Raw genomic sequence first — 40,558 nt, 5'->3', positions numbered from 1 at the left:
AAGGTAAAATTAAAAGACCTGAGTCCGATAGAATACCGAACTCAGGTCTTAGAAGCTGCTTAAACTATATGTCTAACTTTATTGGGTCAGATCAATTTTGCCTACAGTTTTTTTTGTTTTGAAATGGAAGTATTAAAACTTGAGGTGATGAGGATGCTTTCTAAACATGATTCTATTCAGCGAGATCAACTTTAAATAATTACTTTAGATCAACTGGTGCCAGTGAACCATTTGGTTCGAAAAATTGAGGCCGTACTAACATTTAGTTGTATTTTGTGCTGAAAAAAGTAGCTATAGAAGTTAAATAAATTTAATAAACGAAGATTTTTGTAAGCGTCTCCGATTACGGAGAGAATATATCATTTAATACGAAGCCAAGTTCCAATGGTAAAAGAAGATCAATTTTTTTATCCTGATATCGAAATAATAAATTGGCAAATTCATGAAGGGGAAATAGTCAATCTTGTCGAAATGGCGATTGGAGAAATTGAATTTTAAAACTAATAAAGGGAGCAGCTTTAATCTAAAATTTAGAGTGTAACTGCTTCCCTTAATGAGTTTTTATGGAATTAAATCATAGACTGTAATTACAGTATGTTGGTTCTATTTTCGCGCAAAATCCTATTTCCCCCTTGTTTTTTCCATAGAAGAAACTAGTCAAAAAATTAACCTTTGCTCAACGGGAATAAATAGGGGGATTTTAAAATAAAACTATCTATCTATTGAATCAATAGGTTGTTCTAATCTCATATGAATTAATAACAAAGAACAAAATGGAGCGAGCACCTTTAAAAGCAAAGTAAAAACTATCAACTCAACTCAATATAAAAAAGAGGTAGTTGTTCTATTGATCCCTAATATTACTTTACTCACATCATCAAGATTAAGTTCATCTCGCCCATCTGTTATAATATTAATAATTTGACTATATTTGTTAAAAATACTATTATGAAAACGTATACATAGTTTAACTTCATAGATTAACTTCATAGATTAATAGATTGAAGGAGGAGTAACATGCCTAAAACTTTGTTTAAACTTGATCTTAGTAAACCGATGGAGCAACAAGCACACCCGGGGCATAATCGTTGGCATCCGGATATTCCCGCTGCTTTTTCAGTAGAGCTGGGCCAATCGTTTCGTATGGAGTGTAAAGATTGGACGGATGGACAAATTAGCAACAATGACGATCCTCGTGACATTAGGGATGTTATTTTGCCGCGAGTTCATGTATTAAGCGGACCGGTTTATGTAAATGGAGTGGAACCGGGTGATTTATTAGTTGTTGATATTTTGGATATCGGTGCGTTTGCTGAGTCTGAATGGGGTTTTAATGGAATTTTCGCCAAGGAAAATGGAGGAAGTTTTTTAACGGAACATTATCCGGAAGCAGCGAAATCTATCTGGGACTTTGAAGGGATTTATACGACTTCAAGGCATGTGCCAGGTGTTAAGTTTGCCGGGCTTATCCATCCTGGGTTAATTGGTGTAGCGCCTTCAATGGAGCTTTTGCAAGAGTGGAATAAACGAGAAAATGAATTGAAGATGACAGATCCCGACCGTGTACCTGAACTAGCAACTTCTCCCCAAGCAGAGCATGCAGTGCTAGGCACGTTAAAAGGAGCAGAATTTGATCGGGTGGTCAAAGAGGGAGCGAGAACCGTGCCTCCAAGGGAAAATGGAGGAAACTGTGACATTAAAAATTTATCAAAAGGTTCAAGAATTTTCTTCCCAGTATTTGTGGACGGGGCAAAACTTTCGGTAGGTGACCTCCATTTTTCACAAGGGGATGGCGAAATTACATTCTGCGGTGGGATTGAAATGGCGGGATGGATTGATCTTCGTGTCGACGTGATTAAGGGAGGTATGGAGAAATATAAAATTAAAGACAATCCTGTCTTCAAACCTGGTCCGGTTGAACCAAATTATTCCGATTATTTAGTGTTTGAAGGCATTTCAGTAGATGAGTTTACAGGAAATCAACATTATTTGGATGCAAATATTGCTTACCGCCGAGCTTGCCTGAATGCAATCGAATATTTGAAAACACTTGGTTATACAGGAGAGCAGGCATATATGATATTAAGTACAGCGCCTATTGAAGGCCGGATAAATGGAATCGTCGACATCCCGAATGCATGTTGTACCGTGGCCATTCCGACCCAAATATTTGATAAAGATATTAATCCGAAGTAATAAATAGATGGATGAAGGGGGACTTTCCTTGCCTAGTTACACCTTTAACTGCAGTCAATGCGGTGAGTTCACACTATTCTTTAAGTCAATGGCAGGCTATAAAGGAACAGCGCAATGTCCTGGCTGCCATCAGGAGGCTTCCCGTGTCTACCAACCACCCAATTTGTTTTCTAATTCAAAGGAAATACGCACCCGTATTGAACGGGGGATGGAGCCTCGTAGAATGACAAAAGAAGAATTAGGACCAAAACAAAGTAAAAGGAAACCACAAGTCAGTCGTCCATGGCAAGTAGGGCAGTAAGCAAAGACAATTTCTCCTATAAACACTAAAAAAGCACAAAAAGGAAGATCAAATTCCTTTTTGTGCTTTTAGTTTTTATTTAAAGGGATAAAAGGTAACATCTAAGATTTTACCGCGATTTGTTAAAAAGTCGTGATTTTCTAGACAAATATATTGGTAGCAATAGGGATTGAACCCTACAAGAGTATTCTATTGTTCCCTACGCTTATCTAATAGTTCTGCAGCTCTTCTGGCTTTTTCTCTCGAGGAATTAATATAAGGCTATGTTAAAGGAAAAGGTTGATTTATTCGTAAAGTGGTATGATGACGCCTGCCCTACATCTAATAAAATTATTTTAATTTATTTTCCAAATAGATATAACAGAACATATATTCGTGTTATATTTTACTTGATAATACTAACAAGGAGGATAATTGTGAAATTAAAAAACATTAACATTGAAGAACGAATGAAACATTATAAAGTGCAAGGTTTAAGTATCACATTGCTTGAGGGCGGTGAAATTAGTGGAACAGAAAATTACGGCATATTAGAAGTGGAAAGCAATAGAAAAACAAATGAAGATTCTATTTTTAGTGTGTGTTCAATTAGCAAGTTCTTAACAGGAATACTTGCTATGAAGCTAGTAGAGGAAGGACTTCTTGATTTAGATGATGATGTGAATGAAAGTCTTGTATCGTGGAAAGTACCAGAAAATGATTTTACCAAAAATAAAAAAGTGACATTGAGGAACTTACTAAGTCATCAATCTGGAATTAAAGACCCTGAAGGTAGTTTTCCTGAACTGAATTCAAAAATAGGGGTTCCTTCGATGGTTGAATTATTAGAGGGGCAAACTCCTTATTGTAAAACTCCTATTGACGTCAAGTGTGAACCAGAAAGTGAATTTCATTATTCGGATGCAGGTTTTTGTATCATTCAGCAACTGATAGAAGATGTTACTGAAAAACTGTTTCATCAAGTTATGAATGAGCAAATATTTGACCCATTAGGAATGGCAAATAGCCAACTCAATACAACAATGTTGGAAGTGGATAGACAAAATTTTTCTTGTGGTCACAACAAAAACGGTGAATTAGTAGATGGAAAATATCCTATATATCCTTATCCAGCGGCTTCTGGATTATGGACAACTTCTTTGAATTTAGCTGAATTAGTTCGTGAGTTAATGAATGCTGTAAAAGGAGAAAGCATGGTTGGCATTTCGAAAAGTTTAGCAAAAGAAATGATAACCCCACAAAGAGGTAAAAGTTGGACTGGATTAGGTGTGTTTCTTGAAAGCTCTGAAAAAGAACTAGAAATTACATCACTTGGTTGGGGAGTGGGTTTTCAATGTATGATGGTGGCGTTTCCGTATTTAGAGAAAGGCGCCGTCATAATGACGAATGCAGAATTGGGTGTTCATCAAATGGAAGGTATTATAGGAGAAATATATAAATCTCTTTTGTCTTAAAAAGCGTTAAGGGGGGAGAAATATGCAGATAGCCTTAGCAAATCCAACTCATATACCTGAAGTTGTGTCGTTCTTCAACGAAAATTTAGACCGCAATAACAGTGCGGTTTATTCTGAAGAGTTTTTATGTCCTCTTGGAATTAAAGCAGCCATAAGAAGAAAGCAAATGATAGTGGCAACAGTAGAAGGTCAAGTAGTAGGGGCTTTTCGGTTTTACCGAAAAAAAACACAAAACAAAATATCTTTATACCAATTTGCGATTAGTGAAATTTATCGCGGTCAAGGGTTATTAAAAAAGATGTTAAAAACGATAAATGATTTACCTATCATTTCACTATGTCCGACTGATTCCTTTTTAAATGATTATTATGATAAATCAGGATGGTATTTACAAGAACAAAATGAGGAATTTAATGTGTGGATTTTTAATGACTGAACACGGTTTTCCTTTTATCTAATAAGTAGTATAGTCATTTTCTTCTTCAACTAGGGTGTTTAAGTAAAAAACGGACAGCAAGATACATGAGCTTGGAGATACATTTCCCAGCTCATTTTTTATGTGCATTTTTATTTTCCTATAATCTTGGCACTTAGAATGCGAAGTTTCTCAGTCTTAAAGGACTGAGCCTTTGTGGTGTTTTTGAAAGAAAACAGAATTCATTAATCATCAGGGAGTGACAGGCACCGTTATTACGTTTTTCTAATTTCTTACCTTAGCGTTGTGACGGGGGCACTGGTACTTATTACTTTAGTCATCTTAAATAGAATGTTGGATGTAAAGCTTCTGTAAATTGAGATTTACAAAAGCTTAGTGTGGGAATTATGTTTGCTTAATATTTGTTTTGTATATTCATAGTGTGAAACAAAATAAAAACAAACATATTTAGGGGGAAAACGACAATGTCTTGGAACCGTAAGTGGAAAACAGGAATAATCGGTGCAATGACTATTTCAATGTTAGCAGCATGTTCATCAAATAATAATAGTAAAGAATCAAGCGCAGGAGAAGAAGAAGATTATAACAAATTGACATTGACACAAATAGAAGACAAGGCAAAAGAAGAAGGCAAAGTTAATTCAGTTGGGATGCCGGATACTTGGGCAAACTGGGTGGAAACTTGGGATGAGTTGGCCAAAAAATATAATGTGCAACATACTGATACAGATATGTCGAGTGCAGAAGAGTTAGCAAAATTTGCAGCTGAAAAAAATGATGCAACAGCTGATATTGGTGATGTTGGAATTGCCTTTGGACCTATTGCAGAGGAACAAGACTTAACGATTCCCTATAAAACGTCCTATTGGGATGACATTCCAGATTGGGCGAAAGATGATAACGGAGACTGGGTAGTTGGCTATACAGGAACGATGGCAATTATTACAGATAAGAATAACGTAAAAACGGTCCCGACTTCTTGGGAAGATATAAAAAATGGTAATTACACAGTTAGTATTGGTGATGCGCTAACAGCAAACCAAGCACAATTTGCTATATTAGCAGCTGCTTATGCTTTCGGTGGAGACGAAAAGAATATTCAACCGGGTATTGACTTCTTTGCAGAATTAGCGAAACAAGGTCGTTTATCTGCTGGTGATCCAAGTGTTGCTAATCTAGAAAAAGGTGAAATTGATGTTGCTTTACTTTGGGACTTTAATGCACTGGGTTATCGCAAACAAGTTGATGAAGCACGATTTGACGTAACGATTCCAGAAGAGGCATCTGTTACATCTGGTTATGCCACAATCATTAATAAATATTCAAAAAAACCGCATGCTGCTATGTTGACTCGTGAATACATTCTTTCAGATGAGGGTCAAGAAAATTTAGCAAAAGGGTATGCACGTCCAATTCGTGAAAATGTTGAATTATCAGAAGAAGTTCAATCTCTTCTATTACCGGATAACATGTATAAAAATGCCCAACCAGTTGGCGATCAAAAGGCTTGGGAAGAAACAACAAAACAAATTCCTCAAATGTGGCAAGAGAAGGTGTTAATCCATGTCAAATAATCGTTTAATTATGATCGTTGTGGATGCGTTGCGTTTTGATACAGCGTGTTCTCATATGGGTTTTATGCAACATCTCGTTGAACAAGGAAAGGTTGCGCGTTATGAAGTGAAATCGGAAGTCCCTTCTTTATCTCGGCCACTATATGAAACAATTTTGACTGGAACGCCACCTTTAGTCCATGGAATTGTTGGTAATGGAGTCGTCCGCTTATCAACACAAGAAAGTCTGTTTCATTTAGCAAGACGCAGCGGGAAGACAACCGCTGCAGCTGCTTATCATTGGGTAAGTGAGCTATATAATCATGCGCCATTTCGTCCTGGTATGGATCGAATTCAATTAGATAAAGATGCCCCGATTGAAAATGGTCTGTTCTACTTTGAAGATCATTATCCAGATAACCATTTATTCGCAGAAGCTAGGTGGCTCGTTTCAGAAAAGAAACCAGATTTCCTCTATATTCACCCGATGAATGTAGATGATGATGGACATAAATTTACAGCAGATTCTGTTCAATATCGAAATCGCGTTTTAGCTACAGATGCTTTATTGGCACTTTCGTTGCCAGAATGGATGGAACTTGGATACAACATTATCGTGACAGCCGATCACGGAATGACAAGCGATGGAAATCACGGTGGGAATACACCTAATGATCGCCATGTTCCGTTATTTATTGCTTCGAATAAAGTGAAGCCTGTTGTTCAGGATCAAATTATCTCTCAACTACAAGTGGCGCCACTTGCTTGCCATTTACTCGGAATCGATCCATCAGAAGCGATGGTCCCTCTCATAATACCTGGGGTCTAGTCAATTAAATAAAGGGAGACATCATGATTATGAATGGAAAAAAAAGAGTACTTTTCATACTAGTCCCGTTCGCTTTGTTGATGACGTTTTTTTTTCTCGTACCACTCTTTTACATGTTGATGAGTAGTTTTTCAAATAGTGAAGGGTTTACGTTAGAACATTATCATGAAGTGTTAACAAGTTCTTATATTTTACAAGGGTTTAAAAACAGTTTAGCTTTGTCAGTCGTTTCAGCATTCGTCGCGTTAGTCGTTTCCTTGTTAGGTGTGTATGCGATGACGTATTTTCCTGAACCGGTCCGTGAACGGTTATTGATTTTGTCCAACTTGACGTCCAACTTCGCGGGTGTACCACTCGCTTTTGCATTTATCGTCTTACTTGGAAATAGCGGTCTCTTTACATTAGCGCTTGATTCGTTCGGCTGGGATTTATCTTTTTCTCTTTATAGTTGGTCAGGGCTGTTGCTCATTTATATTTACTTTCAACTCCCGCTTTCAATCATGCTTTTATATCCGATTTATTACGGTATTCAGCAACAATGGAAAGATGCCGCTGCGTTATTAGGAGCTTCTAAATTTACATTTTGGAAAAAAATCGGACTGCCTATTTTATTTCCTGGTATTGCGGGCACGTTCACTATATTGTTCGCTAATGCGATAGGTGCATATGCATCTGCTTACGCCTTAACAGGGAGTAATTTTAACTTAGCGGCAATTCGTATCGGGGCACTTATTAAGGGGGATATTTTTGCTCAACCAGAATTGGCGAGTGCCATTGCCGTTTTACTTGGTGTGATTATGATTATCGGGATGTTACTTAGTGAATGGCTCACCAAGAAAACGAGAAAGGATTTGTCGGAACGATGAAAAAATTTACAATCGTCATGCTTATTCTGATCGGTGTATATTTAGCCCTACCAATTCTAGCGACCGCTTTGTATGCATTTTCAACGGAATGGAATAAAACCATTTTACCGGAAGGATTAACGTTGGAATGGATTAATACGTTATTTCGAGATGCAAGATTTATAGAAGCGTTCGGACGATCTGTTCTTCTTTCAGGTAGTGCAGTTTTCATTTCTATATTATTTATTGTGCCGGCGATTTTCGTGATCGTATTATACTTTCCATCGTTAGAAAAGTGGTTCCAGGCAAGTGTTGTGATGGTATATGCTTTCCCTGGTGTTATTTTAGCAGTTGGTTTAATTCGGTTTTATTCAGGAACTAGTTTACCGATGATCCTCGCTGTGATCGGGGTATATGTCATTAGCGTGCTTCCATATATGTACCAAGGAACACGAAATAGCTTGCGGAATGTTCAAGGCCGTCAATTAATGGATGCGGCGGAATTACTAGGCGCTTCAAAAATGGAAGCTTTCCGTAAAGTGTTGCTTCCATCAGTTTATCCAGGATTATTTGTTTCAGCGTTATTATCATTCTCTGTTTTATTTGGCGAATTTGTTTTGATAAACCTCGTTGTAGGTTCTCGTTTTGAAACGGTTCAAATTTATTTAATGTCAAAATTAAGTACAAGTGGTCATGTTGCGAGTGCGATTGTGTTCGTATACATCGTATTGATGGGTATTTTGACGCTAGTAATGGCGACATTAACGAAAAGAGCGAAAGGAATGACACGCGCATGAGTTACGTAGTGTTAAAAGACGTTTATAAACAATATCAAGATACAAAAGTTCTTACTGGAATTGATATGAACATTAGAGATGGCGAATTTGTCACGTTACTTGGACCAAGTGGTTGTGGGAAAAGTACAATCTTGCGTATATTATCTGGACTAACAGATGCGACTGGTGGTCAAGTGATGATTGATGGGAAAGATATGAAGAAAATTCCGCCTAAAAACCGCAGAGTAGGTATGGTATTTCAATCATACGCATTATTTCCGAATATGACCGTATATGAAAATGTTGCGTTTGGAATAAAGATGCTCAAAAAACCAGAAAATGAAGTGGGAGAGCTAGTAGGGAAAATGTTAAACCTCGTTGGTTTACAAGAGAAGAAAGAGGCGTATCCGCATGAACTTTCCGGTGGTCAGCAGCAACGTGTCGCGCTTGCTCGTTCTCTCGTTGTTCGTCCGAAAGTATTGTTACTTGATGAACCGTTAAGTGCACTTGATGCACAAATTCGTAAACATCTACAAGTCGAACTTCGAGCGATTCAACGTGAACTGGATATGACGATGATTCTTGTTACACATGACCAAGAAGAAGCGATGTCTGTTTCCGATCGTATTTTCGTCATGAATAATGGAAAGATTGCACAAGAAGGAACACCATCTGAAATCTACACGCATCCTAAAACCGAATTTGTTGCCAATTTTATAGGACGATACAATGTTTTTTCAAAAGAGCAGATAGGAAAATTAATTGGAAAAAATGTAGCGTTATCCGCAGATAAATATGCGATACGTCCAGAATCTATTCATTTACAAGCTCAGGTCTCCTCTTACAAATTAAGCGCAATTGCTGGCGATTCTATTATGAATGGAAATGTGATCCGTACAACTTTTCATGCGGACAATAAGCAATTTACGACTGAACAATTGCATCATCGTGCCTCTACATTTGAAAAAGGTACGGAATACCAATTATTCGTAGAACCAGAGGATGTAATCGCCTTATCATGAATCAATTAAAGGAAGAACGCCATCGTTTAATTATTCAATGGGTGAATGAGGAGAAACGCGTATCAGTTGCAAAAATGGCAAATAAGTTTTCTGTTACACCAGAAACGATTCGCCGAGACTTGACCGAGTTAGAAGCACTGGAACAGATTACTCGAGTGCACGGAGGAGCAGTTCTATATACAACATTAGAAAAAGAACAAGCTTACTTACGAAAACTCGATATCAATCGTGCAGAAAAAGAACAAATTGCATTCGAAGCGATATCACGTATTGAAGATGGTGATACGATTGCGATTGATGTTGGAACGACCACATTTCATATCGCTGATTTAATTCAAAATGTTCAAAATTTGACTGTTGTGACAAATTCAATTGCAGCAGCGGATCGCTTTAACCAAGCAATTGAAGAGAAGCGTGTGACGGGCAAGGTTATTTTGTTAGGTGGTTTTACGAACCCTGCTCAATCCTCTGTCTCGGGTGCAATGACGCTGGAATGGTTAAGTCATATGCATATGGATAAAGCGTTTATATCCTGCGGTGGAATTGTTGCAGATACAATCTATGATTATGATTTAGATGAGTCACTTGTTTCAGCTAAAATGATGGCAAGAAGCAAGAAGAATATTTTACTTGTAGATTCATCAAAAATAGGTATTCCGTCTTTCTATTCATTTGGTGATGCAAGCCATTTTGATGAAGTGATTAGTAATCAGCCTTGTCCGAAAGAATGGAAAAAATGGTATACAAGTTGGATTATAGCAAAAAGGAGTCGATCAGAATGCTAATCGATTATCATGTACATCTAGAAGAAGGCCCGTATTCTTTTAATTGGCTTGAACGTACGGCGAAAGCCCTTGGATCTTTTCAGTTAAATGAAGTGCAAGTTTACGACTCGAAAGAAAAAATTGAGAATCAAGTGAATCAGTTGCAAAAGCGACTGAATGGTGGTTGTTACGGCGAAGAGTGGATTGATTTATATTTAAAAAAAGCGAAACAAATTGGATTGAAAGAAGTAGGTATTGTCGATCATTTGTATCGTTTTAAAGAAACGAAAAATTATTTTGAAAAGGCGTTAAATCTTGATCCGAACGATTCAATTGGTGAATTACAATCGTATTGGATAAAAAATGTTATGACCGAAAAGATGGATGAGTTCGTTGAAGCGATTGTAGCAGCAAAAAAACGCTGGGAAAAAGAAGGTGTCTCATTAAAGTTAGGAATTGAAGCGGATTATTTTGTTGGGCAAGAACAGGAGCTAGAAGAACTCTTAGAAGGAAAACCGTGGGACTATGTAATTGGTTCTATTCATTATGTGGATGGCTGGGGATTTGATAACCCACAAACCGCATCTCACTTTGAAAAATATGTTTTAGAAGAGCTATACACTCGTTTTTATGAAACAGTTGAAAAAATGATCCGTTCAAACATGTTTGATTTTGTTGCACATTTAGATAATTTAAAAGTATTTAATTTCAAAGTAAACAATGAAACTTTTAATCAAAAATGGTATGAACGCATTGCTGTCGCATTAAAGGAAACGAATACCGCCACAGAAGTGAATGCGGGTTTATACTATCGCTATCCGGCCAAAGAAATGTGCCCATCCATTGATTTTCTATCGACAATTGTTAACCAAGGTATACCGATTACCCTTTCTTCTGATTCACACTATCCAGATGATCTTGGAAAATATGTTGCAGAGAACAAGAAAATGTTGCAGCAATTAGGCGCCTCACATCTAGCAACCTTCCATCAGAGAGAAAGAAACTTAGTACAGATCCGGTAAAATGGGTCTTTTTTTGAGAACCTCCGCCCCTTAAAAGTAAGAGCACAAATTGAAAATCCAGCGACTTTAGCTACAAATTGTAACGGCCAAATATACTTGGCCGATAACAGTGTTCTTCCAACACAAGCTGCTGTTATGCCAACCTAAAGGGGCACGTTAGTTGCCTATGGATGAAACAGATACTTTTTATTACGACACATCTACTTTTGTTTTAGTAAATGACAATGAATTACTTGAGGTAATCCAATTTATTAATGAACATTAATGATAAAAATACAAATTTATAATATTAAATTAACATTTTTTTATTTTAATAGAGTAGAGTAATAAAACGATAGCAAGGAGATGTTTAATTTTGAGTAAAAATCTTTTTTCTAAGAAAAGAACTGTGGCACTCGCACAAATAAAGATGAGCTTACAAAAGCTATTGATAAAGAAATTGGTATTAATAAAACTGGCGGTGTAGGGTATATCTCTGGACTTCCATCTCTTGTTTCAAAATCGGGCGTACAAGATAGTAAAAATCACGAAGACCACCACGGCAAGGAAGATAAAAGGAAATAAATTTTAATAGAAATAAATCAGCCCATGTTTATAAAACGGAGCCTACTTTTTTGAACTATACCCCGAATAACGGACACACAAAAAAAGTGTCCCTTATTCGGGGTTTTTTATGATTCAATAGATGATACGAAAATATAAATAAGTTACTAAATATTACAGGTGTAGTTAGATTTATAACAAGATTCGGAAAAATACTAATTAATATACGACATTACAAAGTTTTCACGTCAATAGTTAGCAATAGTGAATTTTTAAGAACCTATGATAAATAATAAAAATATTTTTACAAAAAGATCCTATAATTCCACATTATGAAATTATAGGATTTTTTTAATTTTCAAGTTTAATATAATGAATTCATAATAAAAGAGTAGGAGGTGAAAAGGTGGATTGGCGCGAATTAAGAAATTGCTTTGGTAATTTCCCAACAGGAGTCACGATAGTTAGCTGGTTTGATGGGAAAGTTCAAAATGGTATTACAGTAAATTCATTCACCTCGGTTTCTCTGGATCCCCCGCATGCTTTAGTGTCAATTCATAAAGAAGCAAAAGCGTGCAATAGCATGAATGAAAGACCGTTTACCATTAATATTTTATCGGATGAACAAGAAGCTGTTGCATGGCAGTTTGCAGGAAGACCACAGGAATCATTAGAAATTGACAGGGATAACAGTTCACCAAAAATAAACGGCAGCATTGCTTGGATGGAATGTAAACCATGGAAAGAGTACGACGCAGGAGATCATGTCTTGTTTATCGGTGAAATCCAACAATATCATTACGATGATTTGGAAGCGCTTACTTTTTATAAAGGTAAAATGGGGTCTACTAAATAACTAGTAAAATAAGGGGGATTTTTATGGCGATTAAAAACGGCCAAGATTATATTAATAGAATTAAATCCAGAAAACCTGAAGTTTGGCTCGGCGGCAGAATGGTTGAAGATATTTATAATGAGCCAATTTTTAAACAACCGATTCACGAAATCGCGAAGTTATATGACATTCAGAATGACCCTGAGTATCAAAATGAAATCACGCATATTTGTAAAGAAACCGGAGAGCGTTTTAATAATGCTTTTTTATTCCCGAAAACAAAGGAAGATCTACTAAAAAGAAGTAAGTTATTTGAAGTGTATGCAAGGATGACATATGGACTAATGGGGAGGACACCTGACTTTTTAAATGTTGTAGTCACTTCTATGGCACATAATTCCTGGTTCCTTGATAAATACAACAAAGACTGGTCTAAGAATATCAAGGATTATTATAACTATATTCGTAACAATGATTTGTTCTTAACACATGCAATCATAAACCCTCAAAATGATCGAAGCAAGGCATCGCACGAACAAAAAGATACGTATACTCACTTAGGGACAGTTGAGGAAAAAGAAGAAGGAATACTTGTCCGGGGCGCGAAAATGTTAGCTACCTTGGCACCTATTACTGATGAAGTAATTATTTATTCTTTCCCAGGATTTGCACCTGGAGATGAACGCCATGCGGTAGCGTTTGCGTTGCCTATTGATACGCCAGGACTCCGTATCATCTGTCGAGAACCAATGCAGGATGGAACGCGCTCGATGTTTGACCATCCACTTGCCTCCCGCTATGAAGAAATGGATGCGCTGCTTGTATTTAATGATGTACTTGTTCCATGGAATCGGGTCTTTTTATACAACAATGTGGAGGCGGCGAACCGCTTGTATCCAATGACGGGAATCGCTGAACAGCCTGCTCATCAATCAGGTGTCCGTGGGTATATTAAACTGGCATTTGCCGTTGAAGTAGCTTGTAAAGTAGCAGACTCTATCGGAGTTGATGGGTTCCTGCATGTACAGCGTGATTTGGGTGAACTCGTTCAATCTGTCGAAGTCATACGTTCACTTCTTCGGGTAGCAGAATATGAATTCACGATTAATGAATATGGAGAAGCCCGGCCAAATCCGGATGCCCTGGAAACGATTCGCGGTTTCCTTCCAGAGATGTATCCACGTGCCATTGAGGTTATCCAGACCATTGGGGCTGGTGGGCTCTTGATGTCACCAACTGGAGCCGACTTTGATAATCCTGATTTGCGCTGCGATATCGACAAGTATTACGGAGGCCGAAGCGGTGTTTCTGCCGAAGAGCGTGTCAGGGTGTTTAAACTTGCATGGGATTTATGTGGGGAAGCATTTGGGCAGCGTTTGCTTCAATACGAGCGCTATTACACGGGAGATCCGGTTCGGAAAAGAGCAGTTTTTTATAATAAGTATAAGAAAAACAAGAACTTTGCAATGGTCGATGAAGTACTGAACAAGCCAATGCAATTCGCTATCGATGCGGTTAATCAGTAACTTTAATAGTTGAATAGGGATGGGGATGTCATGATTTCGTCCATTGAAAAGTTAATAAAGATACTTGATTTATTTACTAATGATGAACCGTCACTTGGAAATAAGGAAATAGCTGAAAAATTGAAAATGAGTCCTAGCACATCTCATCATCTATTGAAAACAATGTGCAAGGATGGAATGTTAATTCAAGGTAAAGATCGAAAATACCGGCTCGGGTGGAAGTTACTTGAGTGGAGCAGTAAAGTTATGTATCAGCAGGATATTCATTATGAAGCAGGTCCTATTATAAGCAACCTTGTCCTACAATTCAAAGGGAATTCTCATATTGGTATGTTTCACGAAGGTGAAGTCAGATTTGTGATGAAAATGACTTCCCCTCATGCAGAGCATATGACCACTCATATCGGTGCAAGAAAGCCAGCTTATTGTACGAGCAGCGGGAAAGTATTACTTGCGTTTAATCCTTCCTTTATTCAACCAACGCTCGCAAAGGGTCTATTAAAGCATTCAACTAATACGATTACTTGTATTAACAAATTGGATGAAGAATTAAAGACCATCCGCAAACAAGGATTTGCGATTAGTGATGATGAAAATGATTTTGGCTTATATGGCGTTGCAGCTCCCATTAAATCATACAACGGTCAAGTTATTGCAGCACTGAACCTTGTTGGTGAGCGAAATTATATGATTGGAAAAGAAAAAACAAATATTATTCAGTCTGTGGTTCGATCGGCTCAAATGATTTCAAAACAAGTGGGATATATGTCGTTGATGTAAATTGTCCAATTATTAAGAAAGTATAAAACGGGAGGTAGTTTTATTTATGAAAGTACACGACCAGTCTCAATTATTACAATCTAGATCACTAAATCTAATGAAAGTTATTGAGGACAATAAAAATTTATTGAAGCCACCGGTTAATAATAAAGTGCTCTGGGAAGATTCCGAGTTTATTGCGATGCTACTGGGTGGTCCAAACTATCGCCGTGATTTTCATGTAGATCCCTCTGACGAGCTATTTTATCAGATAAAAGGTTCCTGCTATGTAGAGTGCATCAATCAAAATGGCGAGCGTGAAGTTGTGGAAGTAAAAGAAGGAGAAATGTTTATGTTGCCTGCTGATGTGCCACACTCTCCTCACCGTGTAGCGGATACTTACGGCATTGTCATAGAGCGTAAGCGCGCAAAAGATGAGCTTGAAGATTTTGTCTGGTTCTGTGCGAAATGCAACCATGAGATGCACAATATCACCATTCAACTGACGAATATCGAAGTGCAGGTGAAAGAAGCAATAGAGGCCTTCAATGGCAGTAAAGAACTTCGGACTTGCAAAAAATGCAATCATGTAATGTCAGAAGAAGTTGAGGCTTGGAAATGCGAATAGATTTTCATACACATATTTTACCGCTGGACCTGCCAGACTTAACCGGGAAATTTGGTCAGGGTCGCTGGCCAGTGCTCGAACAGAAATGTTCATGCGGTGCGGATATTATGGTCAGTGGAGAGCTGTTCAGGAAAGTGACAGATCAGGTATGGGATGCGAAAAAACGCATTCAGGATATGGTTGCCGAAGGAGTCGACATGCAGGTGCTGTCGCCAGTGCCTGTGACATTTTCATACTGGGCGCCAATTGAGCAGGCCCTATATATATCCCAGTTCCAAAATGATTTTATTGCCAAGACGGTGAACAAGCATCCTGACAGGTTCATCGGTCTCGGAACGGTACCGCTTCAGGATTTGAAGGTGGCCATTGACGAAATGAAACGCTGTAAATTTGAGCTGGGCCTCGCAGGGATTGAGATCGGTACTAACGTCAACGGTGAAAATTTGGATGCTCCGGAGTTTATAGAATTCTTTCAGATGGCTGAGAAATGGAACATTCCCCTGTTTATTCACCCGTGGGAGACAATGGCAAAAGACCGAACAGAACGTAACAACTTTATGTATACAATAGCGATGCCGAGTGAAACCGCACTGGCAGCGGCAAGCCTTGTCTGGAGTGGCGTCATGGAAAAGTTCCCGGACCTGAAAATCTGTTTCGCACACGGAGGAGGCTCGTTTCCGTATATTTTACCGCGGATGGATCAGGGATGGGAGGTATGGCCTGACTTAAGAAAAACCTCAATGCCACCAAGCCATTATGCACATAAGTTTTATTTCGATTCCCTGAACTATGATTCGAGGAATATTCAGTATTTGATAGACTGTTTTGGATATAAGAATGTGCTGATGGGTTCTGACTATCCATTTTTACTGAGAGAAATCCCTCCTGGTAAGGTAATTGATGACACTTTAAAGCTTTCCGATGAAGTAAAGGCGAATTTGCTTGGGAGAAATGCATTGAGGTTTTTAAATTTGGAATAGTGAGGGGAGAAGCATGAAAAAGCAGGTCAAAAAACCAGAAGCCATTCTTAACGAACTCGGGATAATACTGGAGCCACCTAGGGAAGCAGTCGGCAATTACGTCAGCCACGTCCGGGTGGGCAATTTGATTTTTACATCTGGACAGGGTGTTGACAATTTTCACGGCAAGCTTGGCAAAGAGCTGACAGAAGAGGAAGGATATCAGGCAGCGAGACAGTCGATGATTAACCTTCTGCGTGTGCTGAAGGAGGAGCTTGGCGAACTATCTAGAGTGAAGAAAGTGATCAAAATTCTAGGCATGGTCAATTCAACCGAAAGTTTTACCGGGCAGCCCAAAGTATTGAATGGCGCATCAGATTTACTTGTGAATGTGTTTGGCGAGCGGGGAAGACATGCGCGGTCAGCGGTGGGAATGGCGCAGCTTCCAAATAATACTGCAATTGAAATTGAAATGATCGTCGAAATACAAGATTGAGAAAATGGCATTAGCCATTTTCTCAATAAGGGGAGAGGGATGTTTCATGGAAGCAGCAAAAGTTGGTATAGATACAGCTAAATCAATAGATTGCCGGCATTTTATTAATGGAGAATTCCTGAATCAAAATCAAACAAAGACTTTTGACAATATCAATCCCGCAACAGAAGAAAAACTTGGATGGGTGGCTGAAGGCGGGAAAGAAGAAGTGGATCAGGCCGTTACGGCAGCTAGGCGCGCTCTGCAAGGTCCATGGAAAGCATATACTGATAATCAGCGCTCCGCGATTCTGCGGCGAATTGGCGATCTAATTCTAGAAAATAAAGAAGAACTGACCGTGCTGGAAACCCTTGATACAGGGAAACCATACAGCCTAGCACTGGAAATGGACATCAAACGTGCAGCCCACAATTTTCACTTTTTTGCTGACTATATTACGACACTTGGTAATGAATCATACAATCAGAACGACATTGCACTTCATTATTCTATTAGACGTCCCGTCGGGGTGGTAGGGATGATTAATCCATGGAATTTGCCTTTGCTCTTGTTGACTTGGAAACTGGCACCTTGTCTGGCAGCTGGCAATACTGCTGTTATGAAACCAGCTGAACTGACACCGATGACTGCGACAAAATTGATGGGAATTTGTAAGGAAGCAGGGGTTCCGGACGGGGTTGTCAACCTTGTGCATGGATTCGGTGTAAATTCTGCTGGAGCTGCTCTAAGCGAGCATCCTGACGTCGATGCGATTACATTTACAGGGGAAACAAAAACGGGAACATCGATTATGAAGGCTGCCGCGCCGACATTGAAAAAAATTTCATTTGAACTTGGCGGGAAAAATCCGAATATTGTGTTTGCTGACTCGAACCTCGATGAAGTTATCGAAACGACATTAAAGTCGAGTTTTATGAACCAGGGTGAAGTTTGTCTGTGTGGATCACGAATCTATGTTCAGCAAGATTTGTATGATGAATTTCTTGAAAAGATGGTCGTGGGCACAAAAAAATTAAAAGTTGGGGATCCCTTTGATGCAGAAACGAAAGTTGGAGCTGTAATAGGAAAGGAACATTACAAAAAAGTGATGAGTTACATTGAGCTGGCGAAAGAAGAAGGAGCGGAAATATTAACTGGAGGAGGGCGAGCGGTACAGTTTGAAAAAGGATTTTTCATTGAGCCGACAATTATTACCGGTGTTACGCGTGAATCACGTTGCGTACGGGAAGAAATTTTCGGCCCAGTTGTAACTGTCATACCATTTGAAACGGAAGAAGAGGTACTAGAACAGGCTAATGACACTCATTACGGACTGGGGGCAACTATCTGGACCAATGATTTAAGACGGGCGCATCGTGTGGCTTCTAAAATAGAAGCAGGAATTATTTGGGTGAATACATGGTACTTGCGTGATTTGCGCACACCATTTGGCGGCATGAAGCACAGTGGGATTGGCCGTGAAGGAGGAGCGCATAGTTTCGAATTTTACAGTGAACTGTCTAACGTTACGATTAAATTATAAAGAACGGAGGAAAGAATCATGTCCGTTAGTTACTCAGAATGGTCTACGAGGTTTTTGAATGCAGAAAAAACGAGAATAGGAATATCAGCTCCCACAAGTGAAATTCAGGATTTGGATGTGAAAGCTGCTTATCAAATTCAGCTTGAAACGATTCATAGGAAAGTTCTATCCGGTTTGCATGTGACCGGTAAAAAAATAGGCTTGACTTCAAAAGCAATGCAACAGCTACTTGGTGTAAATGAACCAGATTACGGTCATTTACTGGATGGAATGAAAGTACAAAATAACGGATATATTTCCGAGTGCAAAGTTCTACAGCCCAAAGTGGAGGCGGAAATAGCTTTTATATTAAAGAAAGATTTACAAGGTCCAAATGTAACTGTTGAAGATGTAATCGAAGCAACTGATTATGTGGTTGCTTCAATCGAAGTCGTTGATAGTCGTGTGATGAACTGGGAAATTAAGCTACCTGACACTGTTGCCGACAATGCCTCATCTGGCTTATATATTTTAGGAGATTTCAAAGTTCTATTGAAAGACATCGACCTTCCTTCTATACAAATGAGTTTATATAAAAATGAAGAATTTATTAACCATGGAACAGGTAACGCAGTACTAGGAAATCCGGCAACATGCGTAGCCTGGCTAGCGAATAAATTGCATGAATTTGATATTTCATTGAATGCTGGAGAAGTAATTTTATCCGGTGCATTATCAGCGGCAGTTGAAGCGAAATCCGGTGACCATTTTTCCGCTGATTTTGGAGAAAAGCTTGGGAAGGTATCGATTTATTTTGAGTAAGAAAGGAGACCAGCGGACTTGAAAAAATTAAAAGTGGGCATTATTGGTTCAGGAAATATCGGGACTGACTTAATGATGAAAATTCATCGATCGGATGTGCTCGAGATGTCGGTAATGATTGGCATCGATGTGGAATCAGAAGGTTTGAAGAGGGCTAGGTCGCACGGGCATCATGTCATTGCAAATGGCATAGATGGATATTTGGATAAGCCGGATTTGGCAGACATATTGTTTGATGCCACCTCCGCGAAGGCTCATGTGATTCACTACGAAGCTTTGAAAAAAATTAACAAAAAGTTGATAGACTTGACACCGGCCGCGATCGGACCCTTTATTGTCCCATCTGTGAATTTACAGGAAAATCTGAATGAAGCGGTTGTTAACATGATTACCTGCGGCGGTCAGGCGACGATTCCAATCGTTCATGCGATCAGTCAAGTGGCCCAAGTGGAGTATGCAGAAATTATAGCGACAATTTCTAGTAGAAGCGCAGGTCCCGGGACTCGTGCTAATATTGATGAATTTACCCAGACGACGGCAAGGGGACTTGAGCAGGTTGGTGGAGCTAAAAAAGGAAAAGCTATTATTCTGTTAAATCCGGCTGAACCACCTCTCATTATGCGGGATACCATTCACTGTCTTCTTCAAGAAATTCCCAATGATAAGAAAGTGATTTCAGCATCTATCCTTGCGGAGGTTGAAAAAGTTTCTGAATATGTTCCAGGATACCGTCTAAAGACCGAACCGATTATTGATGGGAGACAAATAACGGTACTATTAGAAGTAAGAGGGTTAGGAGATTATCTTCCCGTTTATGCAGGGAATTTGGACATTATGACGGCTTCAGCAGTAAAAGTTGGGGAAGAAATCGCTAAAAGCCAATTCAAAAGTTATGTTTAAAAAAGAAAAATGAAGCTGTAAAGGTGGGGTTCTTTTGCATAGAGATGTTTTAGTGACAGAAGTGGCATTGCGGGATGGAAGTCATGTCGTAGCACATCAGTTTACAATCGATCAGGTAAAGAACTTAACTAAAAAACTGAGTGACGCACGTGTACCTTATATTGAAGTGTCGCATGGAGATGGCCTAGGCGGATCATCCTTGCAATATGGTTTTTCAAAAGTGAATGATATTGAATTAGTAGAAGCAGCTGTTGAAATGGCAGGCGAATCCGCAATTTCAGTGCTATTAATCCCAGGTATAGGGACAGTTGATCAATTAAAAGAAGCGGCTCATGTTGGAGCGAAAATGGCGCGGATTGCAACGCATGTTACAGAAGCAGATGTCTCAAAACAACATTTAGAATCTGCGAAACATCTCGGGATGGAGGCAATTGGATTTTTAATGATGTCTCACATGGCATCTGCAGAAAAACTCCTTGAACAAGCTATTTTAATGGAATCCTACGGAGCAGAAGCAGTTTATGTTGTTGATTCTGCAGGCGCTTTTTTGCCTCAGGAAGTGAGGACACGGATCCGATTGTTAAAATCAAAACTGAAGATCGATATCGGTTTTCATGCCCACAATAATTTATCTCTCGCTGTAGCAAATTCACTTGTGGCGATTGAAGAAGGAGCGAATAGAATCGACGGCAGCATTCGCTGTCTCGGTGCCGGAGCTGGAAATACACAGACGGAAGTGCTTGTTGCCGTACTTGATCGGCTCGGCGTCCGGACGGATATTGATATGTACAAAATGCTTGATCTTGCAGAGGAAGTCGGAAATACGATTATACCGAAGCCGCAGGAAATCACTGATTCGAGTTTAATCATGGGCTATGGAGGTGTTTACTCTAGCTTTTTATTGCATGCAAATAAAGCAGCGAAAAAGTATGGAGTTGACGCCCGGGATATCTTAATTGAGCTTGGACGACAAAAAGTGGTTGGTGGGCAGGAAGATACAATCATTGAAGTAGCTGAACAAATGGCACTACAGAAAGAAGGGACTATAAAATGAAACTAGTACAACTAGCCAAACAGGTAGCTGATTCGCAAAAAAGAGGCCTTGAAATGGATAAAATTACATTAAGCAACCCGGAACTAACAGTAAATCAAGCGTATGAAATTCAGAAATTGAGCATTAATGAGACAATCACCGATAAAAACAAATTTATCGGTTGGAAGATGGGATTGACAAGTAAAGCTAAACAACAGCAAGTAGGGGTAAAAGAAGCAATATATGGCAGGCTGACATCTTCTATGGAATTACAAAAACCATTTTTAAAAGTGGGGGAATTAATTCATCCGAGAGTTGAACCCGAATTTGCTTTTTTGTTCAAAGAGGAACTGAAAGGTACAAATATAACAGCTAAAGATGTCTGGCGGGCTGTTGAATGTGTGTTTCTTGCTTTGGAAGTTATCGACAGCCGATATAAAAACTTTTCTTTTACACTGACCGATGTGGTAGCGGATAATGCATCCTCAGCCAAGATTCTGCTTAGCAACCAGGCCTATTCACCCTATCATACGGACTGGGCTCAAACTGAGGTTAAGCTCTATCAAAATGGTGAAATACGAAAGAAGGGTCGGGGAGAAGCCGTACTGGATCATCCGATTCATTCGATTGTGGAACTTGTTAAGATGATTGATCGGGAAGGACTTTCTATCCAATCAGGAATGATTGTTTTAGTAGGTGGGATAACAGATGCGGTTTCCGTACAGGCAGACGATGAAATAGTAGCAGATTACGGTGATTTAGGAAAACTTTCATTACATGTTACATCTTAATATAAAGCATAGGAAGCGTTATAAATGCAATTTGTAAGGACGAGAATTTGTACGAAGAAGTTATGATTTGAAGAGTTACTAATGCGAGGGAAAGATAGTATGATGATTTCTACATTCAAATAAGTGATTTTACGCTTTGGTAGATTAAATGTGCGTTAAGAAGATATTTTAATTAAGCCAATCAAAACTTTAATATCGAATTGTATGGAGGGATTTAATTGCGTAAAGTTAATGCTTCAGAAGTAGTCGGTAAAAGTAAATTTGGCCGTTTTCACTTAATAGTCTTTTTGTGGTGTTTGTTCGCAATTACCTTCGATGGATTTGATATAGCTATGTACGGAGTAGGTTTACCTTTGATGATGGAAGAATGGAACTTAACGCCAATTGAAGCTGGAGCAATAGCAAGTTATTCTTTGTTCGGAATGATGGTGGGAGCCCTCATCTTTGCACCCCTAGCCGATAAAATAGGCAGAAAAAAGGTGCTAGCTATTTGTATATGTATATTCAGTGTTTTTACCTTAATATCAAGTTTTGCTCCAAACCCTACTTTTTTCTCAATTGTGCGTTTTATAGCAGCTTTGGGAATGGGAGGATTAATGCCAAACGTAATCTCTTTAATGGCAGAATATTCACCCAAAAAGAACAAGGTACTTATTGTAACAACTATGTACTGTGGCTATTCTATTGGAAGCATTCTCGCTTCTTTAATTGGAATGTATGTGATGGAGCAAATGAGTTGGAGGGTTTTGTATTGGATCGGAGCCCTTCCACTACTGGCATTACCTTTTTTCATGAAGCAATTTCCTGAATCCCTTTCCTATTATATTATTCGACATCAAGGGGAAAAGCTTGCTGGAATTTTGAATCGCATTAATCCTCAGGGTAACTATAAAGAAACAGACGATTATGAATTTGCCAAAGCTCAAGAAAGAGCAAAAGGTTTTCCAGTTAAGAAACTCTTTAAAGAAAAGCGTACTCTTAGTACGTTTGCGTTTTGGGTAGCTGCCTTTAATTGTTTACTCATGGTATACGGACTGAATACATGGTTACCAAAAATCATGCAGCAGTCAGGATATGGTCTTACGTCAAGCTTATCTTTTAACCTTATATCAGGGATAGGACAAATTGGTGGTTCAATAATAGGAGGATACTTTGTTGGAAAAATTGGTCATAGGAGAGTATTAGTTTCTCTCTGCGCTTTAGGTACAATCTGCTTTGTAATTTTAGGATTAACCTCTAATGTAGTTGCTCTGTATATCCTTATTGCTTTTGGGGGTGCCTGTACAGTTGGTACAATGAATTTGGCAAATACGTATATTTCAGAGTATTATCCGCGGGAGATAAGAACAACCGGGATAGGTTGGGCTTTAGCTTTTGGAAGAATCGGTGCTATTGTTGCTCCTACTTTAATAGGTTTATTGCTGGCTGCAAAGTATTCACCTCAAAATGCATTTATGGCCTTTACAGTTCCAAGCGTAATGGCGGCACTGGCATTGTTGGTTGTAAGAGAAAAGTATGGTAGCTATGACAAAATACAGATAGAAGATATAAAATTAAAAGCAACATCAAATGTATAAATTTTAATATTGTACTTTGTTAATAACGTATAATAGTTAGTAGATAGCCTATATGTCAGGGAACAGTCTGTATGACTGTTCCCTGACATATAGGCTATGTTTTACCATAAATATATAAGAAAATGAAAGAATTCACGAGTAAAACAGCAAAACTCACGAGTAAACTACGAAATGAGCTCCCTTTGGTCAAAGCATTTGCTTAGAAAGTTATTTATAGTTAGTATAATATAAATAAAATTGTATATTCAGAAAATTAAGGAGCGATGTTATGGGTTTAACAATCACTGATTGGTTTAATGGTATTAAACGGACGAGATAATAAATCATTATTAGATGGGCATACAAGATTGAAAGGCTATTAATCCAAAAGATAATCAACATCCTTGGTTAAAAACTTTATCTAATAAGTTTGACAATTAGATTTATCGTGTTAATATAAAGGCAAATGAACTAAATATACAATTTGTACCACTAGGGGTGCTTTATAGGTGAAAGTCAATTTTACCGCAGAAGCTGAGATTAAAGTATAACTTTAAGACCCTTAGAACCTGATCTGGTTTACACCAGCGTAGGGAAGTGGGGTCATGAAACAATACGTTTATGTATTTTTCAAGTACAACCACTTTCTTTACGTCGGTAAAGGAAGTGGTTTTTTATTTGCCCAAAAGAGGTGATTATAGGTTACCAATCATTATTTATCCCGTTTAATTGCTTAATAAAATACAAAAAATTTGGAGGTATAGAAAATGAAATTTTCAGAGGTCATTCGTAAAGAAGTAGATCATATTTGGGAAGCAAGCTTCAATCACCCGTTTGTTAGAGGAATTGGAGATGGCACATTGCCAGTAGAGTGTTTTCGTTATTATGTCATGCAAGATGCATATTATTTATCTCATTTTGCTAGAGTTCAAGCTTTAGGTGCAGTCAAAGCAACAGATTTACATACAACTAGTCGACTTGCAAGCCACGCACAAGGAACATATGAAGCTGAGTTAAAGCTTCATGAAAATTTTTCTGAGAGATTAGGTATTACAGAAGAAGAAAGGAAAAACTTTAAGCCTGCTCCTACTGCGTATGCCTATACATCCCATATGTATCGTGCCGCGTATTCTGGACATTTAGGGGATGTGATTGCGGCCATCTTACCGTGTTACTGGTTGTACTATGAAATAGGTGAAAAACTGCAAGGGTGTATACCTGATGAGCCAATTTATCAAGAGTGGATTGCAGCATACGGAGGAGAATGGTTCCGTACGTTGGTAGAAGAACAAATCGCGAGACTTGATGAGATCGCTGAAAAAGTAACGGAAGAAGATAAAGAAAGAATGAAAGAGCATTTTATCCTTAGCAGTCAATATGAATACTCTTTTTGGGAAATGGCTTATCGCTTAGAAACTTGGCCAGTGCATAAGGAAGAACTAGAGGTATAAAGGAGATTGAAACAATGAGAAAAGGGTTGAAATTAACGGATATTTTAGTCACGATTGTGATTGCCGTCGCATTTGGAATAGTCTATATCCTTTGGGGTTCGATATATTATTCCGTTAAACCATTAGGGTTACATCTAGATCAATTAATATATGGAATGTGGTTTATAGCAGGGCCCGTTGCCTTTTTAGTTATGAGGAAACCGGGTGTGGCTCTGTTGGCAGAAATCGCGGCAGCGTCCGGTGAATTCTTTTTAGGTTCACCGTGGGGGTTAACGGTACTCTTGTATGGAGTTGTACAAGGATTATTTGCGGAACTGGTGTTTATGGCGTTCAGGTATAAAAAGTTTAATATGTCAGTAGCTGTATTAGCGGCGATAGCTTCCTGTCTGGGATCGGTCCTCATGGATTTTGCGTACGGAGAAATTGGTGCCCTCTCTCTTTGGAATTTACTGTTATTTATGATTGCTAGATTCATAGGGTCCATTTTCTTTGCAGGTGTGTTTGCTTACTATCTAGTAAAAGTACTTGAAGCAACAGGAGTAACTAATCTTGTTCGTCCAGTATCAAGTAAAGATTATGCTGCACTGGACCAAAAGTAGAGGTTGATGACCATGGAACGAATCGTTCATGTTGATAAGTTAAGATTGAAATTCCCCGGTGATGAGTCCTTGATATTCAAGGACTTATCCGTCTCGTTTGGTAAAGGTGAAAAAGTTCTATTGTTGGGACCATCCGGATGTGGAAAATCCACACTTTTGCAAGTATTAAGTGGGCTAATCCCGCATTCCATTGAAGTCCCGATGAAAGCGGAAGAACTGGAGAGCCCTTCTTCATGGGGATATGTTTTTCAAGACCCTGATAGTCAATTTTGTATGCCATTTGTGGATGAAGAAATTGCCTTCGTCCTTGAAAACCTTTCCGTTCCTAAGCAGCAAATGAACGAGCGGATTCACAATCATATCCGGCAGGTAGGATTACACTTAAATGATATCCATACAAGTATTGATACATTATCAGGCGGGATGAAACAGCGCTTAGCGATTGCGTCAGTATTGGCACTTGAACCAGAAGTGATATTTTTAGATGAACCAACCGCTATGCTTGATCCGGTTGGAACAAAAGATATTTGGGATGTGTTAAAGGAAATTGGCAAAGACAAGACCGTTATTATCGTGGAACATAAAATAGACCATGTTTTAGAATTTATCGAACGAATTGTCCTTTTTAACGATAACGGTCAAATCATTGCTGATGGTCCAAAAGACAACATTCTTTCATTATACAAAAACGAAATGAAAGAACATGGAATCTGGTTCCCAGGAGTTTGGGATGAGTATATTCATGACAATAAACCCATTCGTGAACAAACGGAATTTAATAATGGCGGTCCCATTATGCATGTGCGAGGTTTAAGAGGTTTCCGTAAAAAGGAAGAAAAAATTCTGGTTGAGGAGCTGAAGATCCACTCAGGGGAATGGATTGTCATTAGGGGAGAAAATGGAGCGGGCAAGAGTACGCTTTTGCATACACTGATGCAGTTCATTAAAACGAATGGTTATTATGAATTGATGGGAACCCCGATTAAAAAGGTGAAAAATCTAACGGATTATATGACGTTTGTCTTTCAAAATCCTGAGTTTCAATTCGTTGCTAATTCTGTATATGAAGAAATCGCTTATTCATTAAGAATTGACAAAAAGCCTCCTCTAGAAATAGAAGAGAGAGTCCAGGCACTGCTTGAAGTGTTCCAACTAAAGGCCCATCGCGATAAACATCCGTTTCAATTATCAATGGGTCAAAAGCGGCGATTAAGTGTAGCGGCTTCAATCGTGAAAGAAAAAAAGATCATTCTTTTGGATGAGCCTACTTTTGGTCAAGATTCGAAAAATACCTTTGCCTTACTGGAATGGTTCGAGGAATATCGAAAGCGGGGTATTACAGTGATCATGGTAACCCATGATGAGCATATATCAAAAAACTTTGCAACCAGGATCTGGACGGTTAAGGATGGGAAAGTAATTAGTGATGAAAAGATTATGAAGCAACCAGCGTTTTTAGAGACCGAAGTTTTATCACTATAGAAGGGGTGTCATGTAAGTGAATGTTTCGAGTGCAGAAACATGGCTCCATAAGATTAATCCAAGCCTTAAGCTTTTTGTATTAATTGTGTTATGTATGGTGGCGTTATTTATTAAAGACCTAAATTATATGATTAACGTTACCATGGGTGTTTTACTCTTATTTTTGTGTTTTTCCGGTCATCCGATAAAACGAATTTTACTCCTGTCAATTCCTTTTTGTTTCATTTTTTTATCTACTTCTTCTGCAATGATATTATTCGGACAAGGTGAGACACTTTGGTTTAAGTGGGGACTCATATCGATTACAGAAGAAAGTTTTATGAGGGGATTACTAGTTGGCTTTCGTGCATTGCTATTTGCGGTACTTGGATTAACTTTTTCGTTAACGACGAGACCGGTAAACCTGTTTTATTCCTTAATGCAGCAAGTTAAGCTTAAACCTAAATATGCTTATAGTTTCATGGCGGCGTTAAGGCTTATTCCCATCATGTTGGAGGAATTTCAAACGATACGAAACGCGATGAGAGTACGTGGCGTCGAAAGGAAAAAAGGAATAAGATCCGTATATTTTAAAATGAAAGCCTATTCCATTCCGTTGTTATCCGGAAGTATTAGACGGGCTCACCGGATTGCTGTTGCGATGGAGGCCAAACGATTCTCAGATACTAGGAATCGAACATACTATTATGAATTTGGGTTTTCTAAAAAAGACCATGGGTTCATTCTGTATTTTGTCATCCTGCTGTTGGCAGGGTTTTATCTCTCGGTTCAATTCCCGTATTTATCAATTTGATTAAAGAAGAATTGATTATCTTCGTTAAGGAGTTCTTAGTATGAATGCACAAGAATTGCATATTATTTCTACTGGGAAACAGCCAATTGAAAAGTTTGTTGAGATCGCTTCAAACATTCAAGATTATGTTGATTTCTTTTATCTTAGAGAAAAGCAGATGAGTGCGTCACAACTCTATGAAGCTGTGACCTTATTACATGAAAAAAAGATTCCGTTGTCTAAAATCATAATTAATGACCGAGTGGATGTAGCTTGGGCAATGAAGGTTTTTGGTGTGCAATTGGCTTTTCATAGTTTAGATGTCAGAGTCGTAAAGCAAGCATTTCCAGGAATCAGGGTTGGCAGCTCTATTCATTCCTTTGATGAAGCATCGGCTGCTTTCCATAATGGAGCCAATTACGCAATTTATGGCCATATCTTTGAAACAAACTCAAAACGAGGTCTCGCTCCTAAGGGAGTGGAGGAGCTTCAAAAAATCACGATGAATATCAACCTACCTATTATTGCAATAGGTGGAATAACACCTTCTAATAGTCAACTTGTACTAAATGCAGGCGCACAAGGAATCGCGGTAATGTCAGGCGTCCTAGAAGCGGAAAATCCAATTCAATCTGTAAAAGAGTATGCAAGGTCTTTAGGAAAGGAGATATAAGATGAATTCCATATATGATGCGATAATTGTAGGTGGTGGTGTAATTGGAGGGTCTATTGCTTATCAATTAGCCAAAAGAGGTAAAAAAGTCCTTTTATTAGAGAAAGATAGACTGGCTAGTAAAGCATCTAGTGCAGCTGCCGGGATGTTAGGGGCGCAATCCGAATTAGAATCTAATAACCCGCTTTTTACATTAGCAAGACAAAGCAGGGGGATGTTTCCCGAGCTGTCGGAAGAATTAAAAGACATAAGCGGGATTGATATTGAATTAGTTAACAAAGGAATGTTTAAGGTAGCACTTACGAGTGAACAAGAATCAGAATTGAAGAATATGATCAAAATTCAGCAAAAAGCCGGGCTTGAGGCGGAATGGTTTTCAACATCAGAAATAAGGAAGAAGGAGCCGCTTCTTTCTGATGAGATTAGAGGAGCCATGTATATTCCAAAGGATGGACAAGTTTCAGCTTCTAGGTTGTCGCTCGCTTTTACTAAATCTGCTGCTGCTCTAGGCGCTGATATAAAGGAATATGTACATGTTTCTGATTTGATTTTTGAAAACGCGTGTGTAAGAGGTGTGGTCACTAATATAGGAGAATTTTTTAGTGAAAATGTAATAGTAGCAAGTGGAGCATGGAGCAATTTTCTTCTAGAAAAGGCCGGGGTAAAGCTTGATACATATCCCGTAAAAGGCGAGTGCTTTTCTGTTTTGACTAATCGTCCATTGCTTGAAAAAACGATTTTTTCACATGGCTGCTATCTTGTACCTAAAGTTGGCGGGAGAATCATTGTTGGTGCAACGGTTAAAGCTCACACTTTTGACCAAAAGGTAAGTATCGAAGGAATTTCAACATTAATAGAAAAGGCAACACATCTGCTTCCAGCACTTAAAGAAACGGAGTGGGAAAAAACATGGGCTGGAATACGTCCTCAAACAGCAGATGGACTACCCTACTTTGGTGAACATCCAGCATACAATGGACTTTTTATTGCAACGGGTCACTATAGGAATGGAATTTTATTATCTCCAATTACGGGTGTACTTATCGCAGATATAGTTGAAAGAAAGTCAAATCCTGAATGGTCTGCTTTTCGAGTGGATCGTTCGATAAATACAATTTTTTCATAATAGAGGTGAATGAATTGGAATTAATTATTAATGGAGAAAAAATACAAATTCCTGCTAATCAGTCAACTGTTGCGGAGCTATTGCAGCATTTTAGCTTACATCAGAAAGTTGCGATTGTGGAATTAAATGATGAAATTTTAGAAAAAGAAAATCAGAATGAAACGCGTTTGTCAAATGGAGACAAAGTTGAGATTGTACATTTTGTAGGAGGCGGATGATATGTTAAAAATTGGTTCATATGAATTTTCTTCAAGATTATTATTAGGTACTGGAAAATATTCAAGTTACGATATTCAGAAGCAAGCAGTGGAGATTTCAGAGGCGGAAATATTAACATTTGCAGTTCGGCGAATGAATATTTTTGAAGCCGGCCAACCCAATTTTTTAGAAAAGCTTGATTTGAAAAGATATACGCTTCTTCCCAATACAGCAGGAGCTAAAACGGCCAAAGAAGCTGTGCGAATAGCCCAGCTTGCGAAGGCGTCTGGGCTTTGTGACATGATAAAGGTAGAAGTGATTGGTTGTCAAAAAACACTATTGCCTGATCCGATTGAAACACTAAAGGCAGCAGAGGAATTAGTAAAACTAGGTTTTATAGTGTTACCATATACGTCTGATGATGTGTTACTTGCTAAACGTTTAGAAGAAGTAGGATGTCATGCGATTATGCCTGGGGCTTCTCCAATTGGATCAGGCCAAGGTATTATAAACCGACTAAACTTACGATTTATCATTGAACAGTCCAATGTTCCGGTAATTGTTGATGCTGGAATTGGAACACCATCGGATGCGACGATTGCTATGGAATTAGGGGCAGATGGTGTATTGCTTAATACAGCTGTATCGGGTGCCAAAGATCCAATCAAAATGGCGAAAGCAATGGGGCTTGCTATTGAATCAGGGCGCTTAGGATATGAAGCAGGGAGAATTGAAAAAAATGAGTACGCCATAGCAAGCAGTCCAGTTGAAGGAATGAGCATTGGATGAATGAACGTTATTCACGACAAGAACTCTTTGCACCCATTGGAGTCGAAGGGCAACTGAAAATTTCCAAGAAACACGTGTTGGTAATTGGAGCAGGGGCTCTCGGTACGGGAAGTGCTGAAGGCCTTGTGCGAGCAGGAATTGGAAAACTGACAATTGTTGATAGAGATTATGTGGAATGGAGTAATCTTCAAAGACAGCAACTATATTGTGAGGAAGATGCTAAAAAAAGATTACCAAAAGCAGTGGCGGCGGAGCATCGATTGAAAGCGCTAAATTCAGAGGTAAGCGTAAAATCACATGTGTTGGATGTGTCAGCGGAGGAACTGGAGCGGCTCGTTGACGGTGTGGATTTAATATTGGATGCCACCGATAATTTTGATACAAGGATGCTGATTAATGATATATCACAAAAATTCAAAATTCCATGGATTTACGGAGCGTGTGTGGGGAGTTATGGAATAAGTTACACGATTGTCCCAGAGGTAACTCCATGTTTGAGTTGTTTGCTGGAAACGGTTCCAATTGGTGGATTAACCTGTGATACGGCTGGAATTATTAGTCCCGCCGTTCAAACGGTTGTTGCTTATCAACTGACTGAAGCATTAAAAATTCTTGTGGAAGATTATGATTCCCTTAGAAATAAAATCGTTTCATTTGACCTTTGGAAAAATGAGCATACATCCATAAATGTAACGAAATTAAAAAAAGACAGCTGTTTGTCATGTGGGTCAAAGCGAACCTACCCACACCTTTCTTATCTAAATCAAACAAAAACAGCGGTTTTATGCGGGAGGGAGTCTGTCCAGATTCGCCCAGCAATGAAGTTTGAAAGAGATTTATTGCAACTTGAAAAAAATCTGCTTGCTCAAGGTGGTAAGATCGTTCGAAATCCATATTTACTTTCATTCACAATCGGGCCCCATCGATTAGTTGTTTTTAAAGATGGCCGGGCCCTGGTTCATGGTACAAAAGAGATTGCAGAAGCCAAAACTTTATATCATCGTTATTTTGGATGAATAACTTTAATAAAACCGGCTCTGACTTAATATCCACGGTCAAGTATTTTATCTCCGAGAAAGAGGGGCCAAATAATTTCGGCATTATAATAGGAAGGTATCTAACTTTGTTCGCTGCGTAAACAATAAAATGAAAGCGGTGTCTGCCTTTTAGGCGGCACCGCTTTGTTATGAAAAAAATTATATAAGCAGCTTACATATCATGGCTGCTATTATGCTTCTGACGGGAGTGCTGTCTATTTTTCACCTTATGAGAACCGCTTAACGGTGCAGGTTGACCTGGATTATTCCCTTTAGGTGCATTTTTGCGAATATCTTTACCATCATTTTTGTTCATGTGCGATCCCTCCTACTCCTTAAGATAATCAATCGGTGAAAAATTATTCACATACATATATTTGTATACCTCGTACATGCTATGGATGGATACTAATTAAGGAGATGAACCTAATGCAGGATAAACAAGATAAGCGGAGGACTTTTCAAGAAGCTCAGCAAAGCCATCAACAAGTAACTGATATGTACTCAGCCATTGAAAAAACGGCACCGAATTACGGAACAGAATTAAAACATGTGAAGCAGGAAGTGAATGAGGCCTTTCAGCAAATACAATCAGCTTTAGTCACCGCTTCTGAGCATCAGCGAGAACAATTAAAACAATTTGAACAGGATATTCAGGCAATTGTAAATGAAGTCAATTCAGATGACTATTGATTTCTATACCTGAAGGCATTAGTAGAAACGCTTTTTCCGTGTTTTTAGAATAGAATAGGCTTTTTGAAGGATGCAGGTCATCTGCATTTTCAAAAAGCCTTTACTCTTTAGTACTAGAATAAGGAAATCATTGGTTTTTCTTTCGTTTTTTATTATTTTGCCTTTGGACCTCGGTTAACGGTGGTTCATTTCCTAATTCATCATGGTAACCTGCTCCATTACCCTGTGCTTTTGCAGCGTTCATTCCGGGTATTACATGATTAGCCTTTTGTTTTGCCATTTCGACACCTCCACTCATAGAGTGTGATAATGACGAATGATTATGTATGCATTACTAATATGTTTTATTGGAATAATTTCTCAGGTGAATAATTGGAGCATTTTAGAAAAACAGCATGAAAGTTAGGCTTCCTAAAAGCACTTTAATAAATGGGGAAGATTTTTCTATAAGTCAAACTTATCAAAAACAATAACTTTCTTGTTATTTACTTATACTCAATTCTATATTAGTATTAAGTCGAAGGAAGAGTTAGGGTGGGAGAAGAGAGAGAAAATTCGACAAACTAACTTTTTTACTTATATTTATAGTAGACATGGTTTCAGTGAACCAGGTTTTACTTTTATGTGCAGAATAAGTTCTGACAGTTTAATAGGGGGTAATATTCATGACGAAAAATGACGTATACCAAGCGCGTAAATCCTTTGAAATTGAAGGGGAACGCTACAACTACTACAGCCTAGACGCTATTGAAAAAGCAGGGGACGGCCAAGTATCACGCCTTCCATATTCCATTAAAGTCCTACTTGAAGCAGTACTTCGCCAAGTAGACGGAAGAGTAATCACAAAAGAACACGTTGCGAACCTTGCTAAATGGGGAACAAGCGAGCAACAAGATATAGATGTTCCTTTTAAGCCTTCACGTGTTATCCTACAAGATTTCACTGGTGTTCCAGTTGTTGTAGATTTAGCTTCTCTACGTAATGCATTCGCTGCACTTGGTGGAGATCCTGATAAAATCAACCCAGAAATTCCAGTTGACCTTGTAATTGATCACTCTGTACAAGTTGATAAAGCAGGTTCAATTGATTCTCTTGATGCCAATATGGATCTTGAATTCGAACGTAATGCAGAGCGTTACCAGTTCCTAAGCTGGGCTCAAAAATCATTCAACAACTACCGTGCGGTTCCACCAGCAACTGGTATCGTTCACCAAGTTAACCTTGAGTACCTTGCGAATGTAGTACATGCGGTTGAAACTCCAAACGGCGACTTTGAAGTATTCCCTGACTCTGTATTCGGTACAGATTCACATACTACAATGATCAACGGTATTGGTGTTCTTGGTTGGGGCGTCGGCGGTATCGAAGCAGAAGCAGGTATGCTTGGACAGCCTTCATACTTCCCAGTACCAAAAGTAGTTGGTGTGAAACTAACTGGTCAACTTCCTAAAGGAACAACAGCTACTGACCTTGCATTGAAAGTAACTCAAGTTCTTCGTGCACACGGCGTAGTTGGTAAATTTGTTGAGTTCTACGGCCCTGGAGTAGGATATCTTCCACTTGCTGACCGTGCAACAATTGCTAACATGGCTCCTGAATACGGTGCTACAGTTGGTTTCTTCCCAGTTGATGCAGAAGCCATCGATTACATGCGCTTAACAGGCCGTGATGAAAAACAAATTAAAGTTGTTGAATCTTACTGCAAGGAAAATGGATTGTTCTACTCTCCTGAAAACGAAGATCCAGCTTACAATGATGTTGTGGAAATCGATCTTTCAGCAATTGAACCAAATCTTTCAGGCCCTAAACGCCCACAAGATTTGATTCCACTTTCTCAGATGAAACAATCTTTCCATGATGCTATCAATGCACCTATGGGTAACCAAGGTTTCGGCATGGATAATTCTGAATTGGATAAAGAAGTAACTGTTAAATTTGCCGATGGTAAAGAAACGGTAATGAAAACAGGTGCGATTGCAATTGCTGCAATCACAAGCTGTACGAACACTTCTAACCCATACGTAATGCTTGGAGCAGGTCTTATTGCTAAAAAAGCAGTTGAAAAAGGCTTGACTGTTCCGGATTATGTAAAAACATCATTAGCACCAGGTTCTAAAGTTGTTACTGGTTACCTTCGTGATGCAGGTCTTCAACCATACCTTGATCAATTAGGATTCAACGTAGTTGGTTACGGCTGTACAACATGTATCGGTAACTCAGGTCCATTAGCGGACGAAATCGAATCAGCAGTTGCTGAAGCAGATCTTCTAGTAACTTCAGTACTTTCTGGTAACCGTAACTTTGAAGGTCGTATTCACCCACTAGTAAAAGCAAACTATCTTGCTTCTCCAACTTTGGTTGTGGCATATGCACTTGCTGGTACTGTGGACTTCGATCTTAACAATGATTCACTTGGTAAAGATAAAGACGGTAACGATGTGTATCTTGCTGATATCTGGCCATCACAAGAAGAAGTTAACGCTGCTGTTAAAGCAACAGTTACACCTGAATTATTCCGTAAAGAATACGAAACAGTATTTAACGATAACAAACGTTGGAATGAAATCCAAACAAGCAACGAAGCAATTTACGCTTTCGATTCTAAATCAACATACATTCAAAATCCTCCATTCTTTGAAGGATTATCACCAGAACCAGGTTCAGTTAACCCACTTTCTGGCTTGCGCGTAGTAGGTAAATTTGGTGACTCAGTAACAACTGACCACATTTCTCCTGCAGGTGCAATCGGTAAAGATACACCAGCTGGTATCTACCTTCGTGAAAATGGTGTGAAACCACGTGACTTTAACTCTTACGGTTCTCGTCGTGGTAACCATGAAGCAATGATGCGTGGAACATTTGCAAACATTCGTATCCGTAACCAAGTTGCTCCAGGTACAGAAGGTGGTTACACTACTTACTGGCCAACAGGCGATGTAATGGCTATCTATGATGCTTGTATGAAATACAAAGCTGATGGAACAGGTCTTGCTGTCATTGCTGGTAAAGACTACGGTATGGGAAGCTCTCGTGACTGGGCTGCAAAAGGTACTAACCTTCTTGGCATTAAAACAGTTATCGCTGAAAGCTTCGAACGTATTCACCGTTCTAATCTTGCGTTAATGGGTGTTCTTCCTCTTCAATTCAAAGAAGGCGAAAACGCTGAAACACTAGGATTAACTGGTAAAGAAGCGATTGCTGTTAAAATCGACGAAACAGTTAAACCACGTGATATCGTAACAGTTACAGCTACTGATGAAGCTGGAAACGTAAAAGAATTTGATGTACTTGTTCGTTTCGACTCTGAAATCGAAATTGATTACTACCGTCACGGTGGTATCCTTCAAATGGTATTACGTAATAAATTAAAAGGCTAATTTAAGCTTTTGAGGAGCGGCAAACCTACATGTTTAGGTTTGCCGCTTTTTTTGTGTCAAATTTATGAAATACTGGAATAATAAGAAATGATTTTAGGGATAGCACTTTTCTGAACATGCATTTATTGATAAGATGGAAGAGGTTAGTTGAAATGGAAGTAAGTTGTTCTATTTCTGGAATTGAACAAATATTATATTGTAATGGGACTAGGGGGACGAGTATGCTTAAAAAAATTATTGCCTCGGTGGTCTTACTGTCACTGATTACGATAGCAATCGTGCAAGCGATGGATAATAAACCGGATAAAAATTCTGAAAATGATTCCCTGGGCGGACTGAAAATTGGTGCAGTGGCACCAGATTTCTCTCTAAAGACGCTCGATGGCAACCAGGTTAATTTATCGGACTATAAAGGGAAAAAGGTAATGCTGAACTTCTGGGCTACTTGGTGCCCGCCTTGTAAAAAGGAAATGCCAGATATGCAGAAATATTCGCAACAGGCAGGTGATGATGTCGTCATTCTAGCTGTCAACATTGATCCGGAAAATGATGTACAAGCATTTGTTGAGGATAATGATATCACTTTTACTATTCCTTTAGACAGTCAGAGTGCAAAAAAACCGGTAAGTGAGCGTTATAAAATTCTTAGTATTCCGACGACGTACTTTATCGACAGTAAGGGTATTATCAGGAATAAAGCTATTTCAGCGATGCAGTTTAAAGATATGGAACGAAACATCAATAGCATCAAGTGACGGAATCCTTTGGGGTTTCGTATTTTTTTTTATAGTTAGAACTTATTTAGCTTATATGTAACAAATTTGTCAAAAGTTAATTGAAAAATCAAAAAAATATTAAAAATAGGGTTACTGCCTATGAAAAATGGGTTAAAGTATAGAGGGTGATATAAAGGGGTGTTTATAAATATAAAAAAACTGATAATTATGACAATTAAAAGGATTCACACCATATAGTCATAATTTTACGTTAATTGGGTAATGCTGAACAATATATTATGAATAAGTAGGTGAAAAGCATGAAAAAAAGAAAACGGACTTTTGAAGAATTGATTAAAGAAAATAAAAGGGAATTGTTGATGGACGATAAACAAATGGAAAGACTTGAGGAAAGACTTGAGAAAAAACATATGCAAAAGGCTGAATAACATTTGCAATGGATTTCTTTCGAAAAAAAGAGTCAGCACACTGAAGATTTCTTCAAAGTGCTGGCTCTTTTTCGATTTAGTTGAAAAAATATAGAGCTTTTTCAAAAACTGGCACTCATGAATTTCAGCTTTTTTAACAATGATAAGGTAAGGAGGCGATTAAAATGGGTAATCCTAAAAAAGATTCTAAACACTTCAGACCAAGCCATCTTGGTATGCAACCGAGAGCAGCAGGAGGAAATAACGGAAAGCAAATGCAGGACAAATCGGGCAAGCATCCTCAGGTTATTCAAACTAAAGGCGAATAAACAACTTTTAATTAAATTCTTGTAATAATATTATGTAAACTAAAAATAACATGATTCGAGGCGATAGAAAATGGGCTCATTTAAACACAATCCAGACAACCGATTGGATAATGTTGAAAAACTTCAAGATGCAATTCAGAATACAGAAGAAAACATAAAGGCTGCAAATGAAACATTGTCATTCTCTTCATCGGCAGAAAAAGAGGCGATAAGGGCCAAAAACGACCGAAGAAAAGATAGTATTGCTGGCATGATGTCAGAAGTAGAAGATGAACAACAAGCTCGTGAAAGAGGTTATAAAGACGATAATCAATTTGAATGAATAGAAAGGGGAGAAAGGAGGGTTCTTTCTCTCCTTTTCTTTTATGATTTTTTGTTTTTTGATGTGGATTAGGAGATTGGCCATTTCCCTTACATGAAAGTTGGCCGGAAGTTATGGTAAAATGTATATTGCAATAGAAATGAAAGTGGGGAATTATGATGTTGATTGCTGAAAATGAAATTGAGGTTCGATATGCAGAGACGGATCAAATGGGGGTAGTGTACCATGCTAATTATTTTGTATGGATGGAACTTGGCAGGACGAAATTGATTAATGATTTAGGTTTTTATTATGCTGATATGGAGGCGGTTGGTATCCTCTCACCTGTCATGGATATCCAGGCTTCATATAAAATGCCTGTCCGTTATGGTGATAAGGTAAAGGTAAAGACTTGGATTGAAAAATATGATGGTTTACGTGTCATTTATGGATATGAAATAATTAATGGGGAAAATGAAGTGTCGGCGACCGGCCAGTCTTCACATGTTTGCGTTAAGAAAGATAACTTCCGACCTATATCTATTAAACGTATGTTCCCTGATTGGCATGAGGCCTATGAGCAAAATAAAAAACAAGATTAACTAATGTAATTACATAATTGAGGTGAATTAAGGATGGCGTTTGGGATAAAACGGGTAGACTTAGTAGCCTGGAAGCAGCAAATTGATCAGGGACAAATTGCATTTTTGACTCATTACTGGCTCGATGATCGCTTTCCTGGTTGTAAGACTGTGACAAAAGTAGGTTGCAAGGATTTAGAACGTTTAGCAGAGTGGGGCAAAAAATACGGACTGAAAAAAGAATGGATTCATCACCGTAAGGATGGCTATTCGCATTTTGATCTATTGGGTGCCAGGCAAATGGAAATTCTTAAAGCAGAGGATATTAACGAAAGACTTGTCAATTGAATAGGGAAATTTGCAACAGCAGTTTACACCGCTGCTGCATGTATCAAGCACTTTTTTCGTAATGAAATTCAGGCTCAGTTAGTTTTTCATTAAAGGTGATAAGTAAATCGTGACCATCGAAGTACCAGATATCTTTTTCTTCCACATAGAAAGTAATATTATTCAATGTAGATGCCGCTGCTACAGCTTCAGGTTCTTCTTGCATGATACCTAATGAAAAGCCGCTTTGAACGGAACTGTGTCCTCCATATCTTACATAAAAGCGCAAATGAGAGCCTTCCTGAAGCTCTAACTCATCGCTATACCACTTAGCAGCTTGTTCGGAAATTGTTAGTTTCATACAAATTCTCCTTCCCAGAGGTTCGCTATATAAGTATAAAGTAATTATATAGCAGATGCGAATATTGTGCGTTATAGAAAGGAAATCGCTATGGAGATTATATACAATATTTGTTTTATTACTCGAAAAATGTCTGACAAAAATGAAGTCTTAATGCTTTTTCGCAAAAAAGAGCCAAATAAACATAAATGGAATGGTGTAGGCGGGAAAATTGAACCAGGTGAAACAATCGATGAATCAATGGAACGCGAAATTATTGAAGAAACTGGATTGAAGGTAAAGGGACTGACCTTTCGTGGGATTGTGACATGGAATCAAACGGGTGGAATGTATGTATACCGAGCCGAAGATACCGGGGGTGGACTTCTAGCTTGCGATGAAGGGGAACTTGCCTGGAAGCCATATCAATGGGTTATGGAGGCAGATGAAGTTGTACCCAACATAAAATATTATCTAAGCGATATTTTACTGGATGACCCTCCATATGAATTTGCTTGTACATATAAAAACAATCATTTACTCTCCGTTAAAAAGAAGCCATTGCCTAATAATATAGAAAAAATTTTTTCTCCAACTAAAATCCGCCTTTGAGCGGTTTTTTTTTTTTGAATTCAAATGAAGTATTCATTATATCTTAAGCTATATAACACAAATTGGTAGATGAATATTTGGAATATTGGTATTATAGTGAGTTTAAGTAAGTTTTATATAGTTACAATAGGGTTACTTCATGAAACTATACAATGTGAAGATATAGTGATGAGGGGGTTGCTGATTTGCGGAAAACAGAGCTGCTAAAAGGGAGTACGGGGATGGTGCTACTTTCACTATTAGCTCAAAAGGATATGTATGGGTATGAAATGATTGAACAGCTTAAACAGTTAAGTGATGGCTATTTGCATTATAAAGAAGGAATGCTTTACCCCGCTTTAAAAAGGCTTGAAGAGAAAGAGTATCTAAAAAGTTATTGGCGAGATTCTTTAGAAGGGCCTAAAAGAAAATACTATTATGCAACGAAATTGGGGGTTGCTCAATTTCAAGTTCAATGGGAAGAGTGGAACGCCTTTCAAGATGTAATCGGTAAAGTTGTTTCACCTATCTATGAGCGCACACAAAAATAGCTGCAGATGTCTGCAGCTATTTTGTTTTTTCTTTGGCTTCAGCCTCTGCCAGCTTTTTCAGCAAGATTGGCGTGGGCATATGCATGATTTGCTCTAATGGCATATTCAGAGACTCAGATAACTTTAATGCGGTTTCGGTTGATATTTGTAATGGTTTCATGGCTCTTCTCCTAAAGTCGATTTTTGGCTAGTTCTAGTGTAGCCTCTGTGCTTCAATTATACAATCCTTTTGAGGACAATTTGCATGAATCCATTGGTCTTTTGCTTCCGCTAGTATGTGGGAGATTGAAAGGTGAACGTAATACGCTGAGCATATTTAATCTTGGCGATGAAGTGTGTTGAAAACATAATGATTCAGAAAATTGGAAACTCTGCGGAAAAGGTGTTAGGACATGCCAGGATTCTTAATCATATGGCCAGTTATTCTAGAATAGAAATAAGCCCGTAAAGACGGGCTTCAGTTTGTAGACAAAAGGGGTTCGGAATTAAAACATTTTGAACCCCTTTTGAAATTTCCTTTGAATTTTGCTCAATATTAAGTAATTGGGTCTCTAAGAGCCCACTATGTTAGGCCATTTTTGGACCTTGCCATGTCCAATTGGCCATCTTCTTTAAATTCATGGCAGCGAAAGTGAGCATCGCCTGCATCG

The 40,558-nt window shown here is 38.5% G+C and carries 46 protein-coding genes and 1 riboswitch; of the genes, 42 read left to right on the top strand and 4 right to left on the bottom strand.

Annotation, left to right across the window (positions count from 1 at the left end; translation table 11 throughout):
• Nucleotides 1–1,017 precede the first annotated feature (1,017 nt).
• The 32 genes from fmdA to ACQKMR_RS23295 all read left to right on the top strand — a co-directional run bounded on the left by fmdA (nt 1,018) and on the right by ACQKMR_RS23295 (nt 31,653).
• Nucleotides 1,018–2,196: a formamidase gene (fmdA, locus tag ACQKMR_RS23450; RefSeq protein ID WP_427699439.1), complete on the top strand. Its 1,179-nt coding sequence runs from the start codon at nt 1,018–1,020 to the stop codon at nt 2,194–2,196.
• Between the two features lie 28 nt (nt 2,197–2,224).
• A complete protein-coding gene (locus ACQKMR_RS23445; RefSeq protein ID WP_427699438.1) occupies nt 2,225–2,497 on the top strand; it encodes a zinc ribbon domain-containing protein in 273 nt (90 codons plus the stop codon).
• Between the two features lie 416 nt (nt 2,498–2,913).
• A complete protein-coding gene (locus ACQKMR_RS23440) occupies nt 2,914–3,951 on the top strand; it encodes a serine hydrolase domain-containing protein (protein WP_427699437.1) in 1,038 nt (345 codons plus the stop codon).
• A 22-nt stretch (nt 3,952–3,973) separates the two neighbouring features.
• Entirely contained in the window at nt 3,974–4,387 is a 414-nt protein-coding gene (locus tag ACQKMR_RS23435) for an N-acetyltransferase family protein (protein ID WP_427699436.1), read from the top strand.
• A 464-nt stretch (nt 4,388–4,851) separates the two neighbouring features.
• A complete protein-coding gene (locus tag ACQKMR_RS23430) occupies nt 4,852–5,961 on the top strand; it encodes an ABC transporter substrate-binding protein (protein WP_427699435.1) in 1,110 nt (369 codons plus the stop codon).
• Nucleotides 5,951–6,769, top strand: coding sequence for an alkaline phosphatase family protein (locus ACQKMR_RS23425; protein ID WP_427699434.1), 819 nt, complete (start codon nt 5,951–5,953; stop codon nt 6,767–6,769). Before ACQKMR_RS23430 ends, ACQKMR_RS23425 begins: the two co-directional genes overlap by 11 nt.
• A 29-nt stretch (nt 6,770–6,798) precedes the next feature.
• Complete coding sequence (locus ACQKMR_RS23420) at nt 6,799–7,635, top strand: ABC transporter permease (protein ID WP_376107052.1); 837 nt, start codon at nt 6,799–6,801, stop codon at nt 7,633–7,635.
• Nucleotides 7,632–8,411, top strand: coding sequence for an ABC transporter permease (locus tag ACQKMR_RS23415; protein ID WP_427699441.1), 780 nt, complete (start codon nt 7,632–7,634; stop codon nt 8,409–8,411). Before ACQKMR_RS23420 ends, ACQKMR_RS23415 begins: the two co-directional genes overlap by 4 nt.
• Nucleotides 8,408–9,412: an ABC transporter ATP-binding protein gene (locus tag ACQKMR_RS23410; protein ID WP_427699433.1), complete on the top strand. Its 1,005-nt coding sequence runs from the start codon at nt 8,408–8,410 to the stop codon at nt 9,410–9,412. The genes ACQKMR_RS23415 and ACQKMR_RS23410 overlap by 4 nt, the downstream gene beginning before the upstream one ends.
• Entirely contained in the window at nt 9,409–10,197 is a 789-nt protein-coding gene (locus tag ACQKMR_RS23405) for a DeoR/GlpR family DNA-binding transcription regulator (protein ID WP_427699432.1), read from the top strand. The genes ACQKMR_RS23410 and ACQKMR_RS23405 overlap by 4 nt, the downstream gene beginning before the upstream one ends.
• Complete coding sequence (locus ACQKMR_RS23400; protein ID WP_427699431.1) at nt 10,191–11,198, top strand: histidinol phosphate phosphatase domain-containing protein; 1,008 nt, start codon at nt 10,191–10,193, stop codon at nt 11,196–11,198. The genes ACQKMR_RS23405 and ACQKMR_RS23400 overlap by 7 nt, the downstream gene beginning before the upstream one ends.
• A 949-nt stretch (nt 11,199–12,147) precedes the next feature.
• A complete protein-coding gene (locus ACQKMR_RS23395; protein WP_427699430.1) occupies nt 12,148–12,597 on the top strand; it encodes a flavin reductase family protein in 450 nt (149 codons plus the stop codon).
• A 23-nt stretch (nt 12,598–12,620) separates the two neighbouring features.
• Nucleotides 12,621–14,102 (top strand): 4-hydroxyphenylacetate 3-hydroxylase family protein, encoded by a 1,482-nt coding sequence (locus tag ACQKMR_RS23390; RefSeq protein ID WP_427699429.1) that lies wholly within the window; start codon nt 12,621–12,623, stop codon nt 14,100–14,102.
• A gap of 30 nt (nt 14,103–14,132) precedes the next feature.
• The gene (locus ACQKMR_RS23385; RefSeq protein ID WP_427699428.1) at nt 14,133–14,882 is read left to right on the top strand and encodes an IclR family transcriptional regulator; all 750 of its coding nucleotides are present in this window, start codon (nt 14,133–14,135) and stop codon (nt 14,880–14,882) included.
• 46 nt (nt 14,883–14,928) lie between these two features.
• Complete coding sequence (locus ACQKMR_RS23380) at nt 14,929–15,489, top strand: 3-hydroxyanthranilate 3,4-dioxygenase (RefSeq protein ID WP_427699427.1); 561 nt, start codon at nt 14,929–14,931, stop codon at nt 15,487–15,489.
• Nucleotides 15,474–16,469, top strand: coding sequence for an amidohydrolase family protein (locus ACQKMR_RS23375; protein WP_427699426.1), 996 nt, complete (start codon nt 15,474–15,476; stop codon nt 16,467–16,469). The genes ACQKMR_RS23380 and ACQKMR_RS23375 overlap by 16 nt, the downstream gene beginning before the upstream one ends.
• Before the next feature lie 13 nt (nt 16,470–16,482).
• Nucleotides 16,483–16,944, top strand: coding sequence for a RidA family protein (locus tag ACQKMR_RS23370; protein ID WP_427699425.1), 462 nt, complete (start codon nt 16,483–16,485; stop codon nt 16,942–16,944).
• Between the two features lie 46 nt (nt 16,945–16,990).
• A complete protein-coding gene (locus ACQKMR_RS23365; RefSeq protein WP_427699424.1) occupies nt 16,991–18,466 on the top strand; it encodes an aldehyde dehydrogenase in 1,476 nt (491 codons plus the stop codon).
• An 18-nt stretch (nt 18,467–18,484) separates the two neighbouring features.
• On the top strand, nt 18,485–19,267 hold the full coding sequence (locus ACQKMR_RS23360; RefSeq protein WP_427699423.1) for a 2-keto-4-pentenoate hydratase: 783 nt from the start codon (nt 18,485–18,487) through the stop codon (nt 19,265–19,267).
• 18 nt (nt 19,268–19,285) lie between these two features.
• Nucleotides 19,286–20,167, top strand: a complete 882-nt coding sequence (locus tag ACQKMR_RS23355) for an acetaldehyde dehydrogenase (acetylating) (RefSeq protein WP_427699422.1) — start codon at nt 19,286–19,288, stop codon at nt 20,165–20,167.
• Between the two features lie 34 nt (nt 20,168–20,201).
• A complete protein-coding gene (dmpG, locus tag ACQKMR_RS23350) occupies nt 20,202–21,221 on the top strand; it encodes a 4-hydroxy-2-oxovalerate aldolase (protein WP_427699421.1) in 1,020 nt (339 codons plus the stop codon).
• Entirely contained in the window at nt 21,218–21,991 is a 774-nt protein-coding gene (locus ACQKMR_RS23345; RefSeq protein WP_427699420.1) for a 2-keto-4-pentenoate hydratase, read from the top strand. Before dmpG ends, ACQKMR_RS23345 begins: the two co-directional genes overlap by 4 nt.
• 218 nt (nt 21,992–22,209) lie before the next feature.
• On the top strand, nt 22,210–23,568 hold the full coding sequence (locus tag ACQKMR_RS23340; protein ID WP_427699419.1) for an MFS transporter: 1,359 nt from the start codon (nt 22,210–22,212) through the stop codon (nt 23,566–23,568).
• A 463-nt stretch (nt 23,569–24,031) separates the two neighbouring features.
• A riboswitch (TPP riboswitch) is annotated at nt 24,032–24,160 on the top strand.
• A 154-nt stretch (nt 24,161–24,314) separates the two neighbouring features.
• Nucleotides 24,315–24,998 carry a thiaminase II gene (gene tenA, locus ACQKMR_RS23335; RefSeq protein WP_427699418.1) on the top strand — a complete coding sequence of 228 codons (684 nt, stop codon included), beginning with the start codon at nt 24,315–24,317 and terminating at the stop codon, nt 24,996–24,998.
• A gap of 14 nt (nt 24,999–25,012) precedes the next feature.
• Nucleotides 25,013–25,597, top strand: coding sequence for an ECF transporter S component (locus tag ACQKMR_RS23330; protein WP_427699417.1), 585 nt, complete (start codon nt 25,013–25,015; stop codon nt 25,595–25,597).
• Nucleotides 25,598–25,609: 12 nt separating this feature from the next.
• Nucleotides 25,610–27,079: an ABC transporter ATP-binding protein gene (locus ACQKMR_RS23325; RefSeq protein WP_427699416.1), complete on the top strand. Its 1,470-nt coding sequence runs from the start codon at nt 25,610–25,612 to the stop codon at nt 27,077–27,079.
• 16 nt (nt 27,080–27,095) lie between these two features.
• Nucleotides 27,096–27,872, top strand: a complete 777-nt coding sequence (locus ACQKMR_RS23320; RefSeq protein WP_427699415.1) for an energy-coupling factor transporter transmembrane component T family protein — start codon at nt 27,096–27,098, stop codon at nt 27,870–27,872.
• Between the two features lie 40 nt (nt 27,873–27,912).
• Nucleotides 27,913–28,524 carry a thiazole tautomerase TenI gene (tenI, locus tag ACQKMR_RS23315; protein WP_427699414.1) on the top strand — a complete coding sequence of 204 codons (612 nt, stop codon included), beginning with the start codon at nt 27,913–27,915 and terminating at the stop codon, nt 28,522–28,524.
• Nucleotide 28,525: 1 nt separating this feature from the next.
• Entirely contained in the window at nt 28,526–29,650 is a 1,125-nt protein-coding gene (thiO, locus tag ACQKMR_RS23310) for a glycine oxidase ThiO (RefSeq protein ID WP_427699413.1), read from the top strand.
• A gap of 14 nt (nt 29,651–29,664) precedes the next feature.
• Nucleotides 29,665–29,868: a sulfur carrier protein ThiS gene (gene thiS, locus ACQKMR_RS23305; protein WP_427699412.1), complete on the top strand. Its 204-nt coding sequence runs from the start codon at nt 29,665–29,667 to the stop codon at nt 29,866–29,868.
• A gap of 1 nt (nt 29,869) precedes the next feature.
• Nucleotides 29,870–30,637 (top strand): thiazole synthase, encoded by a 768-nt coding sequence (locus ACQKMR_RS23300; RefSeq protein ID WP_427699411.1) that lies wholly within the window; start codon nt 29,870–29,872, stop codon nt 30,635–30,637.
• The gene (locus ACQKMR_RS23295) at nt 30,634–31,653 is read left to right on the top strand and encodes a thiazole biosynthesis adenylyltransferase ThiF (RefSeq protein ID WP_427699410.1); all 1,020 of its coding nucleotides are present in this window, start codon (nt 30,634–30,636) and stop codon (nt 31,651–31,653) included. The genes ACQKMR_RS23300 and ACQKMR_RS23295 overlap by 4 nt, the downstream gene beginning before the upstream one ends.
• A gap of 193 nt (nt 31,654–31,846) precedes the next feature.
• Here the strand turns inward: ACQKMR_RS23295 and ACQKMR_RS23290 are convergent, their stop codons facing one another.
• Nucleotides 31,847–31,990 (bottom strand): small acid-soluble spore protein P, encoded by a 144-nt coding sequence (locus tag ACQKMR_RS23290; RefSeq protein WP_083450736.1) that lies wholly within the window; start codon nt 31,988–31,990, stop codon nt 31,847–31,849.
• 113 nt (nt 31,991–32,103) lie between these two features.
• On the opposite strand from ACQKMR_RS23290, the gene ACQKMR_RS23285 reads away from it, so the two are divergent.
• Nucleotides 32,104–32,367 (top strand): hypothetical protein, encoded by a 264-nt coding sequence (locus ACQKMR_RS23285; RefSeq protein WP_116822025.1) that lies wholly within the window; start codon nt 32,104–32,106, stop codon nt 32,365–32,367.
• A gap of 127 nt (nt 32,368–32,494) precedes the next feature.
• Here the strand turns inward: ACQKMR_RS23285 and sspO are convergent, their stop codons facing one another.
• Entirely contained in the window at nt 32,495–32,647 is a 153-nt protein-coding gene (sspO, locus tag ACQKMR_RS23280) for a small acid-soluble spore protein O (protein WP_053345875.1), read from the bottom strand.
• Between the two features lie 385 nt (nt 32,648–33,032).
• Between sspO and acnA the strand changes: the two genes are divergently transcribed.
• The 7 genes from acnA (at nt 33,033) to ACQKMR_RS23245 (ending at nt 38,447) form a co-directional block, all read left to right on the top strand.
• Nucleotides 33,033–35,744 carry an aconitate hydratase AcnA gene (acnA, locus tag ACQKMR_RS23275; RefSeq protein WP_427699409.1) on the top strand — a complete coding sequence of 904 codons (2,712 nt, stop codon included), beginning with the start codon at nt 33,033–33,035 and terminating at the stop codon, nt 35,742–35,744.
• A gap of 221 nt (nt 35,745–35,965) precedes the next feature.
• Nucleotides 35,966–36,499 (top strand): TlpA disulfide reductase family protein, encoded by a 534-nt coding sequence (locus tag ACQKMR_RS23270; protein WP_427699408.1) that lies wholly within the window; start codon nt 35,966–35,968, stop codon nt 36,497–36,499.
• A gap of 281 nt (nt 36,500–36,780) precedes the next feature.
• Nucleotides 36,781–36,909: an FbpB family small basic protein gene (locus tag ACQKMR_RS23265; RefSeq protein ID WP_427699407.1), complete on the top strand. Its 129-nt coding sequence runs from the start codon at nt 36,781–36,783 to the stop codon at nt 36,907–36,909.
• 164 nt (nt 36,910–37,073) lie between these two features.
• A complete protein-coding gene (locus ACQKMR_RS23260) occupies nt 37,074–37,217 on the top strand; it encodes an acid-soluble spore protein N (protein WP_053345878.1) in 144 nt (47 codons plus the stop codon).
• 70 nt (nt 37,218–37,287) lie between these two features.
• A complete protein-coding gene (gene tlp / locus ACQKMR_RS23255; RefSeq protein WP_427699406.1) occupies nt 37,288–37,539 on the top strand; it encodes a small acid-soluble spore protein Tlp in 252 nt (83 codons plus the stop codon).
• A gap of 158 nt (nt 37,540–37,697) precedes the next feature.
• Nucleotides 37,698–38,120, top strand: coding sequence for an acyl-CoA thioesterase (locus tag ACQKMR_RS23250; protein WP_427699440.1), 423 nt, complete (start codon nt 37,698–37,700; stop codon nt 38,118–38,120).
• A 33-nt stretch (nt 38,121–38,153) separates the two neighbouring features.
• Nucleotides 38,154–38,447 carry a hypothetical protein gene (locus ACQKMR_RS23245; RefSeq protein WP_427699405.1) on the top strand — a complete coding sequence of 98 codons (294 nt, stop codon included), beginning with the start codon at nt 38,154–38,156 and terminating at the stop codon, nt 38,445–38,447.
• A gap of 43 nt (nt 38,448–38,490) precedes the next feature.
• On the opposite strand, the gene ACQKMR_RS23240 is transcribed toward ACQKMR_RS23245, so the two are convergent.
• Nucleotides 38,491–38,787: a HesB/YadR/YfhF family protein gene (locus ACQKMR_RS23240; protein WP_427699404.1), complete on the bottom strand. Its 297-nt coding sequence runs from the start codon at nt 38,785–38,787 to the stop codon at nt 38,491–38,493.
• A gap of 66 nt (nt 38,788–38,853) precedes the next feature.
• Between ACQKMR_RS23240 and ACQKMR_RS23235 the strand changes: the two genes are divergently transcribed.
• Both ACQKMR_RS23235 and ACQKMR_RS23230 read left to right on the top strand, forming a co-directional pair.
• Complete coding sequence (locus ACQKMR_RS23235) at nt 38,854–39,378, top strand: NUDIX hydrolase (RefSeq protein WP_427699403.1); 525 nt, start codon at nt 38,854–38,856, stop codon at nt 39,376–39,378.
• Between the two features lie 185 nt (nt 39,379–39,563).
• Nucleotides 39,564–39,908: a PadR family transcriptional regulator gene (locus ACQKMR_RS23230; RefSeq protein WP_427699402.1), complete on the top strand. Its 345-nt coding sequence runs from the start codon at nt 39,564–39,566 to the stop codon at nt 39,906–39,908.
• Between the two features lie 16 nt (nt 39,909–39,924).
• Here the strand turns inward: ACQKMR_RS23230 and ACQKMR_RS23225 are convergent, their stop codons facing one another.
• Nucleotides 39,925–40,068 (bottom strand): YycC family protein, encoded by a 144-nt coding sequence (locus tag ACQKMR_RS23225; RefSeq protein ID WP_082527609.1) that lies wholly within the window; start codon nt 40,066–40,068, stop codon nt 39,925–39,927.
• Nucleotides 40,069–40,558: the final 490 nt, after the last annotated feature.

This window comes from Peribacillus sp. NPDC096540 (assembly GCF_050278525.1).
In the GTDB taxonomy this organism is placed as follows: Bacteria; Bacillota; Bacilli; order Bacillales; family DSM-1321; genus Peribacillus.
This window is presented reverse-complemented; position numbering and strand designations above follow the sequence as displayed.

What these genes read in the sequence shown, in the direction of transcription:
- fmdA (WP_427699439.1), top strand. Translation starts at nt 1,018, where the DNA reads ATGCCTAAAACTTTGTTTAAACTTGATCTTAGTAAACCGATGGAGCAA.
- ACQKMR_RS23435 (WP_427699436.1), top strand. Translation starts at nt 3,974, where the DNA reads ATGCAGATAGCCTTAGCAAATCCAACTCATATACCTGAAGTTGTGTCG.
- ACQKMR_RS23430 (WP_427699435.1), top strand. Translation starts at nt 4,852, where the DNA reads ATGTCTTGGAACCGTAAGTGGAAAACAGGAATAATCGGTGCAATGACT.
- ACQKMR_RS23425 (WP_427699434.1), top strand. Translation starts at nt 5,951, where the DNA reads ATGTCAAATAATCGTTTAATTATGATCGTTGTGGATGCGTTGCGTTTT.
- ACQKMR_RS23420 (WP_376107052.1), top strand. Translation starts at nt 6,799, where the DNA reads ATGAATGGAAAAAAAAGAGTACTTTTCATACTAGTCCCGTTCGCTTTG.
- ACQKMR_RS23415 (WP_427699441.1), top strand. Translation starts at nt 7,632, where the DNA reads ATGAAAAAATTTACAATCGTCATGCTTATTCTGATCGGTGTATATTTA.
- ACQKMR_RS23410 (WP_427699433.1), top strand. Translation starts at nt 8,408, where the DNA reads ATGAGTTACGTAGTGTTAAAAGACGTTTATAAACAATATCAAGATACA.
- ACQKMR_RS23405 (WP_427699432.1), top strand. Translation starts at nt 9,409, where the DNA reads ATGAATCAATTAAAGGAAGAACGCCATCGTTTAATTATTCAATGGGTG.
- ACQKMR_RS23400 (WP_427699431.1), top strand. Translation starts at nt 10,191, where the DNA reads ATGCTAATCGATTATCATGTACATCTAGAAGAAGGCCCGTATTCTTTT.
- ACQKMR_RS23390 (WP_427699429.1), top strand. Translation starts at nt 12,621, where the DNA reads ATGGCGATTAAAAACGGCCAAGATTATATTAATAGAATTAAATCCAGA.
- ACQKMR_RS23385 (WP_427699428.1), top strand. Translation starts at nt 14,133, where the DNA reads ATGATTTCGTCCATTGAAAAGTTAATAAAGATACTTGATTTATTTACT.
- ACQKMR_RS23380 (WP_427699427.1), top strand. Translation starts at nt 14,929, where the DNA reads ATGAAAGTACACGACCAGTCTCAATTATTACAATCTAGATCACTAAAT.
- ACQKMR_RS23370 (WP_427699425.1), top strand. Translation starts at nt 16,483, where the DNA reads ATGAAAAAGCAGGTCAAAAAACCAGAAGCCATTCTTAACGAACTCGGG.
- ACQKMR_RS23365 (WP_427699424.1), top strand. Translation starts at nt 16,991, where the DNA reads ATGGAAGCAGCAAAAGTTGGTATAGATACAGCTAAATCAATAGATTGC.
- ACQKMR_RS23360 (WP_427699423.1), top strand. Translation starts at nt 18,485, where the DNA reads ATGTCCGTTAGTTACTCAGAATGGTCTACGAGGTTTTTGAATGCAGAA.
- ACQKMR_RS23345 (WP_427699420.1), top strand. Translation starts at nt 21,218, where the DNA reads ATGAAACTAGTACAACTAGCCAAACAGGTAGCTGATTCGCAAAAAAGA.
- tenA (WP_427699418.1), top strand. Translation starts at nt 24,315, where the DNA reads ATGAAATTTTCAGAGGTCATTCGTAAAGAAGTAGATCATATTTGGGAA.
- ACQKMR_RS23330 (WP_427699417.1), top strand. Translation starts at nt 25,013, where the DNA reads ATGAGAAAAGGGTTGAAATTAACGGATATTTTAGTCACGATTGTGATT.
- ACQKMR_RS23325 (WP_427699416.1), top strand. Translation starts at nt 25,610, where the DNA reads ATGGAACGAATCGTTCATGTTGATAAGTTAAGATTGAAATTCCCCGGT.
- tenI (WP_427699414.1), top strand. Translation starts at nt 27,913, where the DNA reads ATGAATGCACAAGAATTGCATATTATTTCTACTGGGAAACAGCCAATT.
- thiO (WP_427699413.1), top strand. Translation starts at nt 28,526, where the DNA reads ATGAATTCCATATATGATGCGATAATTGTAGGTGGTGGTGTAATTGGA.
- ACQKMR_RS23300 (WP_427699411.1), top strand. Translation starts at nt 29,870, where the DNA reads ATGTTAAAAATTGGTTCATATGAATTTTCTTCAAGATTATTATTAGGT.
- ACQKMR_RS23295 (WP_427699410.1), top strand. Translation starts at nt 30,634, where the DNA reads ATGAATGAACGTTATTCACGACAAGAACTCTTTGCACCCATTGGAGTC.
- ACQKMR_RS23290 (WP_083450736.1), bottom strand. Translation starts at nt 31,990, where the DNA reads ATGAACAAAAATGATGGTAAAGATATTCGCAAAAATGCACCTAAAGGG.
- ACQKMR_RS23285 (WP_116822025.1), top strand. Translation starts at nt 32,104, where the DNA reads ATGCAGGATAAACAAGATAAGCGGAGGACTTTTCAAGAAGCTCAGCAA.
- sspO (WP_053345875.1), bottom strand. Translation starts at nt 32,647, where the DNA reads ATGGCAAAACAAAAGGCTAATCATGTAATACCCGGAATGAACGCTGCA.
- acnA (WP_427699409.1), top strand. Translation starts at nt 33,033, where the DNA reads ATGACGAAAAATGACGTATACCAAGCGCGTAAATCCTTTGAAATTGAA.
- ACQKMR_RS23270 (WP_427699408.1), top strand. Translation starts at nt 35,966, where the DNA reads ATGCTTAAAAAAATTATTGCCTCGGTGGTCTTACTGTCACTGATTACG.
- ACQKMR_RS23265 (WP_427699407.1), top strand. Translation starts at nt 36,781, where the DNA reads ATGAAAAAAAGAAAACGGACTTTTGAAGAATTGATTAAAGAAAATAAA.
- ACQKMR_RS23260 (WP_053345878.1), top strand. Translation starts at nt 37,074, where the DNA reads ATGGGTAATCCTAAAAAAGATTCTAAACACTTCAGACCAAGCCATCTT.
- tlp (WP_427699406.1), top strand. Translation starts at nt 37,288, where the DNA reads ATGGGCTCATTTAAACACAATCCAGACAACCGATTGGATAATGTTGAA.
- ACQKMR_RS23250 (WP_427699440.1), top strand. Translation starts at nt 37,698, where the DNA reads ATGTTGATTGCTGAAAATGAAATTGAGGTTCGATATGCAGAGACGGAT.
- ACQKMR_RS23245 (WP_427699405.1), top strand. Translation starts at nt 38,154, where the DNA reads ATGGCGTTTGGGATAAAACGGGTAGACTTAGTAGCCTGGAAGCAGCAA.
- ACQKMR_RS23240 (WP_427699404.1), bottom strand. Translation starts at nt 38,787, where the DNA reads ATGAAACTAACAATTTCCGAACAAGCTGCTAAGTGGTATAGCGATGAG.
- ACQKMR_RS23225 (WP_082527609.1), bottom strand. Translation starts at nt 40,068, where the DNA reads ATGAAACCATTACAAATATCAACCGAAACCGCATTAAAGTTATCTGAG.